Origin of the sequence: Candidatus Pantoea gossypiicola, from assembly GCF_008632075.1 — a bacterium.
In the GTDB taxonomy this organism is placed as follows: domain Bacteria; phylum Pseudomonadota; class Gammaproteobacteria; order Enterobacterales; family Enterobacteriaceae; genus Pantoea; species Pantoea gossypiicola.
The window spans coordinates 1-57,518 of the sequence record NZ_VWVM01000019.1 but is presented as its reverse complement, the minus strand read 5'-3'; the positions used below and the strand labels follow the sequence as shown (position 1 = coordinate 57,518).

The 57,518-nt window shown below is 55.6% G+C and carries 54 protein-coding genes and 1 riboswitch (1 of these 55 running past the window's edge); of the genes, 33 read left to right on the top strand and 21 right to left on the bottom strand.

Annotated elements, in window-relative coordinates:
* On the top strand, window positions 1-1,358 hold the 3' portion of the coding sequence (gene metH / locus F3I20_RS19915) for a methionine synthase (RefSeq protein ID WP_444505517.1). Its footprint begins 2,278 nt before the window's first position; 1,358 of the gene's 3,636 nt are visible here — the last part of the coding sequence; its start codon lies off the left edge, out of view; its stop codon occupies window positions 1,356-1,358.
* Between the two features lie 514 nt (window positions 1,359-1,872).
* On the opposite strand, the gene F3I20_RS19910 is transcribed toward metH, so the two are convergent.
* From F3I20_RS19910 to pgi, 5 genes are all read right to left on the bottom strand, one after another.
* Window positions 1,873-3,963: a YjbH domain-containing protein gene (locus F3I20_RS19910; RefSeq protein WP_150012075.1), complete on the bottom strand. Its 2,091-nt coding sequence runs from the start codon at window positions 3,961-3,963 to the stop codon at window positions 1,873-1,875.
* A complete protein-coding gene (locus F3I20_RS19905) occupies window positions 3,963-4,706 on the bottom strand; it encodes a capsule biosynthesis GfcC family protein (RefSeq protein WP_150038336.1) in 744 nt (247 codons plus the stop codon). Before F3I20_RS19905 ends, F3I20_RS19910 begins: the two co-directional genes overlap by 1 nt.
* On the bottom strand, window positions 4,703-5,350 hold the full coding sequence (locus F3I20_RS19900; RefSeq protein WP_150012071.1) for a YjbF family lipoprotein: 648 nt from the start codon (window positions 5,348-5,350) through the stop codon (window positions 4,703-4,705). The genes F3I20_RS19905 and F3I20_RS19900 overlap by 4 nt, the downstream gene beginning before the upstream one ends.
* 196 nt (window positions 5,351-5,546) lie before the next feature.
* Window positions 5,547-5,804 carry an exopolysaccharide production protein YjbE gene (gene yjbE / locus F3I20_RS19895; protein WP_013359757.1) on the bottom strand — a complete coding sequence of 86 codons (258 nt, stop codon included), beginning with the start codon at window positions 5,802-5,804 and terminating at the stop codon, window positions 5,547-5,549.
* 566 nt (window positions 5,805-6,370) lie between these two features.
* A complete protein-coding gene (pgi, locus tag F3I20_RS19890; protein ID WP_150012069.1) occupies window positions 6,371-8,017 on the bottom strand; it encodes a glucose-6-phosphate isomerase in 1,647 nt (548 codons plus the stop codon).
* A 391-nt stretch (window positions 8,018-8,408) separates the two neighbouring features.
* Window positions 8,409-8,601, top strand: a riboswitch (Lysine riboswitch).
* A gap of 113 nt (window positions 8,602-8,714) precedes the next feature.
* On the opposite strand from pgi, the gene lysC reads away from it, so the two are divergent.
* From lysC to panS, 3 genes are all read left to right on the top strand, one after another.
* A complete protein-coding gene (gene lysC / locus F3I20_RS19885; protein WP_150012067.1) occupies window positions 8,715-10,067 on the top strand; it encodes a lysine-sensitive aspartokinase 3 in 1,353 nt (450 codons plus the stop codon).
* 239 nt (window positions 10,068-10,306) lie between these two features.
* Window positions 10,307-10,999, top strand: coding sequence for an aquaporin Z (gene aqpZ, locus F3I20_RS19880; RefSeq protein WP_150012065.1), 693 nt, complete (start codon window positions 10,307-10,309; stop codon window positions 10,997-10,999).
* Between the two features lie 183 nt (window positions 11,000-11,182).
* Complete coding sequence (gene panS / locus F3I20_RS19875) at window positions 11,183-12,100, top strand: ketopantoate/pantoate/pantothenate transporter PanS (protein WP_150012063.1); 918 nt, start codon at window positions 11,183-11,185, stop codon at window positions 12,098-12,100.
* A gap of 92 nt (window positions 12,101-12,192) precedes the next feature.
* Here panS and F3I20_RS19870 read toward each other — a convergent pair whose 3' ends face one another.
* The 6 genes from F3I20_RS19870 to F3I20_RS19845 all read right to left on the bottom strand — a co-directional run bounded on the left by F3I20_RS19870 (window position 12,193) and on the right by F3I20_RS19845 (window position 18,456).
* A complete protein-coding gene (locus tag F3I20_RS19870; RefSeq protein ID WP_150012061.1) occupies window positions 12,193-13,818 on the bottom strand; it encodes a Na/Pi cotransporter family protein in 1,626 nt (541 codons plus the stop codon).
* 110 nt (window positions 13,819-13,928) lie between these two features.
* Window positions 13,929-14,921 (bottom strand): ABC transporter ATP-binding protein, encoded by a 993-nt coding sequence (locus tag F3I20_RS19865; protein ID WP_150012059.1) that lies wholly within the window; start codon window positions 14,919-14,921, stop codon window positions 13,929-13,931.
* A gap of 2 nt (window positions 14,922-14,923) precedes the next feature.
* Window positions 14,924-15,709 (bottom strand): ABC transporter permease, encoded by a 786-nt coding sequence (locus tag F3I20_RS19860; RefSeq protein WP_150012057.1) that lies wholly within the window; start codon window positions 15,707-15,709, stop codon window positions 14,924-14,926.
* An 11-nt stretch (window positions 15,710-15,720) separates the two neighbouring features.
* Entirely contained in the window at window positions 15,721-16,566 is an 846-nt protein-coding gene (locus F3I20_RS19855; protein ID WP_150012055.1) for an ABC transporter permease, read from the bottom strand.
* A complete protein-coding gene (locus tag F3I20_RS19850; protein WP_046101007.1) occupies window positions 16,563-17,375 on the bottom strand; it encodes an alkaline phosphatase family protein in 813 nt (270 codons plus the stop codon). The genes F3I20_RS19855 and F3I20_RS19850 overlap by 4 nt, the downstream gene beginning before the upstream one ends.
* Before the next feature lie 19 nt (window positions 17,376-17,394).
* Entirely contained in the window at window positions 17,395-18,456 is a 1,062-nt protein-coding gene (locus F3I20_RS19845; protein ID WP_150012053.1) for an ABC transporter substrate-binding protein, read from the bottom strand.
* Window positions 18,457-18,662: 206 nt separating this feature from the next.
* Here F3I20_RS19845 and F3I20_RS19840 point away from each other — a divergent pair, with 206 nt between their 5' ends.
* The 4 genes from F3I20_RS19840 (at window position 18,663) to ubiA (ending at window position 21,344) form a co-directional block, all read left to right on the top strand.
* A complete protein-coding gene (locus tag F3I20_RS19840) occupies window positions 18,663-19,370 on the top strand; it encodes a UTRA domain-containing protein (RefSeq protein WP_190285940.1) in 708 nt (235 codons plus the stop codon).
* Window positions 19,371-19,439: 69 nt separating this feature from the next.
* The gene (gene psiE / locus F3I20_RS19835; RefSeq protein ID WP_110331192.1) at window positions 19,440-19,850 is read left to right on the top strand and encodes a phosphate-starvation-inducible protein PsiE; all 411 of its coding nucleotides are present in this window, start codon (window positions 19,440-19,442) and stop codon (window positions 19,848-19,850) included.
* An 86-nt stretch (window positions 19,851-19,936) separates the two neighbouring features.
* A complete protein-coding gene (gene ubiC / locus F3I20_RS19830) occupies window positions 19,937-20,449 on the top strand; it encodes a chorismate lyase (protein WP_150012051.1) in 513 nt (170 codons plus the stop codon).
* Window positions 20,450-20,477: 28 nt separating this feature from the next.
* Window positions 20,478-21,344, top strand: coding sequence for a 4-hydroxybenzoate octaprenyltransferase (ubiA, locus tag F3I20_RS19825; protein WP_370452847.1), 867 nt, complete (start codon window positions 20,478-20,480; stop codon window positions 21,342-21,344).
* Window positions 21,345-21,589: 245 nt separating this feature from the next.
* Here ubiA and plsB read toward each other — a convergent pair whose 3' ends face one another.
* A complete protein-coding gene (plsB, locus tag F3I20_RS19820; RefSeq protein WP_150012047.1) occupies window positions 21,590-24,013 on the bottom strand; it encodes a glycerol-3-phosphate 1-O-acyltransferase PlsB in 2,424 nt (807 codons plus the stop codon).
* 127 nt (window positions 24,014-24,140) lie between these two features.
* Between plsB and F3I20_RS19815 the strand changes: the two genes are divergently transcribed.
* From F3I20_RS19815 to F3I20_RS19800, 4 genes are all read left to right on the top strand, one after another.
* A complete protein-coding gene (locus tag F3I20_RS19815) occupies window positions 24,141-24,509 on the top strand; it encodes a diacylglycerol kinase (protein WP_150012045.1) in 369 nt (122 codons plus the stop codon).
* A gap of 105 nt (window positions 24,510-24,614) precedes the next feature.
* Complete coding sequence (gene lexA, locus F3I20_RS19810) at window positions 24,615-25,229, top strand: transcriptional repressor LexA (protein ID WP_013359774.1); 615 nt, start codon at window positions 24,615-24,617, stop codon at window positions 25,227-25,229.
* Between the two features lie 99 nt (window positions 25,230-25,328).
* Window positions 25,329-26,651 (top strand): MATE family efflux transporter DinF, encoded by a 1,323-nt coding sequence (gene dinF / locus F3I20_RS19805; protein WP_150038338.1) that lies wholly within the window; start codon window positions 25,329-25,331, stop codon window positions 26,649-26,651.
* A gap of 156 nt (window positions 26,652-26,807) precedes the next feature.
* Window positions 26,808-27,020 carry a CsbD family protein gene (locus F3I20_RS19800; protein ID WP_150038340.1) on the top strand — a complete coding sequence of 71 codons (213 nt, stop codon included), beginning with the start codon at window positions 26,808-26,810 and terminating at the stop codon, window positions 27,018-27,020.
* 64 nt (window positions 27,021-27,084) lie between these two features.
* Here F3I20_RS19800 and zur read toward each other — a convergent pair whose 3' ends face one another.
* The gene (zur, locus tag F3I20_RS19795) at window positions 27,085-27,606 is read right to left on the bottom strand and encodes a zinc uptake transcriptional repressor Zur (RefSeq protein WP_150012039.1); all 522 of its coding nucleotides are present in this window, start codon (window positions 27,604-27,606) and stop codon (window positions 27,085-27,087) included.
* 451 nt (window positions 27,607-28,057) lie between these two features.
* Here zur and F3I20_RS19790 point away from each other — a divergent pair, with 451 nt between their 5' ends.
* The 3 genes from F3I20_RS19790 to pspG all read left to right on the top strand — a co-directional run bounded on the left by F3I20_RS19790 (window position 28,058) and on the right by pspG (window position 30,850).
* Window positions 28,058-29,308 (top strand): conjugal transfer protein TraF, encoded by a 1,251-nt coding sequence (locus F3I20_RS19790; protein ID WP_150038342.1) that lies wholly within the window; start codon window positions 28,058-28,060, stop codon window positions 29,306-29,308.
* Between the two features lie 106 nt (window positions 29,309-29,414).
* Window positions 29,415-30,407: a tRNA dihydrouridine(20/20a) synthase DusA gene (dusA, locus tag F3I20_RS19785; RefSeq protein WP_150038344.1), complete on the top strand. Its 993-nt coding sequence runs from the start codon at window positions 29,415-29,417 to the stop codon at window positions 30,405-30,407.
* Window positions 30,408-30,583: 176 nt separating this feature from the next.
* Window positions 30,584-30,850, top strand: a complete 267-nt coding sequence (gene pspG / locus F3I20_RS19780) for an envelope stress response protein PspG (RefSeq protein WP_150012033.1) — start codon at window positions 30,584-30,586, stop codon at window positions 30,848-30,850.
* A gap of 222 nt (window positions 30,851-31,072) precedes the next feature.
* Here pspG and F3I20_RS19775 read toward each other — a convergent pair whose 3' ends face one another.
* On the bottom strand, window positions 31,073-32,056 hold the full coding sequence (locus F3I20_RS19775; protein ID WP_150012031.1) for a quinone oxidoreductase: 984 nt from the start codon (window positions 32,054-32,056) through the stop codon (window positions 31,073-31,075).
* A gap of 96 nt (window positions 32,057-32,152) precedes the next feature.
* Between F3I20_RS19775 and dnaB the strand changes: the two genes are divergently transcribed.
* From dnaB to F3I20_RS19745, 6 genes are all read left to right on the top strand, one after another.
* Entirely contained in the window at window positions 32,153-33,559 is a 1,407-nt protein-coding gene (gene dnaB / locus F3I20_RS19770) for a replicative DNA helicase (RefSeq protein ID WP_098051787.1), read from the top strand.
* A 129-nt stretch (window positions 33,560-33,688) separates the two neighbouring features.
* On the top strand, window positions 33,689-34,168 hold the full coding sequence (locus F3I20_RS19765) for an Lrp/AsnC family transcriptional regulator (protein WP_003855753.1): 480 nt from the start codon (window positions 33,689-33,691) through the stop codon (window positions 34,166-34,168).
* Between the two features lie 230 nt (window positions 34,169-34,398).
* Window positions 34,399-35,013: a YitT family protein gene (locus F3I20_RS19760; RefSeq protein ID WP_150012029.1), complete on the top strand. Its 615-nt coding sequence runs from the start codon at window positions 34,399-34,401 to the stop codon at window positions 35,011-35,013.
* Between the two features lie 40 nt (window positions 35,014-35,053).
* On the top strand, window positions 35,054-36,247 hold the full coding sequence (locus F3I20_RS19755) for an amino acid aminotransferase (protein ID WP_150012093.1): 1,194 nt from the start codon (window positions 35,054-35,056) through the stop codon (window positions 36,245-36,247).
* Between the two features lie 121 nt (window positions 36,248-36,368).
* The gene (locus tag F3I20_RS19750) at window positions 36,369-36,788 is read left to right on the top strand and encodes a secondary thiamine-phosphate synthase enzyme YjbQ (protein ID WP_013359785.1); all 420 of its coding nucleotides are present in this window, start codon (window positions 36,369-36,371) and stop codon (window positions 36,786-36,788) included.
* Entirely contained in the window at window positions 36,788-37,111 is a 324-nt protein-coding gene (locus F3I20_RS19745; RefSeq protein WP_150012027.1) for an MmcQ/YjbR family DNA-binding protein, read from the top strand. The genes F3I20_RS19750 and F3I20_RS19745 overlap by 1 nt, the downstream gene beginning before the upstream one ends.
* A 52-nt stretch (window positions 37,112-37,163) precedes the next feature.
* Here the strand turns inward: F3I20_RS19745 and F3I20_RS19740 are convergent, their stop codons facing one another.
* On the bottom strand, window positions 37,164-38,228 hold the full coding sequence (locus F3I20_RS19740) for an NAD(P)-dependent alcohol dehydrogenase (protein ID WP_150038347.1): 1,065 nt from the start codon (window positions 38,226-38,228) through the stop codon (window positions 37,164-37,166).
* Window positions 38,229-38,461: 233 nt separating this feature from the next.
* The gene (gene uvrA / locus F3I20_RS19735; RefSeq protein ID WP_150038349.1) at window positions 38,462-41,290 is read right to left on the bottom strand and encodes an excinuclease ABC subunit UvrA; all 2,829 of its coding nucleotides are present in this window, start codon (window positions 41,288-41,290) and stop codon (window positions 38,462-38,464) included.
* A 225-nt stretch (window positions 41,291-41,515) separates the two neighbouring features.
* On the opposite strand from uvrA, the gene ssb1 reads away from it, so the two are divergent.
* Window positions 41,516-42,061, top strand: coding sequence for a single-stranded DNA-binding protein SSB1 (gene ssb1 / locus F3I20_RS19730; RefSeq protein ID WP_150038350.1), 546 nt, complete (start codon window positions 41,516-41,518; stop codon window positions 42,059-42,061).
* A gap of 69 nt (window positions 42,062-42,130) precedes the next feature.
* Here ssb1 and F3I20_RS19725 read toward each other — a convergent pair whose 3' ends face one another.
* A complete protein-coding gene (locus F3I20_RS19725) occupies window positions 42,131-42,652 on the bottom strand; it encodes an isochorismatase family protein (RefSeq protein ID WP_150012021.1) in 522 nt (173 codons plus the stop codon).
* Window positions 42,653-42,771: 119 nt separating this feature from the next.
* Here F3I20_RS19725 and F3I20_RS19720 point away from each other — a divergent pair, with 119 nt between their 5' ends.
* Together F3I20_RS19720 and F3I20_RS19715 are read left to right on the top strand one after the other, a co-directional pair.
* Window positions 42,772-43,599 carry an AraC family transcriptional regulator gene (locus F3I20_RS19720; protein ID WP_150012019.1) on the top strand — a complete coding sequence of 276 codons (828 nt, stop codon included), beginning with the start codon at window positions 42,772-42,774 and terminating at the stop codon, window positions 43,597-43,599.
* Between the two features lie 77 nt (window positions 43,600-43,676).
* Window positions 43,677-44,636: a DMT family transporter gene (locus tag F3I20_RS19715; protein WP_150012017.1), complete on the top strand. Its 960-nt coding sequence runs from the start codon at window positions 43,677-43,679 to the stop codon at window positions 44,634-44,636.
* Between the two features lie 922 nt (window positions 44,637-45,558).
* Here the strand turns inward: F3I20_RS19715 and F3I20_RS19710 are convergent.
* Entirely contained in the window at window positions 45,559-45,954 is a 396-nt protein-coding gene (locus F3I20_RS19710; protein WP_150012015.1) for a transposase, read from the bottom strand.
* A gap of 524 nt (window positions 45,955-46,478) precedes the next feature.
* Between F3I20_RS19710 and F3I20_RS19705 the strand changes: the two genes are divergently transcribed.
* Window positions 46,479-47,735, top strand: coding sequence for an oligosaccharide flippase family protein (locus F3I20_RS19705; protein ID WP_013359794.1), 1,257 nt, complete (start codon window positions 46,479-46,481; stop codon window positions 47,733-47,735).
* Window positions 47,736-47,743: 8 nt separating this feature from the next.
* Window positions 47,744-48,694 carry an ATP-grasp fold amidoligase family protein gene (locus tag F3I20_RS19700; RefSeq protein ID WP_150019435.1) on the top strand — a complete coding sequence of 317 codons (951 nt, stop codon included), beginning with the start codon at window positions 47,744-47,746 and terminating at the stop codon, window positions 48,692-48,694.
* A gap of 54 nt (window positions 48,695-48,748) precedes the next feature.
* On the opposite strand, the gene F3I20_RS19695 is transcribed toward F3I20_RS19700, so the two are convergent.
* Window positions 48,749-49,030 (bottom strand): YjcB family protein, encoded by a 282-nt coding sequence (locus F3I20_RS19695; RefSeq protein ID WP_150012011.1) that lies wholly within the window; start codon window positions 49,028-49,030, stop codon window positions 48,749-48,751.
* Between the two features lie 254 nt (window positions 49,031-49,284).
* Window positions 49,285-49,710, bottom strand: a complete 426-nt coding sequence (soxS, locus tag F3I20_RS19690) for a superoxide response transcriptional regulator SoxS (RefSeq protein WP_150012009.1) — start codon at window positions 49,708-49,710, stop codon at window positions 49,285-49,287.
* Between the two features lie 100 nt (window positions 49,711-49,810).
* On the opposite strand from soxS, the gene soxR reads away from it, so the two are divergent.
* The 4 genes from soxR (at window position 49,811) to F3I20_RS19670 (ending at window position 54,490) form a co-directional block, all read left to right on the top strand.
* Window positions 49,811-50,296 (top strand): redox-sensitive transcriptional activator SoxR, encoded by a 486-nt coding sequence (gene soxR / locus F3I20_RS19685; protein WP_150012007.1) that lies wholly within the window; start codon window positions 49,811-49,813, stop codon window positions 50,294-50,296.
* Between the two features lie 39 nt (window positions 50,297-50,335).
* The gene (locus F3I20_RS19680; protein ID WP_150038358.1) at window positions 50,336-51,001 is read left to right on the top strand and encodes a glutathione S-transferase family protein; all 666 of its coding nucleotides are present in this window, start codon (window positions 50,336-50,338) and stop codon (window positions 50,999-51,001) included.
* A 344-nt stretch (window positions 51,002-51,345) separates the two neighbouring features.
* Complete coding sequence (locus tag F3I20_RS19675) at window positions 51,346-52,695, top strand: NCS2 family permease (RefSeq protein ID WP_150012005.1); 1,350 nt, start codon at window positions 51,346-51,348, stop codon at window positions 52,693-52,695.
* A 145-nt stretch (window positions 52,696-52,840) separates the two neighbouring features.
* The gene (locus tag F3I20_RS19670; RefSeq protein WP_150019434.1) at window positions 52,841-54,490 is read left to right on the top strand and encodes a Na+/H+ antiporter; all 1,650 of its coding nucleotides are present in this window, start codon (window positions 52,841-52,843) and stop codon (window positions 54,488-54,490) included.
* A 46-nt stretch (window positions 54,491-54,536) separates the two neighbouring features.
* On the opposite strand, the gene F3I20_RS19665 is transcribed toward F3I20_RS19670, so the two are convergent.
* A complete protein-coding gene (locus tag F3I20_RS19665; protein ID WP_150038352.1) occupies window positions 54,537-55,439 on the bottom strand; it encodes a LysR family transcriptional regulator in 903 nt (300 codons plus the stop codon).
* Window positions 55,440-55,541: 102 nt separating this feature from the next.
* Here F3I20_RS19665 and F3I20_RS19660 point away from each other — a divergent pair, with 102 nt between their 5' ends.
* The 3 genes from F3I20_RS19660 to F3I20_RS19650 all read left to right on the top strand — a co-directional run bounded on the left by F3I20_RS19660 (window position 55,542) and on the right by F3I20_RS19650 (window position 57,341).
* On the top strand, window positions 55,542-55,967 hold the full coding sequence (locus F3I20_RS19660; RefSeq protein WP_150011999.1) for a CidA/LrgA family protein: 426 nt from the start codon (window positions 55,542-55,544) through the stop codon (window positions 55,965-55,967).
* A complete protein-coding gene (locus tag F3I20_RS19655; RefSeq protein ID WP_150038354.1) occupies window positions 55,960-56,655 on the top strand; it encodes an LrgB family protein in 696 nt (231 codons plus the stop codon). Before F3I20_RS19660 ends, F3I20_RS19655 begins: the two co-directional genes overlap by 8 nt.
* Before the next feature lie 140 nt (window positions 56,656-56,795).
* Complete coding sequence (locus F3I20_RS19650; RefSeq protein WP_150011995.1) at window positions 56,796-57,341, top strand: YfaZ family outer membrane protein; 546 nt, start codon at window positions 56,796-56,798, stop codon at window positions 57,339-57,341.
* Window positions 57,342-57,518 lie beyond the last annotated feature (177 nt).

Genomic DNA, 57,518 nt, shown 5'->3' with positions numbered 1-57,518 from the left:
AAATTATCGACCTTGGCGTGATGGTGCCGGGCGAGAAAATCCTCAAAACAGCGCGTGAAGTGAAGGCAGACATCATCGGCCTGTCTGGCCTGATTACGCCGTCGCTGGATGAGATGGTCAATATGGCGAAAGAGATGGAGCGGCAGGGCTTTACCTTGCCGTTGCTGATTGGCGGCGCGACCACCTCGAAGGCGCATACTGCCGTCAAAATTGAACAGCACTACAGCGGCCCGACGGTCTACGTGCAGAACGCCTCTCGCACCGTTGGCGTGGTGTCGTCGCTGCTCTCCGCCACCCTGAAAGACGATTTCATCGCCCGAACGCGCAAAGAGTACGAAACCGTGCGCATCCAGCATGCACGTAAAAAGCCGCGCACGCCGCCGGTCTCGCTACAGGCGGCGCGCGATAACGCCACCTCAATTGACTGGGAGAGCTACACGCCGCCGGTGCCGCATCGCCCTGGTGTCCGTCAGGTGGAGGCCAGCATTGCGACGCTACGGCACTACATCGACTGGACGCCGTTCTTTATGACCTGGTCGCTGGCGGGTAAATATCCCCGCATTCTGGAGGATGAGGTGGTGGGTGAAGAGGCGCAGCGTCTGTTTGCCGATGCCAGTGCGATGCTCGACAGATTGAGTGAGGCGTCGCTGCTAAAGCCGCGTGGCGTGGTCGGTATTTTCCCGGCTAACCGGGTTGGTGATGATATCCATATTTACCGTGACGAGCGACGCGATGAAGTTTTGTGTGTGAGTCATCACTTACGTCAGCAGACCGAGAAAACCGACTTCGCCAACTACTGCCTGGCGGATTTCGTCGCCCCAAAAACCGCCGGAAAAGCGGATTACCTTGGCGCGTTCGCGGTGACAGGCGGACTGGAGGAGGATGCACTGGCGGAGGCGTTCGATCGTCAGCACGATGACTACAACAAGATCATGGTGAAAGCGCTGGCGGACCGTCTGGCAGAAGCCTTTGCTGAATACCTGCATGAGCGGGTGCGTAAGGTGATCTGGGGCTTTGCGCCCAACGAAAATCTGAGCAATGAAGAGCTGATTCGCGAAAATTATCAGGGGATACGTCCGGCACCTGGCTATCCGGCCTGCCCGGATCACACTGAGAAAGCGGTCATCTGGACGCTGCTGGGGGTGGAAGAACAGATCGGCATGACGCTCACCGAATCCTTTGCCATGTGGCCGGGCGCAGCCGTCGCTGGCTGGTACTTCAGCCATCCTGACAGCCGCTATTTCGCCGTGGCGCAGATCCAGCGTAACCAGGTGGAGGATTATGCGGTACGTAAAGGCATGTCGGTCACAGAGGTGGAGCGCTGGCTGGCACCGAATCTCGGCTACGATGCGGACTAAATAAAAAAAGCGGCAGAAGGCTGCTTGAAGGGAGGGGAATTAACTCGGGACCTGTCAGCTGTGATATCGAGCCAGCGCAGGAAACACGGTCAGATCGGAAAGACGCAAAAGCCGTCATCCATGACACGCTCGGCCCGCGCGATTACGCACCTCATCCCTGAGGTGCGCCCGTTGCCGGGCCAACGCTCTGCGTTGTTCAAAAACGCTCCCGGCGTTTTTGTCCATGGCGCGGGACGCTTTCCTCTTCTGTCCATGTCTCCTGTGCATCAGGCTTCTTCATCGCTGAGAATCACCCCGTCCGGGCTTGTCAGCCAGCTCATCCATACAGGTGACTTCCTGAAGCGCGTGCCGAAGTCAAAGCGATGGGAGCATACGTCTGGAGTAAAGCATCGCGGGCCACGGATGGCCCGCGTTGAGCCGCCATGGATGGCATCTTTGCGTCTTTACGTAGGGCGTATGCTCCCTGAGCCTGCTTTCTGTTAACCGCATGAAACGGCCCTGAGGCCGCCTCTGCTTAGTTGAAGCGAGCGTCGCGATCCGACGTCAGATCATACAGCTGGTACTTACGTCCCAGCATCTGACCGCCATCACGCGTCAGCGGCACCCAGTTCACCTGCGCGCGACCGCGTGTTGGCGTCACGGTGAACAGATCCATCGGCACGGAGATATAGAAGCCTTTGGTGAAGTCGCCTTCGCCATACTCTTCAGACGAGACGTTGGTTTTGGTGGCATAAACACCGACCATCACGCCGCTGTCGAAGCGCTTCGACACATCGACCGTCACGCCTTTATCTTTTGCCAGATACTGTCCTACGCTGGTTTTAACCAGCACATCCTGCATGAACCACGGACGCCAGTAACCGGTGAGGTTGCCGGTGGTCGCTTTATAGCGGTTAAACTGCATCATATTGTCCCAGTCACGCTGACGGACGTAGTTGGCATCGACACCCACGGCCCAGTTCGCATCGACCGGACGATAAAGCAGCTCGCCGCCCACGCCGCCGTACATCGTCTCCAGATAGCCGCCGTAGACCTGACCATAGAAGCCGTTACCGAGGTGGCCCATATAATTCGCCTGCAGATCGTTGACATAAACGTTGTTCTCAACGTAATCGCGGATATGAGTACGCACGCGCGGCAGCGAAGAGTCCGCCGGTGCGCCGTTGTAGTTGAACTTGTCGTAGTTATTGGCGAGGTTACCAAACAGACTGCCGCCCACCAGCAGGTGATCCGTCAGCCAGTAATCCGCATTGGCCATGACGCCAACCTGATACATGTAGAAGCTTTCCGGGCCACCCACCGACTGATTCAGCACCGGTGACAGGCTGTAGTTCAGGCGATCTTTACGGATAAACATACCCTGCTCAGTGTTACCCGGATCGACCGGTTCTTTGCGGATCTGTTGCAGCGGCTGCTCGTGGCCCAGCGGGTAGCCTTCCAGCTCTTTACGCAGACTGGCAACTTTCGTTTCAGTGGTCACCTGCGGCATGTTAAAGCGCGACTCGGTCACATTGATCGTGTCGATGCCGTCCGGCAGGTGGTTCATGATGATGCGATTAGCGCGATCCACCCCTTCACGGGTATCACGATACTTCGTCTGCTCGCCTGACACATACAACGTGTGGCCCTGAGTCTGAATCCGCGGACCATCAAGGCCCGCGTTGTATTTCAGATCGGTCAGCTGAGTGCCGACTACCGTCGGTTCCAGCAACTGCGGCTGCGGCTGTGGATTGTAGGCCGGCTTCTCGCTGTCGATATGCACCTGACGCAAATCATTAAAGTTGGTACGGATGGTGACACCAAACATAAAGGTATTACCGCGTTCGTAGCTGGCGTTGATGTCAGCCCAGTCGGTCACACGGTAAATCGCGCCGACGTTGAGCTTGCTGCGCTGATCAAGGCGGCCAGCAAAGTCATTCTGGTAGTCGTTGCCCTCATACTCCATCTTGAGTCGCAGCGGCTGCCAGGGCGTCTGATACTCCACGCCGCCGAAAAATGCTGTCGGACCGTGGAACATCTGCGAGCCATTGATGGAACCCGCTTCGCCCACCTGTGGACGCTGGCAATAGCTGTCGCTGTAGGAGCAGAACGGGTTCTTCACGGTGCCGCTATTGCCGAGATAGCCCCAGCCGAGGCCCAGGGTGAAGTCGAACGGTCCCCAGGCTTTAGTTCCCACCACATATTCACTGTCGAACAGGCCGGTACCACCGAGATCGCGCGTTCCCACCGCCACTTCCGGCAGCCAGAAGCCTTCCTGCCACAGACGCAGTTTCAGGTCGAAGGCTTTATCCTTATAGCTCTGCGTGCCGCTGAATTCTGACACTGCACTGTACTGCCGGGTGCGCACGTCGGTATAACGCACGGTCGTCTCCAGCCAGGGAAAGAGCTGCAGTGACGCTGAGTAATAGCGGTACTGATCGTTGTCACGCGCATTGAGGCTGAACTCGCCTTCTCTGGACATGCGCGCCGTCGGCACCTGCATCAGGCCCACACCACCGAAGTCAGATTGTGACGGGCCCACCGGCGCGGGGAAGGTGTCGGCCTGCGCCTGACAGGCTGCCGCCACGGAAACAGCCAACAGGCTGAAGAGATAACGTTTTTTCATCAGTCTGGTATCCGGTGAGTCAGTACGGAAAGGATGCGATCGTTCAGGTCTTCATAGCTGCCTGGCAGGCTCCATGAGGAAAAGCCGAGCCAGATAACGCTGCCTGGCTCCACTTCCGCGTGGCGGTGATTCCAGTATGCAACCGGCACCTGCTGTGTGGCGCCTGAGGGCGCAATGATCGTGACAAAATTGCGTTCTGCGCCGGAGAGTGACGGATGACCCTCCAGATAGTCGCGTACTGATTTACCCGGCTGCCAGCTCACTTTGCCTGCGCCGCTTAATGCGCCGAGCAGCAGTACTGAATCGGATGGTGCCTGCAGCCAGAGGTCATAGCTGCCTTCCAGCCGACGGTTGTCCGCCGGATGGAGACGAATCCAGTCCGGGTCAAGCGGGGTGAACTGACGACCTGTCACGTTGATGGCGCTCAGCTGGCGGATGACCTCATCAATGGCCGCTGCCCGATCGCCGCTGCTGTCAGCACGCCAGGCACGTAACGCGGCAAGCGTCTGTTGATATTGCTGCTGTGCGACGGCGCTGGCACCGCGCTCAGCAATAACGGTACGTCGCCAGTCCGTGTTGGTCTGTAGCGGAGGCAGTGTCACCAGTTGTGAGAGATCCGCGATCTGGCTCAGCTCAGCCTGACCACCGTTGTGCGGTGCATGGACGATAACCTGCGCAGTCGCCTGCGCTTCTGCGGCGCTGAACAGGCTCAGCCCGGCCAGCAAAATAGTGATTTTTTTCATGATTTCGCCGGCTTCAGAATAGTAATATCAACAGGGAAGGCATCGGCCGCCAGCATCTGATGGGCCTGCACCACATCACCGCTGCTGTTGTCGATCCAGAAGGTGTTTTCCCACTCGCGGTTACTGCTGTCGATGCTTACCTGCTCATGCCAGACACGGCATGGGATGCGGTTGCCCGCCACGGTCAGCACTTCGTCGGTGCCACGCTGGAAGGTGGAGCGTAGGGTCGCACCGCGAACCTTGCCCTGCTCGGTCCACTGCACAATGCGGGTCCAGCCTGCGCCACTGCTGATATGCAGGCTGTCAGCAAGCGGATCCTGTTGCAGATTGCTGACGCTCAGCAGGTTATCCGGTAAGCCCAGGGTTTTAACCAGGCGGCCGTGCTGTGTCACCAGCATCGCCTGATCCTGCGTCACCCATTTCTGCTGCCCCTTCTCGTTGTAGCCCAGCACCACAAAAATGCGCGGACCGTCATTCAGACGAGCATAGAGACTGGCATAGGGAAGATTGTTGACCTGTTGATCGGTGACGGTCACGTCATCCGGACCGTTAACGGCGAGCAGCAGGGTCTGTTCAAGACCTTTTTGCGTTTGTGTACAGGCCTGCAGCAGCAGGCAAGCGAGCAGCAGAGGAAGTCGGCGCACTGTGTGTCCCTGATAAGTCATGCCAAAGTAAAAAATAACCACACAGGCGTGTGGTTATGTTTAAAGGTGCTCTGCCCGTCACGGCTGGCTGCAGAGATACAGGTTGCGAGGCTTAGCGTCATCACTTAACGGAGTCAGTGATTCAGCCTCGGCCCGTTTGCTGCAAATCAGCAATCAGACGAGAGTCGGGCATCCATCAACGAGTGGTGCTCGTCGTGGTCGTGGTTGTTGTACCGGTATTTGCACCGTCACCACCGCCAGAAGCAGCAATGCCGAGCCCAACCAGCGCGCCAAGTGCGCCGATACCGACAGCCGTGGACGTGCCAGCAGAGATTGCTCCCGCCTGCGCGCCAGCTGCAGTACCTGCTTCACCTGCTTCCTGCGGCGCAGCAAATGCGCTGGAAGAAGCAGCAACGAGGATCAGGGCTGCACCGGCAACCATAGTTTTTTTCATAACAACGTTTCCTGCATTGAGTGAATGAAGGATCTCTGACCGGCGACAAGGGCAATACAGACAGGCTGCAGCCAAAGCGACGGACAGTCCCATTGCGGGCGCGTTCATTATAGGGCAACAAAATATCAGAGTTCAGTGCCATAAAAACCAGGGTAAATAACGAAGCAATTGCGTGATTTAATCAGCTGGATTGGGGATAACTACTTTTTATATCGGAGTTTTTCCGGTTGATACCCTATATTTCGCTACGGGTAAGGCAAATGCAAAGCGGAATGTTCTTTTTTAGTTATATCTGGCACGGAATAAGAATAATCAGAATTTACTCAGAAGGGATTAATTTAAATATGGCTATAAATCAACAGCTAATCCTGCTGCCAGCCAGTTTTCAGATCCATTTTATACTGGATATCACACTGTTTTAGCACCCGATGTTCAGAATTATCTTAGGGTATTTTAAGACTTTTCCCGCGCTGGCGTGAATGACAAAATCGATTATCAGGCCGCCCGGATGGAAAAAGAGACAAAAAAAGGGCGGCAATGTTGCCGCCCGATGAAATTAACACCAATTAACGCCAGGATTTATAGCGGTTAATTAAGGCATTAGTGGAACTGTCGTGAGAGGTAATTTCGTCCTCATTTTCCAGTTCCGGCAGAATACGGTTCGCCAGCTGCTTACCTAATTCCACACCCCACTGATCGAAGGTGAAGATATTCAGGATGGCACCCTGCGTGAAGATTTTGTGCTCGTACAGCGCAATCAGCGCGCCCAGGCTGTACGGCGTAATCTCACGCAGCAGAATGGAGTTAGTCGGACGATTACCTTCAAACACCTTGAACGGCACAATGTGGGCTACAGATTCTGCCGATTTGCCGGCATCGGTAAACTCTTTCTCCACGACGTCGCGTGACTTACCAAACGCCAGCGCTTCGGTCTGGGCAAAGAAGTTAGAGAGCAGCTTCGGATGGTGATCCGCCAGCGCGTTATGAGTAATAGCCGGCGCAATAAAGTCACACGGAACCAGTTTGGTCCCCTGATGGATCAGCTGATAAAACGCATGCTGACCGTTAGTACCGGGTTCGCCCCAGATAATAGGGCCAGTCTGGTAGTCCACCGGATGACCGTCGCGATCCACATACTTGCCGTTAGACTCCATATTTCCCTGCTGGAAATAGGCGGCAAAGCGGTGCATGTACTGGTCGTAAGGCAGAATCGCTTCGGTTTCGGCACCAAAGAAGTTGTTGTACCAGATGCCAATCAGCGCCAGCAGCACCGGCAGGTTCTGCTCTGCCGGGGCAGAGGCGAAGTGCTGGTCCATGGCATGTGCGCCGCTCAGCAGTTGCTCGAAGTTATCGAAACCAATCGAGAGAATGATCGACAGGCCGATCGCTGACCACAGTGAATAGCGGCCGCCAACCCAGTCCCAGAATTCAAACATGTTATTGGTGTCGATACCGAATTCACCCACTGCTTTGGCATTGGTCGACAGTGCAGCAAAGTGTTTCGCTACATGCTGCTGATCGCCAGCGGTTTTCAGGAACCAGTCGCGCGCGCTGTGGGCATTGGTCATGGTTTCCTGGGTGGTGAAGGTTTTCGATGCGACCAGGAACAGGGTGGTTTCCGGGCTGAGATCTTTCAGCGTTTCGGCGATGTGGGTGCCGTCAACGTTGGAGACGAAATGCATATTCAGATGGTTTTTATACGGGCGCAGCGCTTCCGTCACCATAAACGGGCCCAGATCGGAGCCGCCGATACCGATGTTCACTACGTCGGTGATCGCTTTACCGGTATAGCCTTTCCATTCGCCGCTGATGATGCGCTCTGAGAAGCCTTTCATCTTGTCCAGCACGGCATTGACCTCTGGCATCACATCTTTGCCATCCACCAGAATCGGCGTGTTACTCCGGTTACGCAGTGCGACGTGCAGCACCGCACGATCTTCGGTGCGGTTAATCTTCTCACCCGAGAACATAGACTTAATGGCACCGCTGAGATCGGTCTCTTTGGCCAGCGCCTGTAACTTATCGAGGGTTTCCTGGGTGATGCGGTTTTTGGAGAAATCCACCAGCATCTGATCATCAAAGGTGGCAGAGAATTTGGCAAAACGATCGGCATCCTGGGCGAACAGATCGGCAATTTCTACCGATTTCATTTGCTCAAAATGCTGTTGCAGCGCTTTCCAGGCTGCGGTTTGTGTCGGATTGATATTTTTCATGGCAACACTCTTGTTGATATTAAGAACCGTCATTCCATCGGAGGCACATCATGCCTGTTTAGCGTTTCAGTATGACCACACTTGTAACTGAAAGGAAAAATTTTGTCAGCGCACGCCGCGCAGACGAGATGAACGCTGCGGTCTGTCGTCAGCATTCACTGGCGCGAACCGCCTGCGGATGGCAGTCGTATCACGCGCTAAAGTGTGACGCGAAAGCCTGCGCAAAACGTTGTGCCGTGTCAGGGATTGTTGCAGGGGCTGAACCCATTAAGCACTGTAGCCGCTGCGGCGCAGGGCAATTTGTTTTCTGATGCGGCTCTCCGGCCATCGCTGACATTGACAGCAGGTCCAGAAAAGGCTAGATCTATGCGCCTACTTGCGCACCTGTGTGCAAGCCAGAAGAGGCGCGTCGCCCAGGCAGTGTGTTGGAGGAACCGTATCCGGTGAAAACACATCATGGGGAGCGACGCCGAGGTGGGTCAGCACGCGGTGTGTTGCCTGTCGGCTACAGGGGCTGAATCCTCTGGGTTGTCACCAGAAACGTCTGCAGTCGACGTTTTGCAAGGTGGGGCGCTTCTGGGTGACTCGTCTATCCGATCTTGTCCGCCCGTTTCTGCTCTTTCCTTGTGCCTGGCTGAAAGAATGTTTCTCGACCCTTTCATCGGCGAGAACAAGATAACCTGACACGAGGTCTTACATGTCTCAAACTCTGATAGTGGCAAAATTTGGCGGCACCAGCGTAGCCGATTTTGAAGCGATGAACCGCAGCGCCGATGTGGTGCTGCAGGACGCCAGCACGCGTCTGGTGGTGCTCTCTGCCTCGGCAGGCATTACCAATCTGCTGGTTGCGCTGGCTGAAGGCCAGCAGGCTCCCCAGCGCGCTGCTCTGCTTGATGATATCCGCCGTATTCAGTACGCCATTGTCGATCGCCTGCAGCATCCGGGCGTGATCCGCGATGAAATCGATCGGATGATCGACAATATCAGCACGCTCTCAGAAGCGGCGTCACTCGCCACCTCAAATGCCCTGACCGATGAACTGGTCAGCCACGGCGAGCTGATGTCCTCACTGCTGTTTGTTGAAATTCTGCGTGAACGTCAGGTGAATGCAGAGTGGTTTGATGTTCGCAAAGTGATGCGCACCGACGATCATTTTGGTCGGGCAGTCCCGGATGTTCAGGTGCTGGCGGAGCAGGCGACGGCGCAGTTGCAGCCGCGTATTGCGCAGGCGCTGGTGATAACTCAGGGCTTCATCGGCAGTGAAAGCGAAGGGCGCACCACCACCTTAGGGCGTGGCGGCAGTGATTATACCGCCGCGCTGCTGGGCGAAGCGCTGAATGCGGCGCGGGTCGATATCTGGACGGATGTGCCGGGTATCTATACCACCGATCCGCGCGTGGTGCCGACGGCCAAGCGCATTGATGAAATCACCTTTGAAGAAGCCGCTGAGATGGCGACGTTTGGTGCAAAAGTCCTGCATCCGGCGACGCTGCTGCCCGCCGTACGCCGGGGTATTCCGGTCTTCGTCGGCTCCAGCAAGGATCCGGCAGCGGGCGGCACCCGCGTTTGCAACGAAACCCGCAACCCGCCGCTATTCCGGGCGCTGGCGTTACGCCGTAAGCAGACGCTGTTAACGCTGCACAGCCTTAACATGCTGCATACGTTTGGTTTCCTTGCCGAACTGTTTAGCATTCTGGCGCGTCATAACGTCTCCGTTGACCTGATCACCACCTCCGAAGTGAGCGTGGCGCTGACGCTGGACACCACCGGCTCGACCTCAACCAGCGCCAGTCTGCTGACCCAGGCGCTGCTGACTGAACTCTCGTCGCTGTGCCGGGTAGAAGTGGAGGAAGATCTGGCGCTGGTGGCGATTATCGGCAATGAGCTGTCAAAAGCCTGCGGTGTTGGCAAAGAGGTGTTTGGTGTACTCGACCCGTTCAACCTGCGGATGATTTGCTATGGTGCCAGCAGCTACAATCTCTGCTTCCTGGTACCGGGCAACGATGCGGAAAGCGTAGTCCGCACGCTACATCGTAATCTGTTCGAGTAAGCTTCTCCGCTTTTCAGGCCGCGCCAGCGCGGCCTGAAAAGCGGCAAAAAAGGTGCAGTCTGGCCTGATCCTCATCTGGTTTCCTTCCTCCATATAGTTCCATAAATACAAAGACTTATTGATAATATTGCCAAATGGCAACCCCTTTCTTTGCGCATTTCGTGTACCGGCGTTGCGCTCCCTTTCCTCAGATTTATAATCCCGCCGCTGAATCCATTCACCCAAATTTAGGAAATATCATGAAAAGGTTAGTCGCAGAGGCGCTGGGGACTTTCGTACTGGTTGCAGGCGGTTGTGGTAGTGCCGTACTGTCAGCGGCGTTCCCGGAACTGGGCATTGGCTTCATGGGCGTGGCGCTGGCTTTCGGGCTGAGCGTGCTGGTCATGGCGTATGCGGTCGGTCACATCTCTGGCGGTCACTTTAATCCGGCCGTCACCCTGGGATTAGTGGCAGGCGGACGTTTCTCCGCCTCGCAGGCCATTCCTTACATCATCGCGCAACTGGTGGGCGGCATTGCTGCTGGCGCGGTGCTTTATCTGATCGCCAGCGGTAAAGGCGACTTCAGCGCAGCGGCCAGCGGCTTTGCGGCAAATGGCTACGGCGAACACTCGCCGGGCGGCTTCAGTTTGCAGGCAGGCATGATCACTGAGGTCGTGATGACGGCTATCTTCCTGATTGTGATCATGGGCGCTACCAGCGAACGCGCGCCAAAAGGCTTTGCGCCAATCGCGATTGGCCTGGCGTTAACTCTAATCCACCTGATTAGCATTCCAGTGACCAACACCTCCGTTAACCCGGCCCGCAGCACCGCAGTAGCCCTCTTCCAGGGTGACTGGGCGATCGCTCAGCTGTGGATGTTCTGGTTAATGCCGATTATCGGTGCCGTGATTGGTGGTTTGATCTACCGCGGTTTAGAGGAAAAAGCAGCGTAATTTCTGCGATATGCAGCGGATCGGCAGCAGTCGATCCGCATTTTCCTGCCTCGCCCCATCTTCGCCTTACGCCATGATAATGAAATGTTATGATCCCGCCTTCGTCACGGCAGTCGTTCCTGCCTGGCGACGCTCTATGGCAAATCTGCACTAAACATAACATTCTTATAAGGAAGTCTGGCTATGCTCGCCACGTTAACCCGCCTGTTCCCGCTCTGGGCCGTGCTGCTGTCTGTCGCCGCGTATTACTCTCCAGGTACCTTTCTTGGCATCGGACCCTGGGTCACTTATCTGCTGATGCTGATTATGTTCGGCATGGGTGTCACCCTGAATATCGACGATTTCAAACGGGTGCTGACCCGGCCTGCGCCGGTGGTTGCCGGAACGTTCCTGCACTATCTGGTGATGCCGCTAGCCGCCTGGGGGCTGGCAAAACTCTTTCATATGCCGCCCGATCTGGCCGCCGGTATGATTCTGGTCGGCTCAGTTGCCAGCGGCACGGCCAGCAACGTCATGATCTATCTGGCGAAAGGGGATGTGGCGCTGTCGGTAACCATTTCTTCCGTCTCCGCGCTGGTGGGCGTGTTCGCCACGCCGCTGTTAACCCGCTTTTATGTTGATACCCACATTCAGGTTGATGTGGTGGGCATGCTGCTGAGCATCGTGAAGATCGTGGTGATCCCGATTAGCCTTGGGCTGATCATTCATCACAGCATGAACAGCGTGGTGCGTCGGGTGGAGCCGTGGCTGCCTGCGTTTTCGATGGTCTGCATTCTGCTGATCATCAGCGCGGTAGTCGCGGGCAGTCAGGGTTTCATCGGATCGGTGGGCCTGATGGTGATCGCGGCGGTGATCCTGCATAACGCGATTGGTTTGCTTGGCGGCTACTGGGGCGGCAAACTGTTTGGCTTTGATGAGTCAACCTGCCGCACACTGGCGCTGGAGGTCGGCATGCAGAACTCCGGTCTGGCGGCGACGCTGGGCAAACTCTACTTCTCGCCGCTGGCGGCATTGCCGGGCGCGCTCTTCTCAGTGTGGCACAACCTGTCAGGTTCACTGCTGGCGGGGTACTGGTCCGGAAAGCCGATTAAGAAGAAGTAAACGTGACGGCGCATTAATGCGATGCGCCGCTTCTCACTGCTGCAGCGCCGGACGATAGCCGTTCCGGCGCTGCAGCAGGCTATTCACCTGCCTTATTCATAATCTCGCTCATCATCGGGTTGTTCCAGCACGGTATAGGCCACGCTGCAGAAGAGGGAATTCAGGCGCTTCATGTCGCCGAGTAAACCGAGGTGCAGCGAGCTGGTTTCAATGCTCTGCACATTCTGCTGATGCAGGCGATCAACATGGGCGTGAGAGTAGCGACGAATCATCAGACGGAAGCGATGTTTCGCGCGGCGCAGACGTCTGGCGCTGGTGACATCGTGCGACAGAAACACCGACAGGCTCATTCTGAGGTTGGCGATCAACAGTTCCTGTAGCCCCTCCAGTTCCTTTAATCCTTCGGCAGAAAATGCACGGCCCGCTGCAAGCGACTTGTCAGCGACATCGCCGCTCATTCGCTCAATAATGTCACCGGCCTGCTCCAGATTCAGCGACATTTCAATGATTTCACCCCAGCGGCGCGAATCCTCTTCCGGCAAATCCTCTTTGGGCATCCGCGCCAGATAGAGTTTGATGGCGGTATAGAGCACATCGACATCATCATCCAGCCGCCGCACCGTGCGCTCCTCGCGGGATTCACCATGCACGACTTTATTAAACGCTTCCAGCATCTGTTCCAGCACGTCACCCATGCGCAGCGCTTCGCGGGCAGCATTCACCAACGCCAGCGCCGGGGTATCCAGCGCGCTGCGATCGAGGTGCTTTGGCTTGAGCTGCAGCGCGTTGTCGACGTCGTCGGCAATGAGTCGACGGCAGAAGCGCGCCATCAGGTCAGCAAACGGCACCATCGCCACGCAGCGGATCAGGTTGTAGAAGACGTGGAAGAAGATCACCAGCTCTTCATCGTTGACCGGCAGCTTATCGAGCCAGGTCGCCACGATATCGACAAAGGGCAGGATCAGGACGCAGCCAATGAACTTGAACAGCAGGCTGCCGAGCGCTACGCGCTTACCGGCGGCATTCGAGCCGCTGGCGTTAATCATCGCCAGCAGACCGCTGCCGAGATTGGCACCAATGACCAGACAGAGCGCGACCTTGAACGAAATCACGCCTGTGGCGGTGAGCGTTGCGGTAATCAGCACCGCGGCCAGACTGGAGTAACTGATAATGGCAAACACGGCGCCCAGTAGCGCATCGAGCATCACGTCGCCCGTCAGACTGGAGAAGAGTACCTGCACACCCGCGGCCTGAGTAATCGGACGCGCCGCTTCGACAATCAGTTGCAAGGCCAGCAGGATCAGGCCCAGGCCAATACTGGCGCGGCCTAATTGACCGGCGCGGGTCTGCTTGCGGCTGAGGAAGAACACCACGCCAAAGAAGATAAACAGCGGTGAGAGCCAGGAGAGATCAAAGGTCAGGATACGGGCCATGATAGCGGTACCGACATCCGCGCCCAGAATCACCACCAGTGCGGGCGTCAGGCTGACCAGATTCTGCGCCACAAAAGAGGTGACCAGCAACGTCGTGGCATTACTGCTCTGCACCAGCGTAGTCACGCCGATACCCGCCAGAAACGCCATCGGTTTTTTTTCGATGCTGCGGCTCAGCACGCGGCGCAGATCGGCACCGTAGACCCGCATGATGCCGGTTCGCACGATATGCGTGCCCCAGACCAGCAGGGCCACTGCAGAAAGTAAATTAAGCAGGGTTAACACGGGGTATCGCTCCTCGTTTGTCAGGCTTCAAACAGCACAGACTGCCAGCCTGACAGCGAGAGCAATCTGTGAAGGGGATTGCCGTGCGATGCGTAATTTTTTCCTGTGTTTTAAGCCACCTGGCGCAAAGTCGACAGCTCTAATTGTAGACCAATCTTCCTGCCAGCGGGATGCAAATCCGCCGCCGATCGGTTAAGCACATCGACCGAAAGTTCCACGTCATGCGCCCGGATACGGTAGCGGATGACGTTGCCCAGCAGGCTGTGGCTGAGGATTTCCGCAGGAATACCCTGGCCCGGCGCGGTTAACAGCATTGATTCCGGGCGAATAGCCACCTGGTTATGGAAAGGCTGGCCGGTCAGCCGCGTCGCCTGCTCGGCACTCAGCAGGTTGTAATTGCCAATAAATCCGGCGGCGAAAAGATCAACTGGCTGGGTATAGAGCGCTTCTGCATCGCCGTTCTGCACGATTTTGCCCCGGTTCATCAGCACGATGCGGTCGGAGAGCGTCAGCGCCTCCTCCTGATCGTGGGTGACGAACAGGGTGGTGAGATTCAGCTCACGCTGGATGCGCCGGATTTGATCGCGCAGATGGCGACGGATACGTGCATCCAGCGCCGACAGCGGCTCATCCAGCAGCAGCAGCCGTGGACGCGTGACCAGTGAACGCGCCAGCGCCACGCGCTGACACTGGCCGCCTGACAGCTGATGCGGATAACGGCGCGCATAGTCACTGAGTTCCACCAGTTCCAGCACCTCCCGCACCCGCTGGCGGATCTGTGCCTCGGGCAGCTTCTGCATCTTCAGGCCAAACGCGACGTTCTTCTCCACCGTCATATTGGGAAACAGCGCATAGCTCTGGAACACCATGCCGATGGCGCGCTTCTGCGGGGCCAGCGGCACGATATCCTTGCCCTCCAGCCTGATTTCACCGCTGTCGACGCCGGTTAATCCCGCCAGACAGCGCAGCAGTGTTGATTTGCCGCAGCCGCTGGGGCCGAGCAGGGTCACAAATTCCCCTTCAGCAGCGCTGAAATCAATCTGCTCAAAAATCGGCGTCGGTCCATAGGACTTGTTCAGCTCTCTGACCTCAAGGTAACTCATATTCAGCCTCGTTCGGGATTCAGGGCATTAGCCAGCCAGGTGACCAGCAGCACCACAAAGAAACAGGAGATCACCAGCGCGCTGGTGAAGTGACCGCTGCCGTTACGCATGTTGAAGAGGTAAACCTGCAGGGTTTCATAACGGTTGCCGACCAGCAGGTTAGCGAAGACAAATTCGCCAATCAGAAAGGAGAACGAGAGCAGCACGGCAATCAACATCCCTTTGCTCAGGTTAGGCAGCACCACCCACAGCGCCGCCTGCCAGGTGCTGGCACCCAGCAGTTGTGCAGCATCAATCAGCTCTTTAAGGTTGATTGCCTGCATATTGTTCGCCAGTGCACGATAGATAAAAGGCAGTGCGATAGTGAAATAGCAGCCGATTAAGATCCACGGCGTGCCGGTCAGCATCAGCGGTGACGAAGAGTAGAGCTGGAGCAATCCCACGGATGACACCACCGGCGGTACGGCAAAAGGCATCAGAATCAGGATGTTCATCACCGAATCGAGTCGGGGAAAATAGTAAGCGATTACAAACATGGCAGGCAGCACCAGCACCAGCGAGAAGAGCAGCGCACCAAAGCAAATCAGCAGCGAATGACCCAGTGCCGTCAGAAAACGTGGATCGCTCCAGAGCTGGATGAACCACTTCAGGCTATAGCCCTGCGGCAGAATGGTATTACTCCAGTCGGACGAGATTGCATAGAGCAGTGTAGCCAGCAACGGCAGCGCCAGCAGGGTAAAAAGTAACCCAACCATGATCCGGTGATAGAGGTGCTCAGCACGTGACATGACGGCTCCTTTCATGGCTGTTTCGCATTGAGATAGCTGCGGCGCACCAGATACTGCTGCACCAGGGTGATGAGCGCCATAATCGTCACCAGCAGCATCGCCAGCGCGCTGCCGGTGTTGGGATCGAGCGAAATATCACCGGAGACCAGCGCGGCGATGCGTACCGGCACCACGTTAAAATTACCGGTGGTCAGAGCATAAATCGTGGCGTAAGCGCCCAGCGCATTCGCCAGCAGGATCACAAAAGTTCCGAGCAGCGCCGGGAACAGAATCGGCAGACCGATATGCCACCCGTAGCGCCAGCGGCTGGCACCCAGTAGCGCTGCGGACTCCTGCCACTCCTTTTTCAGCCCGTCGAACGCCGGATAGAGCAGCAATACGCCCAGCGGGATCTGGAACCAGGTGTAAACCAGCACCATGCCGTTGCGCGAGAAGAGTCTGAAGTTCTCAATCACACCATAATGGCGCAGCAGCAGCGTCAGACAGCCGTTCAGCCCCAGCAGAATCACAAAGGCAAACGCCAGCGGAACACCGGCAAAGTTGCTGGTCATGTTGGTAAAAGAGATAAGGAAGCGCTGGAGTCGTCCGCCGCCGAGCTGATGCAGCGAATAGCCGGTGACCAGCGCAATCAGCAGTCCCCAGACGCTGGACCAGAGCGAGATATCCAGTGAGAAGCGAAATGCCTGCTGGTAGAAAGGCGAGGTGAGAATGTCCTGATAGTTATCCCAGCCCCACTGGCTGTTCATCTCACTCCAGAAGCTGTTGATGGCGATCCACAGCAGCGGTGCCAGCTGAAAGGCGACCCAGAACAGGGCAAACGGCAGCAGCAGCAGCAGGGCAAAGCCTTTTCTCCTCATCTCTGTGGCTCCGCCAGCAGTCCGCGGCAGACCGGTTTGTCATGCGGCACCTCAAGCAGTTCGCACAGGGTGCCGCACAGATCGGTCTGCTGCGGTGCCAGATCAGGCTGCAGCGAGAAGGCCCGGCCAAAGACAAACAGCGGCACCGTGGTCTCCTCAGGCAGAATGCCGCCATGGGAGCGATCGTCATTCATACCGTGATCGGCGGTCACCATCACCTGATAGCCCTCGGCCAGCCACAGCGGCATCCACTGCGACAGCAGGCCGTCGGCGATGCGTGCCCGGTTGCGGTACTGCGGTGAGGAGAGCCCCGATTTATGACCGGCGTCGTCGATGTTCATCGGGTGGATCAGCAGGAAGTCGGGATCGTGACGCAGCCGCAGGCTCTCTGCGTCTTCAAACAGATGCGAATCGGGATAGCTGTCGTCAGAGTAAAAATGACCATACTGAATCGGCAGTTCCGGTGCGTCCGTATGCCGATCGCGCGCCGGAACAAACGGGGTTCGGTTATAAAGTTCACTCACCCAGTGGTAGGCCGCCGCCGCGGTGGTCAGGCCCGCGGCACGGGCAAAGTGAAAGATGCTGCGCTCGCGACTTAACCGGCTGACGCCATTGTGAATAATGCCGCTTCTGACCGGCGGGACGCCGGTCAGGATGCACTCATAAAGCGGCCGCGACAGCGACGGCAGTTCACAGGTCAGACGATAATAAAAACCGTTGCCCTGCGAACATTCGGCATGCAGATAACCCATTGCATGTTGTGCGACCTGATTGCTCAGCCCATCCAGCACCACCAGGATAGTCTTCATTTCCTCTCCCCGCCGCAGGTTACTGCTGCATGTTGATGATGACGTTTTCCTGCCACAGGCGCGGCAGCATTTTTGACGATTTATCCCAGGCGGCCTGATCTTTAACCGGACGGGCATTTTTATACTCTGACTGCGGCAGCAGGCGAGCCTGAACATCGGCAGGCAGCGTCAGATGCTCGGCACGAATCGGACGGGCATAGCCCTTCGCCAGGTTAATCTGACCCTGGTCTGAGAAGATATATTCGCGCGTCAGTTTTGCCGCGGCAGGATGTTTCGCATATTTGTTGATGAGGGTGGTGTAACCGGAAGTCACAGAACCGTCAGAGGGGATCACCACTTCGTAGCGGCTTTTATCAATCTGGTCACGGTAGTTAAGGGCGTTAAAGTCCCACACCACTGACATCTGCACTTCGCCTTTTTCGATGTTGGCGATCACCGGATCGGTCACGCCAAGACGCCCCTGTTTTGCCAGGTCAGCAAAGAATGCCAGCGCCGGTTTCAGGTTCTTCTCGTCGCCGCCTAATGCGTAGTTTGCCGCCAGCACACCGTTGGCTGCCTGAGCTGCCACGCCGACATCACCGATAGTAACCACATACTTACCTTTTTTCAGATCGGCCCAGCTGTGGGGGATATCCTTAACCTGCTGCTTGTCGATCAGGAAAGCGATGGTGCCGGTATAGGCCAGCGCCCAGTGACCCTCTTTATCTTTGGCCCAGGCCGGGATCTGATCCCAGTGGGTCGGTTTATACGGCTGCGTCAGCCCTTTCGCCACGGCGATGGGGCCAAAGGCCGCGCCGACGTCGCCGATGTCAGCGCTGGCGTTATCTTTCTCCGCATCAAATTTCGCCAGCTCCTGCGCCGATGACATATCGGTGTCGCTGTGCTTAAGGCCATATTTGCTGTTGAGATCGCTCCAGGTCTCCTTCCAGTTGGCCCAGCTGTCCGGCATCCCGACGCTGTTGACCTGGCCTTCACTGCGCGCCGCTTTTTCCAGCGCGGCGAGGTCGTTATCGGCGGCCTGCGCGACGGGCAGGGTGAGCACTACAGCACTGGCTACTACAGAGGCGATAAACGCTTTCATCTCAGTTGCTCCGGGTGTAAGTTGAGGGGCCTGACTGGTCTAGTCCAGCAAGAACCGAGCCAATGTAGCCCCTCTATATGAACGATTTATGACAAGGCGGCGCGGTGCGGGGAAGGGACGACAAAAGACGCGGCCCGTTCGCCCACCTCAGGCGCGTTTACCTGAACAGTAAGAGTGCGAAGTCGCACCAAAATGAGGCTACTGTTGTGGAGTCGATAGCACTCAAAACGGCGGATGCGATTGCCAGCGCGCTGCTGACGCGCATCCAGGCGGGGGAGTTCAGCGGCGGACGACTGCCGGCAGAACGTGCCTTAAGCGAGGCGTTCAGCACCACCCGGATTACCCTGCGGGAAGCGCTGGGCAAGCTGGAAGCCCAGGGGATGATCTACCGGGAACTGCGTCGCGGCTGGTTTATCGCGCCACCACGTCTGATTTACAATCCGCTGCATCACAGCCACTTTCATGCCATGGCGAGGGAGCAGGGACGGCAGGCGACCACGGAGGTGATCGCTGCTGAGCAGGTTGCGGCGCACGACAGCGTAGCGACTGCGCTGCGTCTGGCTCCAGGTTCGTCGGTTTACTGTATTCGCCGCCTGCGCCGCATTGATGGGCGCGCGGTGCTCTATGTAGAACACTACCTCAATCCGCGTTTTTTCCCTGGCCTGCTTGATGAAGATCTGACCCGCTCCCTGACCGATCTCTATGACCAGCGCTACGGTATTCGCTACGGCGGCGCGCGCTTCACAATTCTGCCCGGCCCGTTACCGGAGGTGGCTGCACCCACGCTCAATGTGGCACCGGGCAGTCCCGGTCTGCTGATCACCCGTATCAACCGCAATCAGCTAAAAGAGGTGATTGATTGCGACTGTGAATACTGGCGGTACGACGCGCTCTGTGTGGATGTTGAGGCTTAGGGTTATTGTGATTTGCATCACACTCACGCATGATATCGCGCGCTGATAACCCCTTTTTAAAGGCGCAACATGAGTGACAAAAATCCTTTTGCCCGCCACCTTGCAACGGTACTGCAATGGGTGCTGAATCTGGGTCTGCTGAGTCTGGCGATCATCCTGATCGTCTTTTTAGGCAAAGAGACTATTCATCTGGCAAACGTCCTGTTTAATACCGGCGAGCAGGCTTCTTCTTACCTGCTGATTGAGGGAATTGTTATCTATTTCCTCTACTTCGAATTTATTGCCCTGATTGTTAAGTACTTTCAGTCGGGCTATCACTTTCCCCTGCGCTACTTCGTCTATATCGGTATCACGGCCATTATCCGCCTGATTATCGTCGACCATAAAAATCCCTTCGATACCCTCTGCTACTCAGCGGCGATCCTGATTCTGGTGGTCACACTGTGGCTGGCCAACAGTAACCGGCTGAAACGCGAATAATCCACCTGCCGTCTGACACGACGGCAGGTGTTCGCATCGCCGCTCTGCGCTAAACTAGCGACCTGAAAATTATCGGGAGTGGTGCCATGCCGCAAGACGCACTCAGCTTATTACGTTCGCTCAACTGGCTTTCTCCGTCGCAGGCTACCCTTACGCCACCCTTGCTCGACTGGCTGATGGAGGAGGATTCGATGACGCGCCGTTTTGAACAGCACTGTCAGCGGGTCACGGTTCAGCCGCTACGTGAAGGCTTTATCGACGCCAGCGAGTTGGGTGAGGAAAGGGCGTTGTTACCAGACGATGAACGCTTCTGGCTGCGCGAAGTGCTGCTATCCGGCGACGATCAGCCCTGGCTGGCTGGCCGCACGCTTGTGCCGGAAAGTACCCTTAACGGGCCAGAGGCGATGCTGCAACAACTCGGTACTCGTCCTCTTGGGCGCTATCTTTTTTCGTCGTCGACGCTGACCCGCGATTTTATTGAGCCGGGGCAGGTGGAGGGATTATGGGGACGGCGTTCCCGCCTGCGTCTCTCTGGCAAACCGCTACTGCTGACTGAACTGTTTTTACCGGCATCGCCGCTCTATCGCGATCTGGTCTGAGGATTTTGTGGTGCAAACGAGCTTAAGTATGAATAAATGGCGGGCCTACGCTCGCCTGATGCGTATCGACAAACCGATTGGGACGCTGCTGCTGATGTGGCCCACGCTCTGGGCATTATGGCTGGCTGACATGGCGATGCCGCCGCTGCCGGTGCTGGTGGTATTCGTTGCCGGGGTATTTGTCATGCGCGCGGCCGGTTGTGTGATCAATGACTACGCCGACCGCAAAGTTGATGGTCATGTGGAGCGTACGAAGCACCGGCCACTGGCCAGCGGCGCGGTGAGTGCCAAAGAGGCGAAGCTGCTGTTCGTGATCCTGGCGCTGGTGGCTTTTGCGCTGGTGCTGACCATGAACCTGATGACGATTATGCTCTCGGTTGTGGGGCTGGCGCTGGCCTGGGTTTATCCGTTTATGAAGCGCTACACTCACCTGCCGCAGGTCGTACTGGGGGCCGCGTTTGGCTGGGCGATTCCGATGGCATGGTCCGCAGTTAGTGAGTCCTTACCTCTGGTCTGCTGGCTGGTGTTTATTGCCAACATCTGCTGGACGGTTGCTTATGATACGCAGTATGCGATGGTTGATCGGGACGATGACCTCAAGATTGGCGTAAAGTCGACGGCGATTTTATTTGGTCGTTTCGACAAGCTGATCATCGGGTTGCTGCAACTGGCAACCCTGCTGCTGATGGCGCTGGTGGGCATGATGCTGCATCTGAACGGTGCCTTCTACTGGACGTTGCTGCTGGCGGCTGCGCTGTTTGTTTATCAGCAGAAGCTGATCGCCGGACGCGAGCGCCAGCCCTGTTTCCAGGCTTTTCTGAATAACAATTATGTCGGGATGGTGCTGTTCCTCGGCGTACTGATGAATACGCCGCCGTTCACTCAGCTGTTCTGACTGGAAAGGCAGCCTGTCATAGCGGGAAGACCGCGCCTGCACAGGGGACAGGGCCAGATCGGAAAGACGCAAAAGCTGTCATCCATGACGGCTCGGCCCGCGCCATCCCTGGCGCGGGACGCTTTCCTCTTCTGTCCCTGTCCCCTGCGCGTCAGGTTCTTCGTTGCTGTAAGAAGCCTGCCAGACAGCCCTGTGCGACATAAAAAAGGCGACCCTAAGGTCGCCTTTTTTGCTTTACGCGGGTATCAGTCGTGCGCGACAGCCGTTTCAATGGTCATCCGGACATCGCTGGTCACCAGGTCAGCCAGGATATGCCAGGTGGCCTGGGTCTGGGCCACATCCGCATCTCCGCTGTCGCTGATGTAGCCTTCATCACGCAGCGTCAGTACCAGTGAGGTAAAGACCGCTTTGTCGAAGAACTCCGGCGCATTGATCCCGTGCAGTACCGACAGACGCTGAGCCAGCGTCCGGCTCTCTTTCTCCAGCGTGCCGCGGTTAATCGTCGGCTTGGCGCTGAGAATCGAGAAGGTAATGGCATAACGCTGTAGCGTTTCACGCACACCGGCAGCCAGCAGTTGCAGCGTGCGGTAGCGCGCTGCGGTAAAGCGCAACTCACCGGCTTCGACGGTAATCAGGCCCTGACGCGCCAGCTCCTGACTGATGTCAGTCAGCAGTTGTGGCAGCTCATCGGTCTGCCAGCGCAGGAACAGTTCGCTCTTCAGCATCGGATAGATCAGGCTCACCTGACGCAGCAGTTCCGCTTCGCTCAGCGTCTGATGCTGCTGAACAATGGCGGCAATCAGCGACGGCATTACCAGCATGTGATGAATGTTGTTGCGGTAATAGGTCATCAGCACCGCCTGCTCACGCGGCAGAATGATGATGTCGCCAATACTGTCCTTTTCACTCTCAAACTTATTCATACCCATGGCGTGATCCAGCAGCGCTTCTGCTGAGAGATCGGGTACGGTTGCGTTAGGTGAATAAGGCACATTGCGCAGCAGCTGGGTGTAGCACTCCAGTTGTTCTATCAGCTGTTCGCGGGTAAGTGAGCGCTGACGTGAGGCAAGCAGGGCCGTGACACAGAGGTTCATGGCGTTAGCCGCGCCCGCTTCATTGATACGTACCATCAGGCTGGCCGCGATATCATTTACCGTCGGTGTTAACCAGCTCGGACGCTGCGGCTCAATCGGATCGATCGCGTCGCGCCATTCCGGTACCCGCTTGTTAAGATAGTTGACCAGCGGCAGCGGTTCGCCAAAGTTAACGTAACCCTGACCGAGGTTACGCAGCTTGCGCAAGCCACGCACCATCTGCATGAAGCCCTCTTTCTCTTTCGCCGCGCCGCGCAGTTCTTTGGCGTACGTACCCACTTCCATCACGTGCTCGTAGCCGATGTAGATCGGCACCAGCGTGATCGGGCGATTACCGCCGCGCAGCATCGCCTGCAATGTCATGGCTAAGGTGCCGGTTTTCGGATCCAGCAGGCGACCGGTACGAGAACGACCACCCTCGACAAAGTACTCAACCGAATAGCCGCGGGTAAACAGCTCACCAAGATATTCGCGGAACACCGTGGCGTACAGCTTGTTGCCTTTAAAGGTGCGACGGATAAAGAAGGCACCCAGACGACGGAAGATCGGACCGGCTGGCCAGAAGTTAAGGTTGATACCGGCAGCAATGTGTGGCGGTACCAGCCCCTGATGATAGAGCACGTAGGAGAGCAGCAGATAATCCATGTGGCTGCGGTGGCAGGGCACGTAGACAATCTCATGTCCATCCTGCGCCAGCTGGCGCACTTTTTCGCCGCCATTGACGTTGATGCCCTGATAGAGACGGCTCCAGAGCCAGCCCATCACGCGGTCGGTAACGCGAATCGCTTCATAGGAGAAGTTCGCCGCAATCTCTTCCATCATCTCGACGGCATTCTGCTGCGCTTTCTCATGGGAGATTTTTTTGCTGCGCGCCTCATCTTCTACTGCTTTTTCAATCGCTTTGGATTGCAGCAGACGATTAAACAGATCCTGACGGGCCGGTAAACGCGGGCCAATCGCAGCCAGCCGCTGACGGGCAAAATGGATACGCGCGACGCGGGCCAGCTTCTGCGCGATCGACTTATCTGTCCCATGTTCCGTGGCCATACGCCGCAGAGAGACGGTCGGCGAGAAGCGGACAAAGCTGTCGCGCCCATGCCAGATGACCGCAAAGAACTTCTGCACGCCGTTCAGCACCCGCAGGTGTGGTGTGGCTTCGCCCTGAACTTCACGTCCCGGTGCACGACCAAACATCACGGTGACGGGAAGCATCTGAATATCCAGCGTGGGATTATTGCGATGCAGGTCCAGGTAATCGTGGAAAATTTTCACCGATTCCACGCTGGGTACAAAATAGGGGAAGACGCGCGGGCCATCGTGGATAAAGACGTGGCGAGGCAGCAGGGAACCATCAATCTCCAGTGGAGAGAGCGGATCGGGCAGATGATGCCGCAGACACTGCGCGCGCAAAGTCAGTAAGTCAGCCTTCGAATCGTAAGGCAAAACATACATAATAGGTCGGGTCGGATCCAGACCATGTTCAGACACGGGATCGGCCGGAATGGCCTTACTCTTTACCAGAAACGAGAGTGGTAAATTAAGCAATTTATAATAAAGTTTACGCCAACCTGACATAGACAACATGAAGCCTCTTGTTAGCAAAGCGCCGCAAGCATACCAGAAAGTGCAGCGAAGATCTGTGGTGGTGCCAAATGCACGCAGCCCAGACATTGACGTCAATCCGATAAAAGGGTTCCCACACATGGCAAATAATGCCACCGGACTTATCAGAATAGTAAAAGCCGCAGGTTACTCCTGGCAGGGGCTGCGTGCCGCGTGGCAACATGAAGCGGCGTTTCGTCAGGAAGCCCTGGCTGCGCTGGCGGCGATCATTATCGCCTGCTGGCTGGATGTCGATGTGATCTCGCGCATCCTGATGATTGGGTCGGTGGTGCTGGTGGTCATCGTCGAAATCCTCAATAGCGCCATTGAAGCGGTGGTCGATCGCATCGGTCAGGAGCATCATCCGCTGGCAGGCCGGGCCAAAGATATGGGCTCTGCGGCGGTACTGATCAGCATCTTACTGGCACTGTTTGTCTGGATCGCGCTGCTCTGGACACATTTGCGATAAGCGTTCCATATCGCGCCAGAAGCCGCGTTTTGCCTGACAATCGGTTTCCATTTCGCCAATACCTGTATATACTCACAGCGACTGTATAAACAACCAGGGGGCGGGATGAAAGCATTAACCAGCAGGCAGCAGCAGGTCTATGACCTGATTCGCGACCATATTTCTTCAACAGGCATGCCGCCTACGCGCGCAGAGATTGCTGCACAACTGGGCTTCCGCTCACCGAATGCGGCAGAAGAGCACCTGAAAGCGCTGGCGCGTAAAGGCGTCATCGAGATCGTTTCCGGTGCATCGCGCGGCATTCGTCTGCTAATGGAAGAAGAAGCCTCAGAAGGCATACCGTTGATTGGCCGGGTTGCTGCCGGTGAGCCGATCATGGCGCAGGAACATATCGAAACCCACTATAAAGTGGATCCGGGCCTGTTTAAGCCGTCTGCTGACTTCCTGCTGCGCGTCAGCGGAATGTCGATGAAAGATATCGGGATTATGGATGGCGACCTGCTCGCGGTACATAAAACCCAGGATGTGCGCAACGGCCAGGTTGTCGTTGCCCGCATTGATGATGAAGTCACCGTTAAGCGCTGGAAAAAGCAGGGTGCTATCGTGCATCTGCTGCCTGAAAACAGCGACTTCGACCCGATTGTTGTCGATACGCGTGCACAGTCCCTGACCATTGAAGGTCTGGCGGTTGGCGTGGTACGCAACGGCGAGTGGCTCTGATTTGAGGCCTGCGTGCATTCGCCTTTACTGATGCTATTCTGTCTGCCCTAATTTTGTCGCTGCCTGTTTTGCGCAGCGACACCGAGCACGGAACGGCGAATGCGCTTTATCACGGCAACCGATAAAAACCTCTGGCGGCTTGCGCTGCCGATGATCCTTTCAAATATCACTGTTCCCTTACTGGGGGTGGTCGATACTGCAGTCATTGGTCATCTCGACAGCCCCGTCTATCTTGGCGGGGTTGCGGTCGGGACCACGGTGACCAGCTTCCTCTTTATGCTGCTGCTTTTCCTTCGAATGAGTACGACTGGCCTGACGGCACAGGCGTTTGGTGCGGGCGATAAAACGGCGCTGGCACGCGCGCTGACTCAGCCGCTGATTATTGCGCTGCTGGCAGGTGTACTGTTTATCGCTTTACGTTATCCGATTATTCAGATGGCGACCCATTTGGTTGGCGGCAATCCCGCGGTACTGGAACAGGCGGCGCTGTTTATTCAGATTCGCTGGCTCAGTGCGCCTGCAACCCTGGCAAATCTTGTCATTCTGGGCTGGCTGCTGGGCGTGCAATATGCGCGCGCGCCGGTGATCCTGCTGGTGGTGGGCAATCTGGTTAATATTGTGCTCGATCTCTGGCTGGTGATGGGGCTGCACTGGGGTGTCGCGGGTGCGGCAACCGCCACGGCGCTGGCGGAGTATATTACACTGGGTGTCGGCAGCATCATGGTCTGGCGGGTCCTGAAGCTGCGCGGTATTCCCCTGAGCCTGCTGAAGCAGAGCTGGCGCGGTGACAGCGGCCGGCTGCTGCGGCTGAACCGGGATATCATGCTGCGCTCATTGATGCTGCAACTCTGTTTTGCCTCGCTGACCGTGCTGGGCGCGCGGCTGGGCCCGGATGTGGTGGCGGTCAACGCGGTATTGCTGATGTTCATTACGTTCACGGCCTATGCGCTGGATGGCTTCGCCTACGCGGTTGAAGCGTTTGCTGGCGAGGCGCATGGTGCAAAAGATGGCGGCAAACTGCTGCGCGTCTGGCACTCTGCCTGTCGACAGGCAGTGGTGGTGGCGCTGTTCTTCTCGCTGATCTATGCCATTGCTGGCCCGCAGATTGTTACCCTGTTGACCTCTCTTCCTTCGCTGCAACAGAGTGCTGACCGCTATCTGGTCTGGCAGATCGTTATGCCGCTGATCGGCGTCTGGTGTTATCTGCTGGATGGGATGTTTATCGGCGCAACGCGTGGACGTGAGATGCGTAACAGCATGATGATGGCAGCAGCAGGCTACTTTCTGACGCTGCTGAGCGTACCGGCGCTGGGCAATCACGGACTGTGGCTGGCGGTAACGGTTTTCCTGGCGCTGCGCGGTCTGTCACTGTGGCTCATCTGGCGCAGGCACTGGCGTCAGAACAGCTGGTTTGATGCCTGATGCTGTAGAGGTGGATACAGACTATTCTGTATTATTCCAGGATTTTGAAACTTGCCACTATAATTAACTTTATCCGGCGCAGTTAACCAGCGCTTTGTATTGTTATTTTGTAAAGTAGCAAGATAATCATTAAACCCTGAGGATTGGAGGTCTGCCATGAATAAAGACGAAGCGAGCGGCAACTGGAAGCAGTTCAAAGGCAAAATGAAAGAGAAATGGGGCAAGCTGACCGACGATGACATGCAGGTTATCGAAGGTAAACGCGATCAGCTGGTTGGTAAAATCCAGGAACGTTATGGCTATGCGAAAGATGAAGCAGAGCGTGAAGTGACGAACTGGGAAGGCGAGAACAAAGAACACCGCTGGTAATGCAGTGGTGAGCAGTTAATATGTTCCGGTGCAGCTGCACCGGAATCACGCAATAATGTGCCGGTCATCCGCGTTTTCCCCGCTTTTTACCCTCATCCTGATGATCGTGATCGCAGCTTTCATGGCGCGTACAGGCTTCAACCGCAGCACAATTTTCACATAAACCATGGGCTTCAATGACGCTATGGCGTAAAGCGAACTGCGCTTCACCTGCCAGCGTTGCGATAATCTTCTCCACACCCTGCGCCTGTTTCTCCGTTACCGCAGCACAGCGGTCGCAGACCAGCATCACCGACGTATGGGCTGGTGCGTCAAAGTGGTGACACATGACGTAGCTGTTGTTGGACTCCACCCGATGAATGAAACCCTGCTCGAGCAGGAAATCCAGCGCACGATAGACCGTGGGCGGCTTAGCCTGCGGTTCGCTGATGCGGAGCTGATCCAGCAGATCGTAAGCGCTGATTGAACCAGGCTGTTCAGCCATCAGGCGCAATACCTCAGCACGCTGCGAAGTCAGACGTACACCGCGCTGCAGGCACATTTTTTCAGCCTGAATCAAAATTTGCTGCGACGTCATGTTTGTCATGAAAAATTCTCCGCTGGATAAGTGATGTTATTTTATCACACATAGTTTTGCGGCGCTGATGTTCGTTTTCGCCTGATAAAACAGCATTATTTGCCTGATAAAGCAGCATTTTAAGAATTTCGGCCGCTATCTATCTCAAATATGACGAGAAATCAGATCCATTCTCAATCGACCTGAAGCGGAATTTGTTGGCATTTTGCTTTGCATCTCACTGTGTTAAGAAGTAATGTTCAGAAAGACTTAAGAAAAGTCTGGCATTATTTGAAATACCGCGACGCAGTTTGAACAATTACAACGGTTTTTTGATTGGAAAACGTCCAATCCTTTGAATTAAGACACTGTTTCCTTTGAATTCACAGCAATAACGCGTTAGCCAGAGTTCACAATAGGGCTAACAAACTATTCAGTCGTTGAATGTTTCAATGACAATTTCTCAGGTGAAGGCAGGCAAATGGTGAAAAAATCCGCTCAACGTTCAGCGCTGAAATATTCCGCTGCAGCGACCGCGCTTTTCCTTTCTTCTTCCGCCATGGCGGCAGGGACCTGGTATGATGCACGTAATGACGCCATGGGCGGTACCGGCGTAGCATCTTCTGTTTATGGCTCAGCAGTGCTGGTGAACCCGGCATTAATGACGCGTGCTAAGTCTGACGATAACGTCAGCATTATTCTTCCCTCGGCAGGTATTCAGGTTACTGACAAAGATAAGCTGATCGATAAAGTCGATGATATTACGGACACCGTAGATCGCTATCGTGACGTAATTGGTAACCTGACTTTTGCAGATTATCTGCGTGGCTATCCTGAACTGCGCGCTGCCTCCGGCGATGTTGCTGACAAGCTAAGCGATCTGCGCGGTAACAAGGCGGACGGCAGTGCAGGCGTGGCCGTGGCCGTTACGATCCCCAATGAGACTCTGCCTTTTGCGTTTGTTACCAAAGCCTACGGTACGGCGCACGTCCGTGCCAACGTGGTCCAGGGTGATATCGACTACCTGCGCGGTGTCGCTAATGGAACGGTGCTGCCACGTCCAGGCGATCAAAATAACCTTCGTTCCAGTGCGAATGGCTTAGCGGCATTGACCATTGATTATGGTGTGGCGGTGGCGCATGAGTTCACCATCGCTGGTCAGCCGGTCTCGGTGGGCGTGACGCCGAAAGTGCAGAAAACCTCGCTCTATAACTACACTGCCAGCATCTATAACTACGACAAGAACGACATCAACAATAGCCAGTATCGCAGCACCGACACCGGCTTTAACGTTGATGCCGGTCTGGCGACCACCTTTGCTGAAAACTGGACGCTGGGGGTGACCGGACAGAACCTGGTTTCGCGCGATCTGCAGACCAAAGAGGTCAACGGCTTCCGCGATACCTATCAGATTCGCCCGCTGGTCACCACCGGGCTGGCCTGGGATAAAGGTCCATTTACCGTGACCGGCGATGTGGATCTGACGGAAACCAAACGCTTCAAAACGCAGGATAACAGCCAGTATGCGGCAGTAGGCGCGGAATACCGCGTGCTTGACTGGCTGCAGCTGCGTGCCGGTTATCGTGCGGACATGCGGTCTAATGACGAAAATGTCGCCACCGCAGGTTTTGGTCTGTCACCGTTTAACAAAGCTGTCCATCTGGATCTGGCCGGCTCTGTAGGCGCTAACAACACCTGGGGCGCGATGATGCAGCTGGGCTTTAACTTCTAAATACGTTATTCAGGCTGTTCGGGGGCGGGCGATGCACTATCGCCCGCCCTTGTGTTATCCTTGCACAGAATTCCATCACCCTTAATTACCGGATTGTCTGCGCTTCATGTCTAATTTCTCTTCGCAACGTTTCTCTGTCGCCCCTATGCTCGACTGGACCGATCGCCACTGTCGCTATTTTCATCGTCAGCTCACCGGTGACACGCTGCTCTACACCGAAATGGTGACCACGGGCGCGATCATTCATGGCAAAGGGGATTACCTGGCTTATAGCGAGGCGGAACATCCGGTCGCGTTGCAGCTTGGTGGTAGCGATCCGGCGGCGCTGGCGCAGTGTGCGAAGCTGGCAGAGCAGCGCGGCTACGATGAAGTAAATCTGAACGTCGGCTGTCCTTCGGATCGGGTTCAGAATGGCCGTTTCGGTGCCTGCCTGATGGCCGAGGCGAATCTGGTCGCGGATGCGATTAAAGCGATGCGTGACGTGGTGTCGATTCCGGTCACGGTGAAAACCCGCATCGGGATTGATGAGCTGGACAGCTATGAATTTCTGACCGACTTTATCGGCACGGTGGCAGGTCGCGGTGAGTGCGAGACATTTATTATCCATGCGCGAAAAGCCTGGCTCTCCGGCCTTAGCCCCAAGGAGAACCGCGAAATTCCACCGCTGGATTATCCCCGCGTCTGGCAGCTGAAACGCGATTTTCCGCATCTCACGATCGCGCTTAATGGTGGCGTAAAAACGCTGGAAGAGGCACAGACCCACCTGCAGCACCTGGACGGTGTGATGATGGGACGCGAAGCCTATCAAAATCCGGGCATTCTGGCGCAGGTCGATCAGACGCTGTTTGGTCGTCAGCATCCGGCGGCTAACCCGGTGGACGTGGTACGCGCCATGTATCCCTATATTGAAGCGGAGCTGGCGAAGGGCACGTATCTGGGACACGTCACACGCCATATGCTGGGACTGTTCCAGGGGATCCCGGGTGCACGCCAGTGGCGACGTCACCTGAGTGAAAACGCCCATAAACCGGGTGCCGATGTTCGCGTACTGGAAGCGGCGCTGGCGCTGGTGGCGGATAAGATCCCACAAGAAGTCTGATTTTTGACCTGAACAAGAAAGCCAGCTTTTGAAGCTGGTTTTTTTTCGCCAGAATATGGTTTTTATCACCAGGTCGCTACGCCTTTTTTAAGCCTTATCAGTATAAAATCAATACGTTATCGATTGGCACGCTTTTTGTAATAGCTATAACAACTGATTTCAAAAGGAGCGCTGACGTGGAAATTTTATTCGTATTGGGGTTTTTCCTGATGCTGTTGCTGACCGGCGTTTCACTGCTGGGCGTGCTGGCGGCACTGGTGGTCGCAACCCTCGTGATGTTTGTCGGTGGACTGTTTGCACTTGTTATCAAAGTGTTGCCATGGCTGGTGCTGGCGGTCATCGCTGTATGGCTGCATCGTGCCTTTTTTGGCGATAGCGATGCGCGGGCGCGTCGTAAGCTGAGACGTAAGATCAGCAGGTTAGACCGTAAAGGCTGGCGTTAAATGCGGTGACGATCACAGTGTGAGAGATTGTTCGGCGCTGATCTGCAATTAAACATATTTTTTACTTATGTTTTCTGGCAGGATGCCTGTCGTCAAATCGATGTGCCATCGACTCGACATGAATTCATCGCCGCTGTCCCTACACCAGCGCGAACAAAAAATAAAAAAAAGAAGAGGGCTTCCCAGGGGAAGCCCTTTTTGTTGCTGACGGGGCGCTGACGGTTACGGGATTAACAGGCAGGATCCCTGCGTGGCGCGGCTCTCCAGCATCTGGTGCGCCCTGCTGGCCTCTTTCAGCGCAAACTTCTGCTGCTCCGGCACATCAACCTTGATCGCGCCACTCGCCAGCAGCGAGAACAGCTCGGCACTGGCGGTCTCCAGCTCCTGGCGATTGGTGATATAACCAAACAGGGAAGGTCGGGTCACAAACAGCGAACCCTTTTTATTCAGAATGCCCAAATCGATGCCGGTCACCGGACCGGAAGCATTACCAAAACTGACCATCAGGCCATGACGACGCAGCGAATCCAGCGATGCTTCCCAGGTGTCTTTACCCACGGAGTCATACACCACGCCCACTTTTTTCCCTTCCGTCAGTTCACTGACGCGCTGTGCAATATTCTCTTCGCGGTAGTTAATGGTGGCCCATGCTCCAGCATTTTTTGCCATCGTGGCTTTTTCCGCTGAACCCACGGTGCCGATCAAATGCGCACCCAGCGCTTTTGCCCACTGACAGGCAATTAATCCGACGCCGCCCGCCGCAGCATGAAACAGGAAGGTCTCTCCAGCGCTGATTTTATAGGTCTGACGCAGCAGATATTGTGTGGTCAGCCCTTTCAGATAGCTTGCTGCACCCTGCTCAAAGCTGATCGCCTCCGGAAGATGCATCAGACGGTCTTCCGCTACGTTGTGCACCTCACTATAAGCCCCCATCGACGCCAGACAGTAGACTACGCGATCGCCGGGTTTAAACAGCGTCACACCACGGCCAACCCGCGACACCACACCCGCCGCTTCCGTCCCAAGGCCAGAGGGAAAAGCGGCAACCGGATAGAGCCCGCTGCGAACATAGGTATCGATGTAATTAATCCCGATAGCGCGATGCTCAACCTGCACTTCATGTTCAGCCGGGTCAGCAGGTTCAAAATCTGTCCACGCTAAGACGTCCGGGCCGCCATGCGCGCTGAACTGAATATGCTTTGCCATTCTGACTCCTGTGATTGTTTAATCATGAGGGTGAGGCGCGCACCCTAACTAAGGTATACTTGCGCGTCCCCACAGAAGATCGGTAATGCATTCACTATGGCAGGAAATAAACCCACCAACAAATCGAACGAAACGCAGGATCGCCAGCTCGCAGGCGTGAAAATGCCCCCGCATTCTCTGGAAGCGGAGCAGTCGGTGCTCGGTGGGTTAATGCTGGATAACGAGCGCTGGGATAACGTCTCTGAGCGCGTCGTCGCGAATGATTTTTTCAACCGCTCGCATCGACTGATTTTTTCCGAGATGCAGCGGCTGCTGGAAAACAGCAAGCCTATTGACCTGATTACGCTCTCCGAATCGCTGGAAACCCGGGGCGAACTGGAGATGGCAGGCGGCTTCGCCTATCTGGCTGAGCTGGCAAAAAACACCCCGAGTGCAGCAAACATCGGTGCTTATGCTGACATCGTGCGTGAACGTGCGGTGGTGCGTGAGATGATCTCTGTCGCCAACCAGATTGCCGATGCCGGTTATGATCCGCAGGGACGTAACAGCGAAGAGCTGCTCGACTTTGCGGAGTCGAACGTCTTTAAAATCGCTGAAGCGCGCGCGGATAAAGATGCTGGCCCGAAAAACATTGAGCAGATTCTGGAATCGACCGTTTCCCGTATCGAATCGCTCTATCAGACCCCGCACGATGGTGTCACCGGGGTCGATACCGGCTATCAGGATCTGAATAAAAAGACCGCGGGCCTGCAGGGTTCTGACCTGATTATTGTTGCCGCACGTCCGTCGATGGGTAAAACCACCTTTGCGATGAACCTGTGCGAAAACGCCGCCATGCTGCAGGAGAAGCCGGTGCTGATCTTCAGTCTGGAGATGCCCAGCGAGCAGATCATGATGCGTATGCTGGCGTCACTTTCCCGCGTCGATCAGACCCGCATCCGAACCGGACAGCTGGATGATGAAGACTGGGCGCGTATCTCCGGCACCATGGGCATCCTGCTGGAGAAGAAGAACATGTACATCGATGACTCTTCCGGCCTGACCCCCACTGAAGTGCGTTCGCGTGCCCGACGTATCTACCGTGAAAACGGTGGCTTAAGTTTGATAATGATCGACTACCTGCAGCTGATGCGCGTGCCGTCATTGTCGGACAACCGTACGCTGGAGATTGCTGAGATCTCCCGCTCGCTGAAAGCGCTGGCTAAAGAGCTGAATGTACCGGTGGTGGCGCTGTCGCAGCTTAACCGCTCACTGGAACAGCGTGCTGACAAGCGTCCGGTCAACTCGGATCTGCGCGAATCAGGCTCGATCGAGCAGGATGCGGATTTGATCATGTTTATCTATCGCGATGAGGTTTACCACGAGAACAGCGATCTGAAAGGGATCGCCGAGATCATCCTGGGTAAACAGCGTAACGGCCCCATCGGTACGGTACGCCTGACCTTTAATGGCCAGTGGTCACGCTTCGACAACTACGCGGGTCCGCAATACGACGACGAATAATCTCTGCTTTGTGCTGTCATGCACGATCTGTGCATGACAGCCCCCATCATCAGAAAATAGTGTTGGACAACCTCTCGGGTTATCGGGTTATCTGTAACAAAGCGACGCCCATTACGCTGTGGAAACGGAATGACTCACGTAGACGATTACGACCTTAAAATCCTGACTTTATTACAATCTAACGGCCGGCTGACCAATCAGGAACTCAGCGATCTGGTCGGCCTTTCTGCCTCTCAATGTTCCCGCCGCCGTATCAATCTGGAACAGGCTAACCTCATCCTGGGTTATCACGCCCGGCTGTCACCCGATGCCATCGGGCTTGGCATGGTGGGATTGATTGAGGTACGCCTGATTAACCACACCGCGGAATATGTTGAGAGCTTTCACCGGATGGTGGAGCAGGAGCAGGCGATCGTTGATGCCTATAAAACTACGGGTGATGCAGACTATCTCCTCAAAGTGGCGGTGGCCGATCTCAACTCCCTCAGTGCGTTAATCAGCCAGTTAGTCGCAGGTCACCAGAGCGTTTCTCATGTGAAAACCTCAGTGGTACTGGGACGAATGAAAGAGAACGGGCTGATGATGATCCCCGGAGAGAAGACGCGCTAAAAGGATGCGCGCTGTGCGATTTTGGTGCACACTAGCGGCAGTTAATGCGAATAACGCGCATCGTAATAGAGCTTAACGCATAGATTAACGGTATAAGCCGGAATTTATGCATAAAGTTATGTTTCAAAGCGCCTTAGATATCAATGGCATCCGCTTTACAGCCCTTCAGTGCTGTGACGATGGTGCGTTTTTTGCATCGGAACCGCATCATTTGCACTGAGAAAACCCCCATGGATAACATTGCAGAACCCACCCGCGTCCCGCATTCGCGCATTGAAGATGCGCTGGCGATGGTGCTCGGCACCCTGATGGTCTCGTTCGGCGTCATTATGCTGAAACAGGCCGGTGCGCTGACTGGCAGCACCGCAGGTATCGCTTTTCTGATCAGCTATCTCTCGACGCTCTCGTTCGGCAGCGCGTTCTTCCTGATCAATATCCCGTTTTACTGGCTGGCGGTAAAACGCATGGGCTGGGAATTTACCCTGAAAACCTTCTGCGCCGTCGGGCTGGTGTCGCTGTTCACCCATCTGCACCCGCTGTTTGTCCACTTTTCTGACCTTAACCCCTTCTATGCGACACTGTTCGGTAACGTCATCATGGGAATCGGGTTTATAGTGTTATTTCGACATAAGGCGAGCCTGGGCGGCATCAATATTCTGGCGCTGTGGCTACAGGATCGCTTCGGGATCCGCGCGGGTAAACTGCAGATGGCAGTCGATACCTGCGTCGTGCTGGCGTCACTGTTTGTGGTGAGTGGCCCCATCCTGCTCGCGTCGATTGCGGGTGCGGTGATCCTGAACCTGATTATTGCAATGAACCACCGTCCGGGACGCTATCGGGTTTAAATCGCCTTTTACCTCTGGACCAATCATGGAGACCTACACCGTGTTTCAAAACGTTGATGCCTATGCTGGCGATCCGATTCTGTCGTTGATGGAAGCGTTCAAACAAGACCCACGCGAACACAAAGTTAACCTGAGCATCGGGCTTTACTACAACGAGCAGAACATTATCCCGCAGCTAAAGGCCGTGGCGGCTGCTGAAGAGCAGCTCTATGCTGAGCCGCATCAGGCATCGCTTTATCTGCCAATGGAAGGGCTGAACAGCTACCGTAGTGCGATTGCCCCGCTGCTGTTTGGTGCCGATCATCCGGTGTTAAAGGCGGGCCGTATTGCGTCGATTCAGACCCTTGGCGGTTCTGGCGCGCTGAAAGTTGGCGCAGATTTCCTGAAGCGCTACTTCCCGCAGTCTGCCGTCTGGGTCAGCGATCCGACCTGGGAAAACCACATCGCAATTTTTAACGGTGCAGGTTTAGAGGTAAACACCTATCCCTGGTATGACGCAGAGACTCACGGTGTGCGGTTTGATGCCTTTATCAGCACCCTGAAAACTCTGCCCGCGCAGAGCATCGTGTTGCTGCATCCCTGCTGTCATAACCCGACCGGCGCTGACCTGACGGATGCGCAGTGGGATCAGACCGTTGAGGTGCTGAAAGCACAGCAGCTGATTCCTTTCCTGGACATCGCCTATCAGGGCTTTGGTGCCGGTATGGAGCAGGATGCGTATGCGCTGCGCGCGGTCGCGGCAGCGGGTCTGCCTGCGCTGGTCAGCAACTCCTTCTCCAAAATCTTCTCGCTCTATGGCGAGCGCGTAGGCGGTCTTTCTATCGTCTGCGACAGTGCCGAAGAGTCAGCACGTGTGCTGGGCCAGTTAAAAGCCACCGTTCGCCGTAACTACTCCAGCCCGCCGAATTTCGGTGCACAGGTTGTCGCACGCGTCCTCAACGACGAGGCGCTGAAGGCCAGCTGGCTGGCTGAAGTAGAGGCGATGCGTCTGCGCATTCTTGCGATGCGCCAGTCGCTGGTGGACGTACTGAGCACCGCGCTGCCAGGTAAAAACTTCGACTACCTGCTGAAGCAGCGCGGCATGTTCAGCTATACCGGCCTGAGTGCGCAGCAGGTTGATCGCCTGCGTAACGAATTTGGCATCTATCTGGTGGGCAGCGGTCGCATGTGTGTGGCCGGTCTGAACAGCAAAAATGTGCATCAGGTAGCGGAAGCGTTTGCCGCCGTGATGTAACAGCAGCAAGGCCGTAAATAAGACCGCCAGGGTTTTCTCTGGCGGTTTTTTTATGGGTCAGGGTTTACCTTTCGGCGACATGCTGCACACTTAAACGGGATAACCGTTTCAGGAATAAGCTATGTGGCATCAACAAACTATAACGCTGAGTGCGAAGTCGCGCGGATTTCATCTGGTCACCGATGAAGTCGTTAATTCGCTTTCCGGACTACGTGATATCAAAACCGGACTGCTGCATCTGCTGTTGCAGCACACTTCGGCGTCGTTAACCTTAAACGAGAATTGCGACCCGACGGTGCGTAGCGACATGGAGCAGCATTTCATGCGGCACGTGCCGGAGAATGCGCCTTATCAGCACGACTATGAAGGACGTGATGATATGCCCGCGCACATCAAATCATCGACCTTAGGGGTTTCGTTGTTATTACCGGTTCAGCGGGGACGTCTGGTGCTGGGCACCTGGCAGGGTATCTGGCTGGGCGAGCATCGCATTGATGGCGGTGCCAGGCGGATTGTCGCCACTTTACAAGGGGAGTCGTAATGAATAACTCAGACTTACTGACCTATTGCATGAGCAAGCCGGGCGCGGAGCAGAGCGTCCACAATGACTGGAAGGCTACCCAGATTAAAAGTCACGGCGTGCTGTTTGCGATGGTGCACGAGGTAAAAGGGCGGCCCGCCGTCTCGCTGAAATCGACGCCAGCGCTGGCGGAATTACTGCGCGAAGAGCACAGCGATATTATTCCCAGCGAGCATCTGAATAAGTCTCACTGGAGCACGCTGTTCCTCGACGGTTCGCTGAAAGATTCGCAGATCTACTATCTGGTCGATGCCTCATACCAGCAGGCGGCGGCTGCCCGTTAAACGGCAATAAAAAACCCTCTTACCTGAGCAGGAGGGTTTCAGATCAAGCAGTTTACGCGGCAGACTGATCGCGCAGCGTATTGATATCGATAACAAAGCGATACTTCACATCGCTTTTCAGCATGCGCTCATAGGCTTCGTTGATCTGGTCCATCGCAATCAGCTCAATGTCTGACGTAATCCCGTGCTCGCCACAGAAATCGAGCATCTCCTGGGTTTCCGCGATGCCGCCAATCAGTGAACCGGCAATGCTGCGACGTTTAAAGATCAGGTTGAAGACCTGGGGTGCCGGATGATCGTGCTCCGGTGCGCCCACCAGCGTCATGTTGCCATCCAGTTTCAACAGGGTGATGAACGGATTGAGATCGTGCTGAGCCGCCACGGTGTTCAGGATGAAGTCAAAGCTGTTCGCGTGCTGCGCCATCTGCTCTGCATCTTTGGAGATCACCACTTCATCGGCACCCAGACGTTTGCCATCTTCAATTTTGGATGGTGAAGTGGTGAACAGCACCACATGCGCGCCCATGGCGTGCGCAATTTTTACCCCCATATGGCCCAGGCCGCCTAAGCCTACGATCCCCACTTTCTTGCCTGGACCGACATTCCAGTGACGCAGCGGCGAATAGGTGGTGATACCGGCACACAGCAGCGGTGCAACGCCCGCCAGCTCCAGGTTCTCAGGAATCCGCAGCACAAAGCTCTCATCAACTACCATCGACGTTGAGTAACCGCCGTAGGTAATAGCGCCGGTTTCGCGATCTTCGCCGTTATAGGTGCCGACAAAGCCGTTTTCGCAATACTGCTCCAGACCCTGCTGACAGCTCGGACAGCTGCGGCACGAATCGACCATGCAGCCGACGCCAACCAGATCGCCGACTTTGTATTTCTGCGTTCGTGGACCAACAGCCGTCACGCGACCCACAATTTCATGACCCGGAACCACGGGGAAAATGGTGTTTTTCCACTCATTACGGGCCTGATGCAGGTCTGAGTGGCAAACGCCACAGAACAGCACCTCAAGCTGAACGTCATGGGCGCGCAGCTCACGCGGCTTAAAATCGAACGGTGCCAGTTTGGATTTTGCATCCTGAGCAGCATACGCATGCGTAATATTCATGGTGTCTCCAGTTTCGATGTGTCGTGAGTGTTTTTTGATGATGTGCAGCAGCGTGGATGTGCTGCGAAAACAGGGCGACGCCAGGGGCGTGCCAAAGAGGAACCGCTTAAGGATAGTCAGCGTGGGGAAAAGCGTATATGCCTATACATGTCTGAATCTTGCCTGATTCTGCATTTTTCTGGCTGAATCAGCAGGGGGTAAAAAAAGGCCCGCACGCGGCGGGCCTGAGTGAATTACTTCTGTAACAGGGGCTTCAGGAAGCGTGCGGTGTGGGATTTCTCACACTCCGCCACGGTTTCTGGCGTGCCAGCAACCAGGATTTCACCGCCGCCGCTGCCGCCTTCCGGACCGAGATCGACAATCCAGTCTGCGGTTTTGACCACATCGAGGTTGTGCTCAATCACCACGATGGTGTTGCCCTGATCGCGCAGCTTATGCAGCACTTCCAGCAGCTGCTGGATATCGGCAAAGTGCAGGCCAGTGGTCGGCTCATCCAGAATGTAGAGCGTCTGACCCGTGCCACGCTTCGACAGCTCACGCGCCAGCTTCACACGCTGGGCTTCCCCGCCGGAAAGGGTGGTGGCGGATTGACCGAGGCGGATGTAGGTGAGACCGACATCGATCAGCGTCTGCAGCTTACGCGCCAGCGCTGGCACGGCATCAAAGAACTCTCGCGCCTCTTCGATGGTCATCTCCAGCACTTCGTGGATGCTCTTGCCTTTGTACTTCACTTCCAGCGTTTCACGGTTATAGCGTTTGCCTTTGCACTGGTCGCACGGCACATAAATGTCCGGCAGGAAGTGCATCTCGACTTTCAGCACGCCATCACCCTGGCAGGCTTCACAGCGTCCACCCCGCACGTTGAAGCTAAAGCGACCCGGATTGTAGCCGCGCGAACGCGCTTCCGGCACGCCCGCAAAGAGTTCACGCACCGGGGTAAAGATACCGGTGTAGGTGGCCGGGTTGGAGCGCGGTGTTCGACCAATCGGGCTCTGGTCGATGTCAATCACTTTGTCGAAGTGCTCCAGCCCCGCTACGTCACGGTAAGGTGCCGGTTCGGCGATGGTCGCGCCGTTCAGCGCCCGCTGGGCAATCGGGAACAGCGTATCGTTGATCAGGGTCGATTTACCCGAACCGGACACACCGGTAATACAGGTGAACAGCCCGACCGGCAGCGTCAGCGTGACATCCTTTAGGTTGTTGCCGCGAGCGCCGGTAATCTTCAGCACTTTGGCCGGATCGCCTTTAACGCGCTCCTCTGGCACCACAATGCCACGCTTGCCGCTCAGGTATTGACCGGTCAGCGACTCTTCCTGCGCCATAATCTGATCAACGGTGCCTTCCGCGACGACCTGGCCGCCGTGTACGCCTGCACCCGGACCGATGTCGATCACATGATCAGCGGCACGAATCGCATCTTCATCATGCTCAACCACGATTACGGTGTTACCGAGGTCGCGCAGATGAATCAGCGTGCCGAGCAGCCGTTCGTTGTCGCGCTGGTGCAGGCCGATTGAAGGCTCATCCAGCACATACATCACGCCGACCAGACCCGCACCGATCTGGCTGGCCAGACGGATACGCTGTGCTTCACCCCCGGACAGGGTCTCGGCGGAACGAGACATTGATAGATAGTTCAGGCCGACATTGACCAGGAAGCTCAGGCGATCGCCAATCTCTTTCAAAATTTTCTCAGCGATCTTCGCACGCTGGCCGCTGAGTTTCATGTTTTCAAAGAAGGACATCGCATGACCGATGCTCATCTCAGAGATGGTTGGCAGCGTGGTGTTCTCCACGAAGACGTGGCGCGCTTCACGACGCAGACGGGTACCTTCACAGCTGGCACAGGCGCGGTTGCTGATAAACTTCGCCAGCTCTTCGCGCACCGCAGAGGATTCCGTCTCTTTATAGCGGCGCTCCATGTTATTGAGCACGCCTTCAAACGGATGACGGCGAACCGAGGTATCGCCGCGATCGTTGATGTACTTAAATTCGATGCTCTCTTTGCCTGACCCATACAGAATCACTTTCTGCACGTTGTCAGGCAGGCTACCGAACGGCGCTTCAATATCAAAACTGAGGTGGTCCGCCAGCGAACGCAGCATCTGGAAATAGTAAAAGTTACGACGATCCCAGCCGCGGATAGCACCGCCCGCCAGCGAAAGTTCAGGGTTCTGCACCACGCGATCAGGATCGAAATATTGCTGTACGCCCAGGCCGTCACAGGTTGGACAGGCGCCCGCCGGGTTGTTAAAGGAGAACAGGCGCGGCTCCAGCTCACTCATGCTATAACCACAAATCGGGCAGGCGAAGTTCGCGGAGAAGAGCAGCTCTTCGGCCTCGCTGTCATCCATGTCCGCCACAATCGCCGTGCCGCCTGAGAGCTCCAGGGTTGTCTCAAAGGACTCGGCCAGACGCGTCGCCAGATCGTCACGCACTTTAAAGCGGTCAATCACCACTTCGATGGTGTGCTTCTTCTGCAGCTCCAGTTTCGGCGGGTCTGACAGGTCGCACACTTCGCCGTCAATACGCGCACGAATGTAGCCCTGCGTCGCCAGATTTTCCAGCGTTTTGGTGTGCTCACCCTTGCGATCTTTCACTACCGGGGCCAGCAGCATCAGGCGACGACCTTCCGGCTGCGAGAGCACCTGATCCACCATCTGACTCACGGTCTGCGCCGCCAGCGGTACGTTGTGGTCCGGGCAGCGCGGTTCGCCCACGCGGGCAAACAGCAGACGCAGGTAGTCGTGGATCTCGGTGATGGTTCCCACCGTCGAGCGCGGGTTATGCGAGGTAGATTTCTGTTCAATAGAAATGGCGGGCGACAAACCTTCGATATGATCGACGTCCGGCTTCTCCATTAACGAAAGAAACTGGCGCGCATACGCAGAGAGCGACTCCACATAGCGGCGCTGACCTTCCGCATACAGCGTATCAAACGCCAGTGAGGATTTACCGGACCCTGACAGGCCGGTTACCACAATGAGTTTGTCGCGTGGGATGGTCAGGTTGATGTTTTTCAAATTATGGGTGCGGGCACCACGAACTTCGATCTTATCCATTCACCTTTCCCGAATTAGCTGCACTCACCGTGCCTTGCCGACACGGCCAGAATAAACGTGTCATTATGGCACAAAAAATAGACTGAATATATATCCAGTACTCTCAGGCCTGGAAGCGGAGAGGGATTAAAACTGGAACCCCGCTCGAAAGTGGGAAACAGTCCGCAGGACGTGTTAGAATTGATGGATTAGACTGTATGCATTAACTCATCGGGAGACAGCAACATGGCCAGTCGTGGCGTTAACAAAGTGATTCTTGTCGGGAATCTGGGTCAGGATCCGGAAGTACGTTACATGCCAAATGGTGGCGCGGTTGCCAACATTACGCTGGCTACGTCGGAAAGCTGGCGCGACAAGCAGACCGGTGAAAACAAAGAGATCACGGAATGGCACCGTGTAGTGCTGTTTGGCAAACTGGCTGAAGTCGCAGGCGAATACCTGAAAAAGGGGTCGCAGGTCTACATCGAAGGCCAGCTGCGCACCCGTAAATGGCAGGATCAGGGTGGCCAGGAACGTTACACCACCGAAGTCGTGGTTAACGTTGGCGGCACCATGCAGATGCTGGGTGGCCGTCAGCAGGGCGGCAATGCCGGTGCAGGCGTGCAGGGTGGTGGTAACAACAATGGCTGGGGTCAGCCGCAGCAGCCGCAGGGCAACAACAACCAGTTCAGTGGTGGCGCGCAGTCCCGTCCGCAGCAGCAGCCACAGAGCGCGCCGGCCAGCAACAACAACGAACCACCAATGGATTTCGACGACGATATTCCATTCTGATTCCGCTGAACAGAGAATGCAAAAAAGCCCGCTTATGCGGGCTTTTTTATGCACGGCTTTTGCAGGCGGTTACGACCATTCCGTCACAATATCCTCTGTGCTCAGCACGCGCGGCACGTTGCCCGGAATCGACAATGAGGACCAGACTTCATTGTGCTGGTTTATCAACGCTTCAGCGCTGACCCAGTGACGATCGGCGGTGGTGTGCGCATCAGCAGCAACCGTAATGGCATAACCCGCACTGGCACCCACTTTTATGGTGGTATCCAGACAGTAGTCAGTGGCGCAACCGCATACCACAAACTCTTCCACCGCCAGCTTCTTTAACAGTGCGGCCAGCTCAGTCTGCCAGAAGCTGTCGCAGGCGGTTTTTGTCACGTAATGTGCGCCAGCAGGCTGAACCAGTTCTGGCAGCAGATTAAAAGTGTCATTTCCCTCGCACATCGCGCCTTCGCGGTGCTGGATAAAAAGGGTGATATCGGCGCGTTCAGTCAGCCGGTTAATCTGCGCCACCCGTCCCGCCTGGTCGAAGCGCGGCGAGCTGAAGACCCCATTCTGCATATCGATAACCACTACCACACGCTGTGCCATACTTAACCCACTCCGCCTGAAAAAAACAGTGTTATCTACGGCGTTGCGGATAGCAATCTTTTGCATTTTAGCCCCGGTCACAGGCATGCTTAGCAGACGGGTTAAATAAGGAGAGAGAAGTGAACGGTGTTCCGGCAAGTTTCCCCTGTGAAAAAGATCGCGCCCGGTTCCGGCAACTCGCAGAGCTGCCCGGTGTGGAACTCTATCAGGCCCACATCTCTCGCTACGCCTTTGAACCTCACACTCATGAAGCCTTTGGGATCGGCACCATTGAAGCGGGCGCACAGCGCTTTCGCTATCGCGGCACCGAATATACTGCGCCGGAGAACTCACTGGTCATGATGAACCCGGATGAGCTGCACACCGGTGAGTCAGCGTGCGAAGAGGGCTGGCGCTATCAGATGATCTACATCCAGCCGCAGCTGATGGATGAACTGACCGGCGACCGCGGCTGGTGGTTTAACGAGGCGCTGCTGACCGATCCGCGCGTGGCGCAGCCGCTTTCCCGCCGGCTTGCCGCACTCTGGCAGGCAGAGTCTGAACTGGCGCGCCAGAGCCTGATTGCTGAGCTGCTACTGCAAATCCGTCCGCTGGCGCGTATGTCCTCACAGGGCAGACCCGATGCCCGGCATCGTTTTGATCAGGTCAGAGAATTTTTGCGCGCAAACCTCGCAGAACCGGTGCGGCTGGAGGAGCTGGCGGCGCTGGCTTCACTGTCGCCGTGGCACTTCTTACGTGCCTTTCGCCAGCACTATCACGTTACGCCGCATCAGATGCTGATGGCTTTCCGGCTCTATGACGCCAAGCAAAGGCTGGCACAGGGTGAAGCGGCCGCCAGCGTCGCGGCGGCGGTTGGATTAACCGATCAGGCTCATCTCACCCGCGCCTTTGCTCACCGTTATGGCATTACGCCGGGCCGCTATCAAAAGCAGGTCCGCCAGCCCTGATACCACCGCAATCTGCTACAAGCATTTCCCGCCCGAACCCGCCACACTCTGCCAAAAGTCTGTATAAGGAAGAAATCATGTTTGCGGGAATTATGTTTGCCGTCACCGCCGGGCTGATGTGGGGGCTGATCTTTGTCGGGCCGCTGCTGGTGCCAGACTATCCCGGCGCACTGCAATCAGCGGGACGCTATGTGGCGTTTGGTCTGATTGCGCTGCCGCTGGCATGGCACAGCCGTCGTCGTCTGCGTCAGCTGTCACGCGCTGACTGGCTTGAGGCCATGAAGCTCTCGCTGGTGGGAAACCTCTTCTACTATGCGTTTCTGGCGAACGCCATTCAGCGTACCGGCGGGCCGGTCTCCACCATGATTATCGGCACGCTGCCGGTGGTGATAGCTGTCACGGCTAATCTCTGTTATGGCCATCTTGAAGGTCGGCTGCCGTGGCGGCGGCTGTTTCCGGCACTGGTCATGATGGCGGCTGGCTTACTCTGCGTGAATGCGGCGGAACTGCAGAGTCAGGGTGCCACGCTGGATCTCAGTCGTTATCTGACTGGCATCGTGCTGGCACTGTTGGCGGTAGCCTGCTGGACCTGGTATCCGCTGCGTAATGCCCGCTGGCTGCGCACGCATCCTGAACTGCGCCCCTCAACCTGGGCTACCGCGCAGGGGCTGGTGACGCTACCGTTGGCACTGATCCTGTACGCGCTGGTCAGCGTACAGCTCGCCTGGCAGCAGCCCGGTTTTTCCCTGCCGTTCGGGCCGCGCCCCACGGTATTCATCGCTTTGATGCTGACGATTGGCCTGCTCTGCTCCTGGCTTGGCACCTTATGCTGGAATGCTGCCAGCCAGCGTCTGCCCACCGTAATGATGGGGCCGCTGATCGTTTTCGAGATACTCTTTGGCCTGTTATGGACTTTTCTCTGGTATCAACGCTGGCCGCCGCAGCTCACTCTGATAGGAATTGTTTGTCTGATGGCGGGTGTGATCTGGGCAATGCGCATCAAACCACAACCGCAGGTAGTTACGATTAAAGAGTAAACCGTAAAACTCACCGAATACCTTTACCGCGCGGACAACACACTGCGCGGCTTTTTAAGATTAAACCCTATCCTGATTTGCTCGCTCTTCGGCAGATTTATACCGCGAAATCGATTTCATGGTTCCGCACTGTTGTCCGGTATTCCCCCATAACCTCATTCATCCTCCCTTTGTCAGTAAAAAAACGGCCCTTTCTGGCGACTGAAAGTAGCCTGTTCCATCTCTGGCAACCTTTCACTGGTCAGATATCGGTCATTAATCAGGAAAAATAGCGCAGCATTATGGACGTTACGCTTTTATCCGCTGCGGTTTATTGCGTTATGGTCCTGTGAAAAGGGGACTAAAAACCACCATTAACTTCACTCAGTGATAAATGAGTAAGAGAATTCCGCCGCTGCGTTAATAATTAAAGATTAATGTCTGGCATCAATGATGCGCAATGAAGAGAGCCAAAAGATAGAGTCATAACGTTAGTGATAAGGAGCAATAAACTATTTAACCCGGATTAATCCTGGAGAAAGTTAATGCAATGAACCCATCATCGGGAATTAAAGCGTAACCGCAAAATTCCAGGCAGATCCACCATTAACTCAAATGTACGGTGATTCTTTTTTGTGCGATGTTTAAAGCGGCTTAATGATGTTGAGACGATTTAGTTCCGACGATTAGCAGGGTTAAACTAAAAATGGGAAGGCCCAATCCCGCATAAACGGGATTGGGAGGGGAAGATAAGGCGTGGAATGCGAGACTTTTGCTGTTGTGAATCAATTTTACCGCAAAAAAAGAAGCTTAGCTGTGAAGCCATTCATTAGTTATAAATGGAGCGGAAAAGGGGGCCGCAATTGTCCTGTTAAATGATCTTCATCTCTTCTGGTAAGAACAAATCTCAGCGTTAAGTCTAAAAAGCGCGGTAGCATTAGGTTTAGCGATTCTCCGTGCTTGACGGATAGTGGTATACGCTGCGGCTGATATCTAATAAGCGGCAGCTGCGACGGGTGCCAATGTCGAAGGTAGTCTGCAGGAAATCTACAGCCTGTCGTTTTTCATTAGTCGTAAAGAAGTGCTTCAGAACGCTCTGCAGCATCTCTTTATCCGAGTTGAGGGTCTGCAGTTCGCGTGTGACATTCTGCAGTTTTTCTTCCAATTCCTTGATTTTTCTGCCTTCTTCCGAAGACAACCCAGAAAACTTCTTTTTCCAGCTATAGAACGTGGCTTCAGAGATACCTAACTCTTCACAAATCTCTCTGACTTTCACGCCCGATTCAGAAGCTTTAATGGCATTTGTGATTTGATCTTCGCTGTATCGTGACTTTCTCATAAATGCTCTTACCTTTCTTATCGATTAATGGATGAGAATGACTTTAATAATTTCTGGCACTGTAAGATTTTATTAAGGCAGTATTAAAGTGCGCGAATTGAATTGCGAAGCCTAAATTAAGATATTTAGAAGAAATATCATCATGGGATAAATCTTATTTTATTCTTATCCGCGGAGCGTGCCTTCCTGGAGGCGGGTTTTTGTTATAAATTCATCGCATCCAAAATACGAAAAAATTCTACGTACACTGGATATTTAGCTTCGCCGACTTGATTAATATGCCGGTATAGCGCTTTAAGGTTGTTTTATTTTCAGCCTGAAATCGTTTCCATTTGAAGTGATTCGCGCCATTTATAATAAGAATTATCCTGAATTCACTCTCCGGATCATGATTTACATCTCAATTTTCGGACCAGTTTGGTCTGAAGTCATACATTTTCGCCAGGCCCACTGAGCGCTTATTAATTCGTTACAGGGATGTTGTACCGAAGCGGTTGTAGTTGAGTAATACTAAGGAAGAGTCGATGAAATTGAGCGTAATGTCTAATGCCGCCTGGATGATGTCTGAGAAGATCATCTCCGTTTTTGGCGTCATTTTTGTGACGTCTTACGTGGCGAAATCCTTTGGTCCAACGGTGTTTGGCCAGATGGCGTTTTCTACTTCACTATTTGCAATGGTGCAAACCGTCGCAATCTTTGGCACCGAAACCATTCTGTTTAAGCGCGTCAGCAAAAATGCGTCGAAAGGCCTGCGTCTGATGACCATCGCCCGTACGCTGCGCATGGTGCTGTTGCTGGTCACTTCGGTGCCAGTCTTAATTTGGGTCTGGTACAACATGCAGGAAAACTTCCTGGCGTTTGCACTGGCCTCATTTGTTGCCTCGGTTTTTGTCACCCAGGACACCTTCAGCGTTTATAACAACGCACGTCTTGCCTCGCGTCTTAACACCATCGCTAACGCGGTGGGCATGCTGCTGAGTTTCGGCATCAGCTTTACCGTTGCCTGGCTGCGTCTTAATCCGCTCTGGCTGACGCTGTCGATTGTTGCCGTGACGCTGGTGCCTTACCTGATCAAGCGGCACAACTTCTATCAGGACCATCAGGATCAGATGCCACCGCGCGAAAAGCGCACCGCCTATCTGCGGTATCTGATGTATGCCGGTCTGCCGCTGGCGATCTCCAGCATCTTTATCTCGGTGCAGGTCAAAGCGGCGCAGATGTTTCTGGCAGGCACGGCGCCTGCGCGCGATCTTGGTCTCTTTGCGGCGGCGAATACTATTTCCGCCTCCTGGATTTTTATCCCGGTTGCGCTGATTACCTCCTGCTTCACTGAAATCTTCAGGGAGCGCGGCGAGGTCGCCATTAAGCTGGCTGCCCGGCTCAATGGCTACGTTATGGCGGTTTCATTGCTGATGCTGCTCGTCATTTCGCTTTACGGCGAGCAGATCATCATCGCGTTGTATGGACCGGAATACACACAGTCAGGAAGTCTCATTACGTTGCTGTCGATAGCGACCAGCTTTTCGGCAATGGGGACCGTAGCGTATCGCTACATGGTCAAAGAGGGAGGATTTAACTACTTGCTGAGGAAAATCATCTGCCTGATGGTTATCAGTCTGCCGCTCTCCTGGTGGTTGATCCAGGGTCACGGCATCATGGGGGCCGCGTGGAGCGTTTTCCTTTCAGAACTTTTGTCCCTGACCGTAATGAATTACTTCTTTAAAAACGGCGTCATTCAAAAGATTCAGGTTTCCTCACTCAACTACAAAACATACAAATGAGGTCAGATATGCTCAAGTTGAAAGAAGAACTCAGAAGAAGTGTGCAGTACTTTATCAAGAAGATGCCCTGGGCTTATCAGGACCGCATCTACTACTTCCATAAGTTCAGAAAGCTGCCTAATCTGCGTCAGCCAAAAGTGTTCAACGAGAAGGTGTTGTACCGTAAGTTTATCTTCGGCGATTACCAGAACTATGGTCGTCTGTCAGATAAGTACTCGGTGCGCGAATTCATTGCTGAAAAAATCGGTAATGAATACCTGATCCCGCTGGTACATGAAACCACTGACCCGACCACGCTGAACAGCCTGCCTTGCTGGAAGGGAACGGTGATCAAGCCGAACCACGCTTCCAACATGGTAGAAATTCTGCTGGAAGAGCCGGATGCGCTGCGTAAGCAGCAGATCATTCATGACTGTTATCGCTGGCTGAAGACCGACTTCGCCAACGAAGCGCGTGAGATTCACTATCGCTACATCAAGCCACGCATCCTGGTTGAGAAGTACATTGGTGATGGCAAAAGCGCGCCGATCGATTACAAGTTTCATATGTTCAACAAGCGTGATGGCAGGTTTGAATATGTGTTGCAGGTGATCTACAACCGCTGCCAGCCGCTGCTGTCGATGAATTTCTATGTGAATAACCTCAATGAGGCCTATCACAAGATTCGCGATACCGGTCTGGATGTGTCACCGATTATGCCATCACTGGAACATGCGCTTGAACTGAGTAAGAAGCTGGCCAGCGATTTCGACTACGTGCGTGTGGACTGGTATATCCATGACGAGCATATCTACTTTGGCGAACTGACCTTCACCCCAGGTGCAGGGCTGGTGACCGGATTGGATCGTGGTTTAAACCAGATGATGGGAGATATGTGGATTCAGGACCGCCGCGGAACGCAGAGCCCGGGCGTTACAGTGCAGGATGTTAATATTCCTGCCATATTGAAGAAAATTTAAGTTCACACAGCAATATAAAAAACCCCGCTTAGCGGGGTTTTTTATGCGTAAAAATCAGGGCATCGGCCAGTCGGCAGGCGCCTGGCTCATCACATCGATAAAGGCGTGCTTTGAGATTTCCACGAAGTTATGCACGTTTTCCATGCTCAGGGTAATGCCCATCAGACCGGTAACAAACCAGCAGGTCATGCCTAAACCAATCCCGCCACACATAAAGGCCATCACGTGACGGCTATCCTGACGAAGTTTGGTTTTCAGGGTGCTGGCAAAAAACATCAAGATTGCGCTCAGCAGTTCCCAACGCATAACAAGAAAACTGGCGGTTAACGTAGCCATCGGCCGGACCTCAATATCAGTAAGTATTCCTGACAATCTGCGGACATCACCGGCGACAAAAAAGTGTGTCAGGTAGGACTTTTTCGCCGTCAACCCAGGTTCAAAGTGTGACTTGTGTCACATTATATCACCCGATTTTAAATTTTGAACAAAATTTGACTCTTGTATGGTAGTAACGTGCAGGAAAAGTGAGCAGAAGAAGAAGAACAGCGGGGAAATCAGTCAGATGCGCCCGGAGCGGGCGCAGCTAAGCATTAACGGACCGGGCAGCACTCGCCGGTGGTGCGCTGGGTAAAGCTGTTGATCGGATCGTTACAACCAAAACTCAGCAGGCGAGGGCGCTGAATCGCCTGGCGTCGCATGGTGTGGCGGTATGCGGTCGGAGTCTGTGAAAACTGACGACGAAACACCCGTGAGAAGGTCTGCTGCGAGTCATAGCCATACTGCATCGCGATATCAAACACCGGGCGCTGTGTCTGCGACAGGGCTTCTGCTGCCAGCGTCAGGCGGCGCTCACGAATATAGCCACCCAGCGTCTGTTTCGTCACGGAACGGAACATACGCTGCAGGTGCCATTTCGAATAGCCTGATTTTGCCGCAACCTCATCAATCGACAGGCTCTTATCGAGGTTCTGGTCAATCCAGTCCGTCAGGGAATGAATGATCTCTTCTTGCATCATGGCCTCATCCTTCTGGTGCTTAATAAGGGGTAATGGGATTTTAGGGGTTTCAATGGAGAAGGAGTATAATTCCTCAAGTTAACTTGAGGTAAAGGGTCTGATGAAAAAAGAACGTAACTATCCAAAACCGGTCTTAACACCCGGTGAAGTGGCGCGACGCAGCGGTGTGGCGGTCTCGGCGCTGCACTTTTATGAAACCAAAGGCCTCATTTTCAGTACCCGTAACAGCGGCAATCAGCGCCGATACAGTCGTGACGTGCTGCGACGCGTGGCGATCATCAAGATTGCTCAGCGCATTGGCATCCCGCTGGCAACGGTCAGTGACAGTCTCGACCACATTCCGCCAGATAAGCGCATGTCGACGACGGAATGGGATGCGCTGACTCAGCACTGGCGTGAAGAACTGGATAAGCGCATTGAAACCCTGACCCGCCTGCGCAATGACCTGGATGGCTGTATCGGCTGCGGCTGCCTGTCGATGCGTGACTGCCCGCTGCGTAATCCCGGTGACCGGCTGGGTCAGCAGGGGTCAGGTGCAGTGCTGCTTGACCCGGAACAGGATGATAAACATCCGTCTGTGGAGTGACGTCTATACTTGGTGAAGGTCAAAACACAGGGAATCATGATGATCACCGTTCACCATCTTGAGAAATCGCGCTCGCATCGGGTGCTGTGGCTGCTGGAAGAGCTGGAAGTGCCGTACCAGATTAAACGCTATCAACGTGAACCGACCATGCTGGCCCCGGAAGCGCTGAAAAAAGTGCACCCACTGGGAAAATCGCCGGTCATTACTGACGGGAACCAGGTGGTAGCAGAATCGGGTGCCATTCTCGAATACCTTGAAGAGAAATATGATCATGAATTCCGGCTGAAAGTGAGTGATGAGGCGTCACGGTTACAGTGCCGCTACTGGCTGCACTACGCCGAAGGCTCGCTGATGCCGCTGCTGGTGATGAAACTGATCTTCGGTCAGATGGGTAAATCGCCGGTGCCCTGGCTGCTGCGTCCGGTCGGCGCGGCATTTGGCAAAGGGGTACAGAAGGCGTTTCTGGATAAACAGCTCAAGCCGCACAGGCAGATGATCGAACAGCATCTGGCAGCCAATCCGTGGTTTGCCGGTGAGCGTTTCACCATTGCGGATATCCAGATGAGCTTTCCGCTGCTGGCACTGGCGCGCCGTGCCGGACTGGATCGGATGCCTGCCACTGAGAAATGGTTGCAGACAGTGCAGCAGCGTGCGGCCTGGCATCGCGCGATTGCGCAGGGCGGCGAGCTTTCGCTGCCAGGTTAATCGTCTCTCCGCCGGCGTATCCTGTCTCATCACGACTGCGCCGGTGCGAATCCTTCCTTTATATGACATTAACGTTATGGTCTCAGCGTTTCAGGCTGGTCTCTGCCAGCCTCTTGCGTCCAATCTTATGCCAAAGAATCTCCCTCTTAGAGTTGAAAACGTGGCGCTAAACGCCGGATAATCGCATGCCTTTTTATCTGGCCGCTTTTGACGGCTAATTATCTGCGGCAAGGTAAACGTTTGCCTGGTGGTGAATCCCAACGGTCAGGCCGTTTACCCGCTTATTCCAGGGACAGCGATGGTCGCAGAGCGATCCACACAACAAAAATTTTTGAGGCTCAACTATGTCAACTGAATCACGCCCGGCCAGTGGTAAACTGGACGCCTGGTTCTCGATCTCGGCGCGCGGCAGCAGCGTGCGTCAGGAAATTCTGGCCGGACTCACCACCTTCCTGGCGATGGTTTACTCCGTCATCGTGGTACCGGGGATGCTGGGCAAAGCCGGTTTCTCGCCCTCCGCCGTGTTTGTCGCCACCTGTCTGGTCGCCAGCTTTGGTTCCATCCTTATGGGGCTGTGGGCCAATCTGCCAATGGCCATTGGCTGCGCCATCTCCCTGACCGCCTTTACCGCTTTCAGCCTGGTGCTGGGTCAGCACATCAGCGTGCCGGTGGCGCTGGGCGCGGTGTTCCTGATGGGCCTGCTGTTTACCCTGATCTCCGTGACCGGCATTCGTGCCTGGATTTTGCGTAACCTGCCGATGGGCGTGGCGCACGGCACCGGTGTCGGGATTGGCCTGTTTCTGCTGCTCATCGCCGCTGACGGCGTGGGTCTGGTGGTGAAAAACCCGGCTCCGGGCCTGCCGGTGGCACTCGGTCATTTCACCACTTTCCCGGTGATGATGACGCTGCTGGGACTGGCCGCGATTATCGGACTGGAGAAGCGCCGGGTGCCGGGCGGCATCCTGCTGACGATTATTGCTATTTCGCTGATTGGCCTGATCTTTGACCCGTCGGTGACATATCAGGGACTGTTTGCTCTGCCGAGCCTGCGTGACGCCAGCGGTCAGTCGCTGCTGTTCAGCCTCGACATCATGGGGGCGATGCAGCCTGTGGTACTGCCCAGCGTGCTGGCACTGGTGATGACGGCGGTCTTTGACGCCACCGGCACCATTCGCGCGGTCGCGGGGCAGGCCAGTCTGCTGGATAAACAGGGCCAGATTATCAATGGCGGTCGTGCGCTGACCAGCGACTCCGTCAGCAGCCTGTTTGCGGGTCTGGTAGGCGCATCACCGGCTGCGGTCTATATCGAATCGGCGGCAGGGACAGCGGCCGGTGGTAAAACCGGTCTTACCGCGATTGTGGTCGGGCTGCTGTTCCTCGCCATCCTGTTTATGTCGCCGCTGGCTTATCTGGTGCCCGCTTACGCGACTGCGCCAGCCTTAATGTATGTGGGTCTGCTGATGCTCAGTAACGTGGCGAAAGTGGACTTCAGTGATTTTGTCGATGCGATGTCAGGCCTGCTCACGGCGGTGATTATCGTGCTCACCTGCAACATCGTCACCGGCATCATGATCGGTTTCGCCAGCCTTGTGGTGGGGCGTCTGTTCGCCGGAGAATGGCGTAAGCTCAACGTCGGCACCGTGATCATTGCCGTTGCGCTGGTGGCATTTTACGCTGGTGGCTGGGCGATCTGACTGTACAACCGGGCGTGCGGCTGCGCGTCCGGAATTTTCCACTTTTTTCCCGCCCGGCGCACGTGTAGCTGACAATCTTCACCGCAGTTTGTTTTACACTTTAGCGCTTAACCAATGATTGAAAGAAACGACGCCTAAGGAAAGCATGGAAATCTTTTTTACTATTCTCATCATGACGCTGGTCGTGTCGCTCTCTGGCGTCGCGGCCCGCATTCTCCCTTTTCAGATCCCGTTGCCGCTTGTGCAGATCGCCGTAGGTGCGATGCTGGCCTGGCCAACGTTTGGTCTGCATGTCGACTTTGATCCGGAGCTGTTTCTGGTGCTGTTCATCCCGCCGCTGCTGTTCGCAGATGGCTGGAAAACGCCGATCAGTGAGTTCCTGCATCATGGTCGCGAAATCATCGGCTTAGCGCTGGCGCTGGTGCTGATTACCGTGATCGGCATCGGCTATCTGATCTACTGGATGGTGCCAGGTATCCCGTTGATCCCGGCCTTTGCGCTGGCGGCAGTGCTGTCGCCGACCGATGCTGTAGCGCTCTCCGGCATTGTCGGTGAAGGTCGCATTCCCAAGAAGATTATGTCGATCGTGCAGGGTGAAGCCCTGATGAATGACGCATCGGGCCTGGTATCACTGAAGTTTGCCGTCGCCGTCGCCATGGGCACCATGGTGTTTACCTGGGGCGGTGCCAGCGTTGAGTTCCTGAAAGTCGCCATTGGCGGCCTGATTGCTGGTGTGGCCATCTGCTGGCTGTACGGTAAATCGCTGCGCCTGCTCAGCCGCTGGAGCGGTGACGATCCGGCGACGCAGACCGTGCTGCTGCTGCTGCTGCCATTCGCCTCTTATCTGATTGCCGAACATCTGGGTGTCTCAGGCATCCTGGCGGCTGTCGCGGCCGGTATGACCATCACCCGTTCCGGCATTATTCGTCAGGCTCCGCTGGCGATGCGCCTGCGTGCCAACAGCGTCTGGCAGATGCTGGAGTTCGTGTTCAACGGCATGGTCTTCCTGATGCTGGGCCTGCAGCTGCCGGACATTCTGCAGACCTCAATCGACCAGGCGCAGGCCGATCCGAATGTGGAACTGTGGATGCTGTTCGCCGATATCGGGCTGGTCTATGCCGCGCTGATGATCGTGCGTTTTGGCTGGCTGTGGATTATGCAGCGCTTCAGCAAACGCCTGCTGAAGAAGAAGCCGCTGGAGTTCTCAAATTACTCGCTGCGTGAACTGCTGATCGCCTCGTTTGCCGGGGTACGCGGTGCAATCACCCTGGCCGGTGTGCTCTCTATCCCGCTGTTCCTGACCAACGGCGAGCCTTTCCCTGCGCGTTATGAGCTGGTGTTTATCGCCACCGGCGTGATTCTGTTCTCGCTGCTGGTAGGGGTCGTGATCCTGCCAATTTTGCTGCGCGGCATTGATAGTATCGACAAAGGTGCCCATCGCCGTGAGCTACAGAATGCCCGTGCGGTGATGGCGGGTGCAGCGATTGAGAGCCTGCACAAGATGGAAGAGCGGCTGGAGAATGAGTCAGAAGAGAACATCGATCCGGAACTGCTGAAAGAGGTCAGTCTGCGCGTGATTGGCAACTTACGCCGCCGCGCCGAAGGCAAGAATGATCTTGAACATGCATTGTTTGCTGAGAACCTTGAGCGTCGCTTCCGCCTGACCGGGCTGCGTGCCGAACGTGCGGAGGTCTATCATCTGCGCGCCACCCAGCAGATCTCCAATGAGACGATGCAGAAGTTACTGCACGACCTGGATCTGCTGGAAGCACTGCTGATCGAAAAAGAAGAGTAATTTGCTAACTGGCACGCCTGTGGATTCATGCGGGCGTGCCAGCTTTTCACACCGACAGGCGCGGCGGTTCATCCGGCCAGTGCTCGCGACAACAGTTGATCCACGCCTGCGCACTACGCGACAGATAACTCCCTTCCCGCCAGATCAATCCCAGACTCCACTTCAGCTCCGATTCCAGCGGCAGCCACAATAATGACTGCTTATCCAGCCGCTGACAGATCGGCTCCGGCAGAATCGCCACCCCCATCTCCGCCTGCACCATTGCCGCCAGAAAATCCCATTGACCGCTGCGCACCGCCACCGTTGGCGTCAGGCTAAGCCGCTGAAACGCCTGCATCAGCTGACGATTCAGCGAGAACTCCTCATTGAAAATCAGCAACGGGTGCGCTGCCAGCTCCGCCAGTCGTATCTGCTGGCGGCTGAGCCACGCCGGGCGGCGCGGCAGCAGCACGCAGAGCGGATGATGCATCAGAGGCAGGGTGTTCAGCGGCAGCCCGGCATCGACCGGCAGCGCGGTCAGAGCGATATCCAGCGTGCCCGCCAGCACCGCCTGCTGTACGGTCAGGCCGCCGAATTCAGAGATTTTCAGCTTCACGCCAGGATAGCGGCGGCGAAAGGCGGAAATCGATCCGGCTATCTGCATCCCGACCATCGGCGGAATACCGAGCCGCAGCTCACCGGTTTTGAGCTGGTTGATGTCACCAATCTCCGCCTCAAGTTGATGAAACTCCTGCAGGATCGCCAGGCCGCGCTGATAAACCGCCTGGCCGCTGTCGGTGAGGTGCAGACGGCGGCCATCCCGCAGGATCAGCGTACAGCCCAGCTCCTCCTCCAGCTGACGCAGCATTTTGCTGATGGTCGGCTGTGTCACAAACAGCTTTTGCGCTGCACGGGTAAAGCTCTGCTGGCGGACTACTTCAGTAAAGTAACGCAGGGCGCGGACATCCATAACTATTCCTTTAAGGCATGATTACGATAATTTTAATTCATTTTTTTCACCTTATGCGGACGATTTATACTGATGACATCATTTTAATGGGGAGACAAGGTGATGGCGTCAGCACTCGCTTTTCGCACTAACCGCGCCGTGCAGTGGCTCAGCCTGCCGCTGCAATTGGGCTTCTATATCGGCCTGTTTGTCGCCTGTGACCGGCTGGTGAGCTGGCTGAAGCTGCCGCTGCCCGCCAACATTGTCGGGATGTTGCTGCTGCTGGCATTAATCGTGACGCGTATTGTGCCGCTGAACTGGGTAAAAGCCGGGTCACGCTGGCTGCTGGCTGAGATGCTGCTGTTCTTTATCCCGGCGGTGGTGGCGGTGGTGAATTATGGCGATCTGCTGCGGGTCGATGGCTGGCGCATCTGCGTAGTGATTGGCGTCAGTACGCTGCTGGTGCTGGCCTCTACCGCCTGGGTGGTGGACCGGCTCTATCAGTATGAAGTCGCGCGCGCCGCGCGTAAGCAGGATCCTCATGCGTGATTTTTTGCTCAGCCTGCTGTGTGTGGCGGTTACGCTGCTGGTGTATGCGCTGAATAAACGGCTGTATCGCCGCTGGCGTACGCTGCTGTTAATGCCGCTGGTGATGACGCCGCTGGTACTGGTGGCGCTGCTGCTGCTGACCCACATCAGCTGGCAGGATTACATTGCAGAAAACCACTGGCTGCTCTGGCTGCTGGGCCCGGCGACGCTGGCGTTTGCGGTACCGGTCTACGAGAACGTAGCGATTATAAAGCGGCACTGGCTGTCGCTGAGCGCCGGTGTGCTCACCGCCACGCTGGTCGCCGTCTGCAGTTCGGTCTGGCTGGCACGGCTGCTGACGCTGCCGGAGTCAATCCAGCGCAGTCTTGCCGTGCGCTCCATTACTACGCCGTTTGCGCTGGCCGCCGCCGGGCCGATTGGTGGTCAGCCCGATCTGGTGGCGCTGTTTGTGGTCATTACTGGCGTGTTTGGCATGGCGGTGGGTGACGTGCTGTTTCTGCGCATCGCGATTAAGCAGGGGGTGGCGAAAGGGGCCGGGTTTGGGGCTGCGTCGCACGGTGCCGGAACGGCTCGCGCTTATCAGCTTGGACAGCAGGAGGGCGTCGTCGCCAGCCTGGTCATGATGCTCTCGGGAGTGGTGACCGTGATACTGGCTCCGGTGATTGGACACCTGATGTGGACAATATAGTCTACACTGCGTTGCGCAGGGACAGCTGCAATTCTGAACGCGACACGTATTTTTACGTAAAGTTTCCCGGATTTTGTTGTCTCCCCGTTTCAGGCTGTTAACCTTGCGGCCGAATTAATTGTCCTTCACGGAGTGGAATCATGTTTAAGCATCTTGTTACCGGAAGCGCCCTCGGGCTGGTTTTACTGAGCGGTGCCGCTCAGGCGATTGAAGGGAGTGTTGATGTCAGCGAACACAACACCAACCTGAATCTGGGTCTGGGCACCACTACACCCGGTCTGTTTCTGAAAGGTAACTGGCTGCGTAGCGACCATGATGGCAGCACCTACGGTGCCGGTCTGGGCTACAACGTTGACTTCGGGCCGCTGCGTCTGGCGCCGACCGCAAAAGCGATCTTCACCCATCCTGAAGATGGAAAAGATGGGTTTGCGGTGGCGGTGGGTGGTGCAGCGCACTATAGCCTGAACAGTATGTGGGGCCTGTATGGTGAATATTATTATGCGCCAGAGTCGTTCACCGATCAGCTCGACAGCTATCAGGAAGCCGCTGGCGGCCTGAGCTTCACGCCGGTTTCACTGCTTAACCTGCGTGTGGGTTATCAGTACATCGAACTGAACAACAAAGATGGACGCAAAGATAACGTGCTGGTCGATGGCCCGTACGTGGGTGCATCACTGCGCTTCTGATTCTGTTGCGTGAAAGAAAAGGGCGGCTACCTCGGTAGCCGCCCTTTTTTATTGCCAACTTAAAACCACGTCCTATGGACGTGGTTATCGCCTCGGTTCTGGCTCTGCCTGTAAAGACCTGCCCATGTCAAACTCCTCATCTGTTGTCCCCACAACTGATAAGGAAATTCAACATGA

Coding starts and splice junctions, on each gene's coding strand:
- F3I20_RS19910 (WP_150012075.1), bottom strand. CDS start 3,963: ATGAAAAAACGTTATCTCTTCAGCCTGTTGGCTGTTTCCGTGGCGGCA.
- F3I20_RS19905 (WP_150038336.1), bottom strand. CDS start 4,706: ATGAAAAAAATCACTATTTTGCTGGCCGGGCTGAGCCTGTTCAGCGCC.
- yjbE (WP_013359757.1), bottom strand. CDS start 5,804: ATGAAAAAAACTATGGTTGCCGGTGCAGCCCTGATCCTCGTTGCTGCT.
- pgi (WP_150012069.1), bottom strand. CDS start 8,017: ATGAAAAATATCAATCCGACACAAACCGCAGCCTGGAAAGCGCTGCAA.
- lysC (WP_150012067.1), top strand. CDS start 8,715: ATGTCTCAAACTCTGATAGTGGCAAAATTTGGCGGCACCAGCGTAGCC.
- aqpZ (WP_150012065.1), top strand. CDS start 10,307: ATGAAAAGGTTAGTCGCAGAGGCGCTGGGGACTTTCGTACTGGTTGCA.
- panS (WP_150012063.1), top strand. CDS start 11,183: ATGCTCGCCACGTTAACCCGCCTGTTCCCGCTCTGGGCCGTGCTGCTG.
- F3I20_RS19865 (WP_150012059.1), bottom strand. CDS start 14,921: ATGAGTTACCTTGAGGTCAGAGAGCTGAACAAGTCCTATGGACCGACG.
- F3I20_RS19860 (WP_150012057.1), bottom strand. CDS start 15,709: ATGTCACGTGCTGAGCACCTCTATCACCGGATCATGGTTGGGTTACTT.
- F3I20_RS19855 (WP_150012055.1), bottom strand. CDS start 16,566: ATGAGGAGAAAAGGCTTTGCCCTGCTGCTGCTGCTGCCGTTTGCCCTG.
- F3I20_RS19850 (WP_046101007.1), bottom strand. CDS start 17,375: ATGAAGACTATCCTGGTGGTGCTGGATGGGCTGAGCAATCAGGTCGCA.
- F3I20_RS19845 (WP_150012053.1), bottom strand. CDS start 18,456: ATGAAAGCGTTTATCGCCTCTGTAGTAGCCAGTGCTGTAGTGCTCACC.
- psiE (WP_110331192.1), top strand. CDS start 19,440: ATGAGTGACAAAAATCCTTTTGCCCGCCACCTTGCAACGGTACTGCAA.
- ubiC (WP_150012051.1), top strand. CDS start 19,937: ATGCCGCAAGACGCACTCAGCTTATTACGTTCGCTCAACTGGCTTTCT.
- ubiA (WP_370452847.1), top strand. CDS start 20,478: ATGAATAAATGGCGGGCCTACGCTCGCCTGATGCGTATCGACAAACCG.
- plsB (WP_150012047.1), bottom strand. CDS start 24,013: ATGTCAGGTTGGCGTAAACTTTATTATAAATTGCTTAATTTACCACTC.
- F3I20_RS19815 (WP_150012045.1), top strand. CDS start 24,141: ATGGCAAATAATGCCACCGGACTTATCAGAATAGTAAAAGCCGCAGGT.
- lexA (WP_013359774.1), top strand. CDS start 24,615: ATGAAAGCATTAACCAGCAGGCAGCAGCAGGTCTATGACCTGATTCGC.
- dinF (WP_150038338.1), top strand. CDS start 25,329: ATGCGCTTTATCACGGCAACCGATAAAAACCTCTGGCGGCTTGCGCTG.
- F3I20_RS19800 (WP_150038340.1), top strand. CDS start 26,808: ATGAATAAAGACGAAGCGAGCGGCAACTGGAAGCAGTTCAAAGGCAAA.
- zur (WP_150012039.1), bottom strand. CDS start 27,606: ATGACAAACATGACGTCGCAGCAAATTTTGATTCAGGCTGAAAAAATG.
- F3I20_RS19790 (WP_150038342.1), top strand. CDS start 28,058: ATGGTGAAAAAATCCGCTCAACGTTCAGCGCTGAAATATTCCGCTGCA.
- dusA (WP_150038344.1), top strand. CDS start 29,415: ATGTCTAATTTCTCTTCGCAACGTTTCTCTGTCGCCCCTATGCTCGAC.
- F3I20_RS19775 (WP_150012031.1), bottom strand. CDS start 32,056: ATGGCAAAGCATATTCAGTTCAGCGCGCATGGCGGCCCGGACGTCTTA.
- dnaB (WP_098051787.1), top strand. CDS start 32,153: ATGGCAGGAAATAAACCCACCAACAAATCGAACGAAACGCAGGATCGC.
- F3I20_RS19765 (WP_003855753.1), top strand. CDS start 33,689: ATGACTCACGTAGACGATTACGACCTTAAAATCCTGACTTTATTACAA.
- F3I20_RS19760 (WP_150012029.1), top strand. CDS start 34,399: ATGGATAACATTGCAGAACCCACCCGCGTCCCGCATTCGCGCATTGAA.
- F3I20_RS19750 (WP_013359785.1), top strand. CDS start 36,369: ATGTGGCATCAACAAACTATAACGCTGAGTGCGAAGTCGCGCGGATTT.
- F3I20_RS19745 (WP_150012027.1), top strand. CDS start 36,788: ATGAATAACTCAGACTTACTGACCTATTGCATGAGCAAGCCGGGCGCG.
- F3I20_RS19740 (WP_150038347.1), bottom strand. CDS start 38,228: ATGAATATTACGCATGCGTATGCTGCTCAGGATGCAAAATCCAAACTG.
- uvrA (WP_150038349.1), bottom strand. CDS start 41,290: ATGGATAAGATCGAAGTTCGTGGTGCCCGCACCCATAATTTGAAAAAC.
- ssb1 (WP_150038350.1), top strand. CDS start 41,516: ATGGCCAGTCGTGGCGTTAACAAAGTGATTCTTGTCGGGAATCTGGGT.
- F3I20_RS19725 (WP_150012021.1), bottom strand. CDS start 42,652: ATGGCACAGCGTGTGGTAGTGGTTATCGATATGCAGAATGGGGTCTTC.
- F3I20_RS19715 (WP_150012017.1), top strand. CDS start 43,677: ATGTTTGCGGGAATTATGTTTGCCGTCACCGCCGGGCTGATGTGGGGG.
- F3I20_RS19710 (WP_150012015.1), bottom strand. CDS start 45,954: ATGAGAAAGTCACGATACAGCGAAGATCAAATCACAAATGCCATTAAA.
- F3I20_RS19705 (WP_013359794.1), top strand. CDS start 46,479: ATGAAATTGAGCGTAATGTCTAATGCCGCCTGGATGATGTCTGAGAAG.
- F3I20_RS19700 (WP_150019435.1), top strand. CDS start 47,744: ATGCTCAAGTTGAAAGAAGAACTCAGAAGAAGTGTGCAGTACTTTATC.
- F3I20_RS19695 (WP_150012011.1), bottom strand. CDS start 49,030: ATGGCTACGTTAACCGCCAGTTTTCTTGTTATGCGTTGGGAACTGCTG.
- soxS (WP_150012009.1), bottom strand. CDS start 49,710: ATGATGCAAGAAGAGATCATTCATTCCCTGACGGACTGGATTGACCAG.
- soxR (WP_150012007.1), top strand. CDS start 49,811: ATGAAAAAAGAACGTAACTATCCAAAACCGGTCTTAACACCCGGTGAA.
- F3I20_RS19680 (WP_150038358.1), top strand. CDS start 50,336: ATGATCACCGTTCACCATCTTGAGAAATCGCGCTCGCATCGGGTGCTG.
- F3I20_RS19675 (WP_150012005.1), top strand. CDS start 51,346: ATGTCAACTGAATCACGCCCGGCCAGTGGTAAACTGGACGCCTGGTTC.
- F3I20_RS19670 (WP_150019434.1), top strand. CDS start 52,841: ATGGAAATCTTTTTTACTATTCTCATCATGACGCTGGTCGTGTCGCTC.
- F3I20_RS19665 (WP_150038352.1), bottom strand. CDS start 55,439: ATGGATGTCCGCGCCCTGCGTTACTTTACTGAAGTAGTCCGCCAGCAG.
- F3I20_RS19660 (WP_150011999.1), top strand. CDS start 55,542: ATGGCGTCAGCACTCGCTTTTCGCACTAACCGCGCCGTGCAGTGGCTC.
- F3I20_RS19655 (WP_150038354.1), top strand. CDS start 55,960: ATGCGTGATTTTTTGCTCAGCCTGCTGTGTGTGGCGGTTACGCTGCTG.
- F3I20_RS19650 (WP_150011995.1), top strand. CDS start 56,796: ATGTTTAAGCATCTTGTTACCGGAAGCGCCCTCGGGCTGGTTTTACTG.